Annotated in this window: 54 protein-coding genes and 1 other annotated feature (1 of these 55 running past the window's edge); of the genes, 9 read left to right on the top strand and 45 right to left on the bottom strand. The window is 45.2% G+C overall.

The features are described 5' to 3' along the window. From AC58U0_RS17360 to gpr, 16 genes are all read right to left on the bottom strand, one after another. Positions 1-482 carry the 5' portion of a multicopper oxidase domain-containing protein gene (locus AC58U0_RS17360; RefSeq protein ID WP_497380241.1) on the bottom strand. It extends 934 nt beyond the left edge of the window, so the window shows 482 of its 1,416 coding nt (coding positions 1-482); the start codon lies at positions 480-482; its stop codon lies beyond the left edge, outside the window. A gap of 80 nt (positions 483-562) precedes the next feature. Further along, positions 563-2,713 carry an alkaline phosphatase PhoX gene (locus AC58U0_RS17355; protein WP_497380240.1) on the bottom strand — a complete coding sequence of 717 codons (2,151 nt, stop codon included), beginning with the start codon at positions 2,711-2,713 and terminating at the stop codon, positions 563-565. Positions 2,714-2,950: 237 nt separating this feature from the next. Beyond that, positions 2,951-4,066: a molecular chaperone DnaJ gene (dnaJ, locus tag AC58U0_RS17350; RefSeq protein WP_261305688.1), complete on the bottom strand. Its 1,116-nt coding sequence runs from the start codon at positions 4,064-4,066 to the stop codon at positions 2,951-2,953. 150 nt (positions 4,067-4,216) lie between these two features. Continuing rightward, on the bottom strand, positions 4,217-6,055 hold the full coding sequence (gene dnaK, locus AC58U0_RS17345) for a molecular chaperone DnaK (protein WP_261305687.1): 1,839 nt from the start codon (positions 6,053-6,055) through the stop codon (positions 4,217-4,219). Between the two features lie 68 nt (positions 6,056-6,123). Next, positions 6,124-6,708, bottom strand: coding sequence for a nucleotide exchange factor GrpE (gene grpE / locus AC58U0_RS17340; RefSeq protein WP_497380239.1), 585 nt, complete (start codon positions 6,706-6,708; stop codon positions 6,124-6,126). Between the two features lie 60 nt (positions 6,709-6,768). Further along, complete coding sequence (locus tag AC58U0_RS17335; protein ID WP_057303134.1) at positions 6,769-8,310, bottom strand: TCP-1/cpn60 chaperonin family protein; 1,542 nt, start codon at positions 8,308-8,310, stop codon at positions 6,769-6,771. After that, entirely contained in the window at positions 8,307-9,335 is a 1,029-nt protein-coding gene (hrcA, locus tag AC58U0_RS17330) for a heat-inducible transcriptional repressor HrcA (protein ID WP_497380238.1), read from the bottom strand. Before hrcA ends, AC58U0_RS17335 begins: the two co-directional genes overlap by 4 nt. 111 nt (positions 9,336-9,446) lie before the next feature. Continuing rightward, positions 9,447-9,920 carry an N-acetyltransferase gene (locus tag AC58U0_RS17325; RefSeq protein ID WP_235551025.1) on the bottom strand — a complete coding sequence of 158 codons (474 nt, stop codon included), beginning with the start codon at positions 9,918-9,920 and terminating at the stop codon, positions 9,447-9,449. A 158-nt stretch (positions 9,921-10,078) separates the two neighbouring features. Then, positions 10,079-11,230, bottom strand: a complete 1,152-nt coding sequence (gene hemW / locus AC58U0_RS17320; RefSeq protein ID WP_497380237.1) for a radical SAM family heme chaperone HemW — start codon at positions 11,228-11,230, stop codon at positions 10,079-10,081. A 169-nt stretch (positions 11,231-11,399) separates the two neighbouring features. Beyond that, on the bottom strand, positions 11,400-13,214 hold the full coding sequence (lepA, locus tag AC58U0_RS17315; protein WP_057303137.1) for a translation elongation factor 4: 1,815 nt from the start codon (positions 13,212-13,214) through the stop codon (positions 11,400-11,402). A gap of 74 nt (positions 13,215-13,288) precedes the next feature. Then, a complete protein-coding gene (locus tag AC58U0_RS17310; RefSeq protein ID WP_497380236.1) occupies positions 13,289-13,684 on the bottom strand; it encodes a DUF3679 domain-containing protein in 396 nt (131 codons plus the stop codon). Between the two features lie 82 nt (positions 13,685-13,766). Then, complete coding sequence (gene spoIIP, locus AC58U0_RS17305; RefSeq protein WP_497380235.1) at positions 13,767-14,996, bottom strand: stage II sporulation protein P; 1,230 nt, start codon at positions 14,994-14,996, stop codon at positions 13,767-13,769. A gap of 451 nt (positions 14,997-15,447) precedes the next feature. Next, complete coding sequence (locus AC58U0_RS17300) at positions 15,448-15,615, bottom strand: hypothetical protein (protein ID WP_156389954.1); 168 nt, start codon at positions 15,613-15,615, stop codon at positions 15,448-15,450. Then, positions 15,587-16,564 (bottom strand): TIR domain-containing protein, encoded by a 978-nt coding sequence (locus tag AC58U0_RS17295; protein WP_497380234.1) that lies wholly within the window; start codon positions 16,562-16,564, stop codon positions 15,587-15,589. The genes AC58U0_RS17300 and AC58U0_RS17295 overlap by 29 nt, the downstream gene beginning before the upstream one ends. Next, the gene (locus AC58U0_RS17290; protein WP_052228179.1) at positions 16,561-17,034 is read right to left on the bottom strand and encodes a nucleotide-binding protein; all 474 of its coding nucleotides are present in this window, start codon (positions 17,032-17,034) and stop codon (positions 16,561-16,563) included. The genes AC58U0_RS17295 and AC58U0_RS17290 overlap by 4 nt, the downstream gene beginning before the upstream one ends. Positions 17,035-17,169: 135 nt before the next feature. Next, positions 17,170-18,168: a GPR endopeptidase gene (gpr, locus tag AC58U0_RS17285; protein ID WP_497380233.1), complete on the bottom strand. Its 999-nt coding sequence runs from the start codon at positions 18,166-18,168 to the stop codon at positions 17,170-17,172. A 289-nt stretch (positions 18,169-18,457) separates the two neighbouring features. Here gpr and rpsT point away from each other — a divergent pair, with 289 nt between their 5' ends. Next, positions 18,458-18,709: a 30S ribosomal protein S20 gene (rpsT, locus tag AC58U0_RS17280; RefSeq protein ID WP_028557986.1), complete on the top strand. Its 252-nt coding sequence runs from the start codon at positions 18,458-18,460 to the stop codon at positions 18,707-18,709. A 74-nt stretch (positions 18,710-18,783) separates the two neighbouring features. Here the strand turns inward: rpsT and holA are convergent, their stop codons facing one another. The 3 genes from holA to AC58U0_RS17265 form a co-directional block, all read right to left on the bottom strand. After that, the gene (gene holA, locus AC58U0_RS17275) at positions 18,784-19,803 is read right to left on the bottom strand and encodes a DNA polymerase III subunit delta (RefSeq protein ID WP_497380232.1); all 1,020 of its coding nucleotides are present in this window, start codon (positions 19,801-19,803) and stop codon (positions 18,784-18,786) included. 211 nt (positions 19,804-20,014) lie between these two features. Beyond that, positions 20,015-21,226, bottom strand: a complete 1,212-nt coding sequence (locus tag AC58U0_RS17270; protein WP_497380231.1) for an anti-sigma factor — start codon at positions 21,224-21,226, stop codon at positions 20,015-20,017. After that, a complete protein-coding gene (locus AC58U0_RS17265) occupies positions 21,223-21,771 on the bottom strand; it encodes an RNA polymerase sigma factor (RefSeq protein WP_029193553.1) in 549 nt (182 codons plus the stop codon). Before AC58U0_RS17265 ends, AC58U0_RS17270 begins: the two co-directional genes overlap by 4 nt. 346 nt (positions 21,772-22,117) lie before the next feature. Between AC58U0_RS17265 and AC58U0_RS17260 the strand changes: the two genes are divergently transcribed. From AC58U0_RS17260 to AC58U0_RS17250, 3 genes are read left to right on the top strand one after another with little or no spacing between them, the layout of a single operon-like run. After that, the gene (locus tag AC58U0_RS17260) at positions 22,118-23,686 is read left to right on the top strand and encodes a spore germination protein (RefSeq protein WP_497380230.1); all 1,569 of its coding nucleotides are present in this window, start codon (positions 22,118-22,120) and stop codon (positions 23,684-23,686) included. After that, positions 23,683-24,792, top strand: a complete 1,110-nt coding sequence (locus AC58U0_RS17255) for a GerAB/ArcD/ProY family transporter (RefSeq protein ID WP_497380229.1) — start codon at positions 23,683-23,685, stop codon at positions 24,790-24,792. The genes AC58U0_RS17260 and AC58U0_RS17255 overlap by 4 nt, the downstream gene beginning before the upstream one ends. Continuing rightward, positions 24,782-25,960, top strand: a complete 1,179-nt coding sequence (locus AC58U0_RS17250) for a Ger(x)C family spore germination protein (RefSeq protein WP_497380228.1) — start codon at positions 24,782-24,784, stop codon at positions 25,958-25,960. The genes AC58U0_RS17255 and AC58U0_RS17250 overlap by 11 nt, the downstream gene beginning before the upstream one ends. Before the next feature lie 211 nt (positions 25,961-26,171). Here AC58U0_RS17250 and AC58U0_RS17245 read toward each other — a convergent pair whose 3' ends face one another. The 4 genes from AC58U0_RS17245 to AC58U0_RS17230 form a co-directional block, all read right to left on the bottom strand. Continuing rightward, a complete protein-coding gene (locus AC58U0_RS17245) occupies positions 26,172-28,730 on the bottom strand; it encodes a DNA internalization-related competence protein ComEC/Rec2 (protein WP_497380227.1) in 2,559 nt (852 codons plus the stop codon). Positions 28,731-28,865: 135 nt separating this feature from the next. Next, positions 28,866-29,030, bottom strand: a complete 165-nt coding sequence (locus AC58U0_RS17240) for a hypothetical protein (RefSeq protein WP_497380226.1) — start codon at positions 29,028-29,030, stop codon at positions 28,866-28,868. A 351-nt stretch (positions 29,031-29,381) separates the two neighbouring features. After that, positions 29,382-29,894, bottom strand: coding sequence for a deoxycytidylate deaminase (locus AC58U0_RS17235; protein WP_057303150.1), 513 nt, complete (start codon positions 29,892-29,894; stop codon positions 29,382-29,384). Between the two features lie 109 nt (positions 29,895-30,003). Then, entirely contained in the window at positions 30,004-30,672 is a 669-nt protein-coding gene (locus tag AC58U0_RS17230) for a helix-hairpin-helix domain-containing protein (RefSeq protein WP_497380225.1), read from the bottom strand. A gap of 257 nt (positions 30,673-30,929) precedes the next feature. On the opposite strand from AC58U0_RS17230, the gene comER reads away from it, so the two are divergent. Further along, entirely contained in the window at positions 30,930-31,748 is an 819-nt protein-coding gene (gene comER, locus AC58U0_RS17225; protein WP_057303152.1) for a late competence protein ComER, read from the top strand. 36 nt (positions 31,749-31,784) lie between these two features. Here the strand turns inward: comER and leuS are convergent, their stop codons facing one another. The 18 genes from leuS to AC58U0_RS17135 form a co-directional block, all read right to left on the bottom strand. After that, positions 31,785-34,253: a leucine--tRNA ligase gene (gene leuS, locus AC58U0_RS17220; protein ID WP_497380224.1), complete on the bottom strand. Its 2,469-nt coding sequence runs from the start codon at positions 34,251-34,253 to the stop codon at positions 31,785-31,787. An 87-nt stretch (positions 34,254-34,340) separates the two neighbouring features. Next, positions 34,341-34,688, bottom strand: a binding site (T-box leader). Between the two features lie 68 nt (positions 34,689-34,756). After that, entirely contained in the window at positions 34,757-35,515 is a 759-nt protein-coding gene (locus tag AC58U0_RS17215) for a class I SAM-dependent DNA methyltransferase (RefSeq protein WP_497380223.1), read from the bottom strand. Position 35,516: 1 nt separating this feature from the next. Beyond that, positions 35,517-36,410 carry a CvfB family protein gene (locus tag AC58U0_RS17210; RefSeq protein ID WP_497380222.1) on the bottom strand — a complete coding sequence of 298 codons (894 nt, stop codon included), beginning with the start codon at positions 36,408-36,410 and terminating at the stop codon, positions 35,517-35,519. Further along, on the bottom strand, positions 36,407-36,754 hold the full coding sequence (gene rsfS / locus AC58U0_RS17205; RefSeq protein ID WP_060645306.1) for a ribosome silencing factor: 348 nt from the start codon (positions 36,752-36,754) through the stop codon (positions 36,407-36,409). Before rsfS ends, AC58U0_RS17210 begins: the two co-directional genes overlap by 4 nt. An 18-nt stretch (positions 36,755-36,772) precedes the next feature. Further along, positions 36,773-37,339: a bis(5'-nucleosyl)-tetraphosphatase (symmetrical) YqeK gene (yqeK, locus tag AC58U0_RS17200; protein WP_497380221.1), complete on the bottom strand. Its 567-nt coding sequence runs from the start codon at positions 37,337-37,339 to the stop codon at positions 36,773-36,775. Next, the gene (locus tag AC58U0_RS17195) at positions 37,329-37,916 is read right to left on the bottom strand and encodes a nicotinate-nucleotide adenylyltransferase (RefSeq protein WP_057303158.1); all 588 of its coding nucleotides are present in this window, start codon (positions 37,914-37,916) and stop codon (positions 37,329-37,331) included. The genes yqeK and AC58U0_RS17195 overlap by 11 nt, the downstream gene beginning before the upstream one ends. 12 nt (positions 37,917-37,928) lie before the next feature. Next, positions 37,929-38,222 carry a ribosome assembly RNA-binding protein YhbY gene (gene yhbY, locus AC58U0_RS17190; protein WP_029193567.1) on the bottom strand — a complete coding sequence of 98 codons (294 nt, stop codon included), beginning with the start codon at positions 38,220-38,222 and terminating at the stop codon, positions 37,929-37,931. Positions 38,223-38,242: 20 nt separating this feature from the next. After that, entirely contained in the window at positions 38,243-39,106 is an 864-nt protein-coding gene (gene aroE / locus AC58U0_RS17185) for a shikimate dehydrogenase (RefSeq protein ID WP_497380220.1), read from the bottom strand. A gap of 17 nt (positions 39,107-39,123) precedes the next feature. After that, positions 39,124-40,239 carry a ribosome biogenesis GTPase YqeH gene (yqeH, locus tag AC58U0_RS17180; protein ID WP_497380219.1) on the bottom strand — a complete coding sequence of 372 codons (1,116 nt, stop codon included), beginning with the start codon at positions 40,237-40,239 and terminating at the stop codon, positions 39,124-39,126. Positions 40,240-40,247: 8 nt separating this feature from the next. Beyond that, positions 40,248-40,742, bottom strand: a complete 495-nt coding sequence (locus tag AC58U0_RS17175; RefSeq protein WP_497380217.1) for a YqeG family HAD IIIA-type phosphatase — start codon at positions 40,740-40,742, stop codon at positions 40,248-40,250. 203 nt (positions 40,743-40,945) lie between these two features. Beyond that, on the bottom strand, positions 40,946-41,722 hold the full coding sequence (locus AC58U0_RS17170; RefSeq protein ID WP_497380215.1) for an alpha/beta hydrolase: 777 nt from the start codon (positions 41,720-41,722) through the stop codon (positions 40,946-40,948). 60 nt (positions 41,723-41,782) lie between these two features. Beyond that, positions 41,783-44,017, bottom strand: a complete 2,235-nt coding sequence (locus AC58U0_RS17165) for a transglutaminase TgpA family protein (protein WP_497380214.1) — start codon at positions 44,015-44,017, stop codon at positions 41,783-41,785. Beyond that, positions 44,010-45,296, bottom strand: a complete 1,287-nt coding sequence (locus tag AC58U0_RS17160; RefSeq protein WP_497380212.1) for a DUF58 domain-containing protein — start codon at positions 45,294-45,296, stop codon at positions 44,010-44,012. The genes AC58U0_RS17165 and AC58U0_RS17160 overlap by 8 nt, the downstream gene beginning before the upstream one ends. A gap of 4 nt (positions 45,297-45,300) precedes the next feature. Next, positions 45,301-46,260 (bottom strand): AAA family ATPase, encoded by a 960-nt coding sequence (locus AC58U0_RS17155; RefSeq protein ID WP_171643682.1) that lies wholly within the window; start codon positions 46,258-46,260, stop codon positions 45,301-45,303. 534 nt (positions 46,261-46,794) lie between these two features. Next, complete coding sequence (gene spoVAE / locus AC58U0_RS17150; protein ID WP_497380211.1) at positions 46,795-47,145, bottom strand: stage V sporulation protein AE; 351 nt, start codon at positions 47,143-47,145, stop codon at positions 46,795-46,797. Beyond that, complete coding sequence (gene spoVAD, locus AC58U0_RS17145) at positions 47,142-48,161, bottom strand: stage V sporulation protein AD (RefSeq protein ID WP_497380210.1); 1,020 nt, start codon at positions 48,159-48,161, stop codon at positions 47,142-47,144. Before spoVAD ends, spoVAE begins: the two co-directional genes overlap by 4 nt. Before the next feature lie 4 nt (positions 48,162-48,165). Further along, positions 48,166-48,639, bottom strand: a complete 474-nt coding sequence (spoVAC, locus tag AC58U0_RS17140; RefSeq protein ID WP_497380209.1) for a stage V sporulation protein AC — start codon at positions 48,637-48,639, stop codon at positions 48,166-48,168. A gap of 27 nt (positions 48,640-48,666) precedes the next feature. After that, the gene (locus AC58U0_RS17135) at positions 48,667-49,566 is read right to left on the bottom strand and encodes a DUF421 domain-containing protein (protein WP_497380208.1); all 900 of its coding nucleotides are present in this window, start codon (positions 49,564-49,566) and stop codon (positions 48,667-48,669) included. 200 nt (positions 49,567-49,766) lie between these two features. Here AC58U0_RS17135 and AC58U0_RS17130 point away from each other — a divergent pair, with 200 nt between their 5' ends. The 3 genes from AC58U0_RS17130 (at position 49,767) to AC58U0_RS17120 (ending at position 52,021) form a co-directional block, all read left to right on the top strand. Further along, entirely contained in the window at positions 49,767-50,600 is an 834-nt protein-coding gene (locus AC58U0_RS17130; RefSeq protein ID WP_497380207.1) for a phytanoyl-CoA dioxygenase family protein, read from the top strand. Between the two features lie 51 nt (positions 50,601-50,651). Next, complete coding sequence (locus tag AC58U0_RS17125; protein ID WP_497380206.1) at positions 50,652-51,653, top strand: LacI family DNA-binding transcriptional regulator; 1,002 nt, start codon at positions 50,652-50,654, stop codon at positions 51,651-51,653. 161 nt (positions 51,654-51,814) lie between these two features. Beyond that, the gene (locus tag AC58U0_RS17120) at positions 51,815-52,021 is read left to right on the top strand and encodes a DUF1657 domain-containing protein (protein ID WP_057303170.1); all 207 of its coding nucleotides are present in this window, start codon (positions 51,815-51,817) and stop codon (positions 52,019-52,021) included. 163 nt (positions 52,022-52,184) lie between these two features. Here AC58U0_RS17120 and AC58U0_RS17115 read toward each other — a convergent pair whose 3' ends face one another. The 4 genes from AC58U0_RS17115 to galU form a co-directional block, all read right to left on the bottom strand. Beyond that, a complete protein-coding gene (locus AC58U0_RS17115; RefSeq protein WP_047672235.1) occupies positions 52,185-52,325 on the bottom strand; it encodes a hypothetical protein in 141 nt (46 codons plus the stop codon). A gap of 26 nt (positions 52,326-52,351) precedes the next feature. Then, a complete protein-coding gene (locus AC58U0_RS17110) occupies positions 52,352-53,110 on the bottom strand; it encodes a C1 family peptidase (protein ID WP_497380204.1) in 759 nt (252 codons plus the stop codon). A 112-nt stretch (positions 53,111-53,222) separates the two neighbouring features. Continuing rightward, positions 53,223-54,191: a glycosyltransferase family 4 protein gene (locus AC58U0_RS17105; RefSeq protein ID WP_497380202.1), complete on the bottom strand. Its 969-nt coding sequence runs from the start codon at positions 54,189-54,191 to the stop codon at positions 53,223-53,225. A 7-nt stretch (positions 54,192-54,198) separates the two neighbouring features. Beyond that, on the bottom strand, positions 54,199-55,071 hold the full coding sequence (gene galU, locus AC58U0_RS17100) for a UTP--glucose-1-phosphate uridylyltransferase GalU (RefSeq protein ID WP_497380201.1): 873 nt from the start codon (positions 55,069-55,071) through the stop codon (positions 54,199-54,201). Positions 55,072-55,260: 189 nt separating this feature from the next. On the opposite strand from galU, the gene AC58U0_RS17095 reads away from it, so the two are divergent. Beyond that, complete coding sequence (locus AC58U0_RS17095) at positions 55,261-57,522, top strand: carbohydrate-binding protein (RefSeq protein ID WP_497380200.1); 2,262 nt, start codon at positions 55,261-55,263, stop codon at positions 57,520-57,522. The last annotated feature ends 149 nt before the right edge of the window (positions 57,523-57,671 follow it).

Here is a 57,671-nt window from a genome sequence, read left to right as displayed (position 1 = left end):
TTAACTTGAACATGGAAGGCTTTCTCAATGGTATCGACTGAAACAAGCAGCGAGCCATTCATTCGGATTGGATCGATGTCAGCCTGATATAGTATTCCATCCAATACGATTGGCGTTGGCTGCATCATCATATTGCCCATTTCACCCATAGATTGATGTTCTTGATGAGACGAGTGGTCCATGTGATTCGAACTATTTTCAGGATAAAATGCGCTATTGATTAGTACGGCTTGATGCTCGGCATCCCATCGAACTTCAGACCCCAGAATTTCTCCAATGCTGCGCAGCGGAAGCATCAATTCGGACATATCACTGCTGACCATTGCGCTTCCTTCCACCATCCTGCCATCAACCATTACTTGTAGAGAACCTTCTCCCTCTTCCTCGCCCATAGCTCCGCCATGCGCAGAAGAAAGTATCGGGGAGACCTGCACCATCAATGCAAGTAGAGCAGCTATTAGACCAGTTTTTTTCATTGACATGATTGAATTTTCCTCCTAATAAAATGAAGAGACCATGGGTGCGAAGTACACCGCAATGATCTCTTCCAAATTTGTTAAAATTAACGACTCAGGAAACTGTTGAGAACAGATGTAGACATCATCGTTTTTTCGTTCTCAATACGAGATGCGTAAGGCAATTCAACGGATTGACCATCTACTATAGCTGAAGTATCATTAATTTTCACAATCAGAGAATGACTGCCTTTGGTAACTGTTACGCTTCGATCCGTCTCATTCCATTTTACCGTAGCGCCCTTAGCCTCAGCCATATCACGGAGAGCAGATAGAGATTTATCCGTAGACATCCACTCCAGCATTTGACCTGAAGTCGGGATTCCACTAATGTAGCCTACGCTGCCAGCACGCTTATTGTCATAAGTTTTATTAATAACTGCATCAACTTGACCTTTCAGCGGTTCCGGCAAAATCATTTCATCTCCGGGATGCTGCATATTGCTCATAACGTAGCTGAAGCCATTCAAGTTATCTACTACTTGCAGCCCTGTAGCTTCTCCACCAGCTGGGATGGAAAGAATACGAGATAGCTTTTTCGTATCTACGTTATAAGCCCAAGTGAAGTTATTCGAGTGCATGCCGCTGTCTTCGCCAATAAACAAAGTTCTTAGCTCTTCGGAGTAGGACAGGTTGTCTGGGTTTGCAACAAGATCCTCAGCTGCCGTATTGCCTTTGCTATCGGCTTTGGCCAAGTCTTGACCAACAATTAGACCCTTCATCATAGAAGGAACGTATTCACTGTTTATTGGCTGCTTGCTGCGATCGATTTGTCCACCTTTCATATCAAGCTCATAAGTTACGCCTGCTTTGATCTTTTTGACTTGGATATCGTCTGTAGGATCAGCAGCTTTCGTATCTTTTTCCATGGATTTCTCTACATAGGACATCGCTACATAAACCTTATTATCCTTGGCGTTTACTGCAACGCCTTCCATTTTGTTGAATTCAGCTGTTGCTCCAACAACTGCTCCATAACGGCGAGACTCAAGGAAAGCAGCTGCCTTCTCCATACCTGGCTTCACTTTCAGCCACTCCACTTTACCGCTTGGATACGATTTGATTTTTGTAAATCCTGCTGTATCTTTGTCAGCCGTTTCGAAAATATCGCTAAATTTCAAACCTTTATCTACATAACTTTTAACTTCAGCATCTGTTGCATGACCGAGCGGAATCCATTGAAGATTAGCAGATCCACCATTCTCATCACTCGTTTGGATCCATTTAGCCGCATACAGTGTTCCAGCTGAAAGATCTTTAGCTTTATCTGCAACATAAAGGAACAACATTGTATTTCCACCATCATCCCCGAAGAAGACAGTTTTCATGTCAGGTGCAACACGGCCGAGCTCGTGCGAGAAACGCCCCATACTATAATGCTTTACTACCGTAGTTGTATTATCAGCCAGAACAGTTACTTCAGGAATATAACCATTCGCATAGGGATTTCCTACTTTTTTATCATCTTGAGAGAACGCTCTAGCAAATGAATTTACGTAAGTTTGTGTAGGATCCGCTTCAAAAGCACGTGCATCAGCTTCATATTCTTCACTACTTAAGTGTGTATTCCACGGTGTTAAGGAACCGTTACAAGGAATCCATAATCCGTCTACGCCACTAAAATCCACTTTTTTCAAATCTGTAGCCGCGAGTTCACCCGTTATTTTATTTTGATCTAGCGTAGTTAGTGACATCGAAGCAGGAACCATACCATAAGCTGATTTTCCCGCATTATTTAAGGTTATATATTCATAGTGAGTAATTAAAGAGAGTGGATTGCCGCCTTTCGCCGTCGCCTTAGCGCCATCTACTTTAAATAAAGAGTTGGAATCCGGTGCATCGGAGACAAACGGAGTTGGGCTGTTAGGCACACTCGTGTCCATAATCGGTTTACCATTCTTATCTTGAGATACGCCAGCAATTGTGCCATTAATGGATTCATCTGTTTTAAACAGTGTTTTATACGTTAAAGGGAAGGATTTTACCGAACCATCGGTATATGTAACGTGAACAGAAGCACCAGAATACATTTTCGCCATATCTTGCGGAGTAGTAGGTGCAGCCATTCCAACGAAATCAACTGATTTCACTTTGACATCATTAGCTGCGTAAGCCATATTCGGAAGTACACTAGGAGCCAAAAGAGCAAGTCCTAAAACTGGCATTAACATTTTGCGGGTTTTTAATTGATTTTTCAATGTAATCTACCTCTCCCTATTAAAATCTATCAAAATAACTCTATTCATTAAAAGTTTACAAGTCTTTTGTAAAGGGACTATTGGATAAATTAACGTTTTGTGTAAAACTAATATGAATTTTTTGTAAAGATTCTTCTAGCGAAACAAAAAAACACTCCGTTTCATAGAGCTAGACTAAAAATCAAACTTTAGTCTATATCTAAAAACGAAGTGTTATTATTCCATTTATAACTCTCTTTAATCGCCTAAGAAGGCTCTTTTCATACGCTCGAAAATGGACTGATTCTGTTCGTGCGTATTCTCGCCGCTTTGTTTACCGAATTGACGGAGCAAATCTTTTTGTTCTTCGCTCAGGTTTGTTGGCGTCATCACGATCACTTTCACATGCTGATCCCCTTGACCGAATCCGCGAAGGTGAGGAACTCCTTTACCTTTTAAGCGGAAATACGTATCGGTCTGCGTACCTGCAGGAATTTTGAGCTTAACCTTCTCAGTAAGCGTCGGAATCTCGATCTCATCACCTAACGCTGCCTGCATGAAGGTTAATGGAACTTCACAGTAAACGTCATTGCCTTCACGTTCAAAGAATTCGTGTGTTTTCACACGAATAACGACGTAAAGGTCGCCCGCAGGGCCTCCGCGAGTTCCGCCTTCACCTTCGCCGGATACACGCAATTGTGCGCCATCATCAACACCAGCAGGAATCTTGATGTGGATGGTACGCTGTTTTTTCACCTTGCCAGCGCCATGACACGTTCCGCATTTTTCTTTGATGATTTTCCCTTGACCATTACAAACCGTACATACACGACGGTTAACAATACGGCCAAACGCTGTATTCTGTACGACTTCCTGCTGCCCGCTGCCTTGACAACCGCCGCAAGTTTCCGGCTTCGTACCTGGCTTAGCTCCGGATCCGTTACACGTATCACAATTTTCAGTTCGAGGAATATGGATATCGGTTTCTTTCCCGAAAATCGCTTCTTTGAACTCAATCGTCATTGTGTATTGCAAATCGTTCCCGCGCTGCGGAGCATTCGGGTTACGACGATTTCCACCGCCGCCACCGCCAAAGAACATATCAAAAATATCCCCAAAGCCGCCGCTGAAGTCTTGGCCGCCCATACCTTGGTTAGGATCTACATGACCAAAGCGATCATATTGGGCTTTTTTCTGATCATCGCTCAAAACATCATAAGCGTCTTTCGCTTCTTTGAATTTATCTTCCGCATCTGCGGCTTTGTTCACGTCAGGGTGATACTGACGAGCCATTTTACGGTAAGCCTTCTTAATTTCATCTTGCGATGCATCTTTGCCTAGCCCAAGCACCTCATAATAATCACGTTTACTCATTGTTCCACTCCCATGTTCAAGACTACAAACGGAAAGTCAAAGCCACGGAGTACCTCCGGGTGGCTTTGACTCATACGTTTTCATTCAAATAAGTGTTTAAAAAATGGCTTTCAAAGTCAACTTTTTAAACTTCATCTCAATAGGATATGATTATTTTTTAGGTTCGTCAACAACCTCGTAGTCAGCGTCGACAACATTTTCTCTGCCTTTAGGGGCTTCGCCAGCGCCAGCTGCGCCTTCAGCACCTTGTGCAGCAGAAGCTTGCTCATACAATTTCACGGAAAGTTGTTGAATAACTTCAGTCAACTCTTCTGTTGCTTTTTTGATCGCTTCGAGTTCGTTGCCAGCCAGAGCAGCTGTTACTTTCTCTTTCGCTGCATTCGCTTTATCGATCTCGCCTTGGTCTACTTTGTCACCAAGATCTTTGATCGTTTTGTCAACGGAATATACGAGTTGATCCGCTTCGTTGCGAGCTTCTACAAGCTCTTTACGGATACGGTCTTCCTCAGCATGAGCTTCCGCATCCTTCACCATTTGTTCAACTTCTGCATCGCTTAAGCCGCTGGAAGAAGTGATCGTGATTTTTTGGCTTTTGCCAGTCCCTTTGTCAAGTGCAGACACGTTAACGATACCGTTGGCATCGATATCAAAGCTAACTTCGATTTGTGGAACGCCGCGCGGAGCTGGAGGAATATCACCAAGCATGAAACGTCCTAGTGTTTTGTTCCCGCTAGCCATCGAACGCTCACCTTGAAGAACGTGAATCTCAACGCTAGTTTGGTTATCTGCATAAGTGGAGTACACTTGTGATTTCGTTGTAGGAATCGTTGTATTGCGGTCGATCATTTTCGTGAATACGCCACCCGCTGTTTCGATACCCAAGGAAAGAGGAGTTACGTCAAGAAGAACAACGTCTTTCACTTCACCAGTCAATACGCCCGCTTGAACAGCTGCGCCAAGTGCAACAACTTCATCTGGGTTAACACCTTTATGAGGCTCTTTACCAGTTAATTTTTTGATCGCATCAACAACCGCTGGAATACGCGTGGATCCACCGACAAGAACAACTTTGTCGATTTGGCTAGTGGACAAACCGGAATCCTGTAATGCTTGACGAGTTGGTCCAAGTGTTCTTTCAACAAGATGTGCGGAAAGCTCTTCGAACTTCGCACGAGTTAGGTTCAACTCCAAATGCTGAGGAACGCCGTCAGCTACTGTAATGAACGGCAGGGAAACCGTTGTTGTCAGAACGCCGGAAAGCTCTTTTTTCGCTTTTTCAGCTGCATCTTTCAAACGTTGTACCGCTGCTTTATCTTTGGAAAGGTCAATGCCTTGTTCTTTTTTGAATTCAGCTACGAGATAATCGATGATAACTTGGTCGAAGTCATCGCCGCCAAGCTTGTTGTCTCCGCTTGTTGCTTTAACTTCGAAGAAACCATCGCCTAATTCAAGGATGGATACGTCAAACGTACCGCCACCAAGGTCATAAACGAGAATCGTTTGATCTTCTGTTTTTTCCAATCCGTAAGCTAGTGCTGCTGCAGTTGGTTCATTGACGATACGAAGAACTTCAAGACCAGCAATTTTACCAGCATCTTTCGTAGCTTGACGTTGGCTGTCATTGAAATAAGCAGGAACCGTAATAACAGCTTGAGTTACCGTTTGACCAAGGTAAGCTTCAGCATCAGCTTTCAGCTTTTGCAGAATAATGGCTGAGATTTCTTGTGGCGTGTAGTCTTTGCCATCGATGTGTTCTTTATGGTTAGTACCAATGTGACGCTTGATGGAGCTAATTGTTTTGTCTGGGTTTGTGATTGCTTGACGTTTTGCTGTTTCACCAACAACGCGCTCGCCATCTTTCTTAAAACCAACAACGGAAGGGGTTGTACGGTTACCCTCCGGGTTAGGAATTACGACGGCTTCTCCGCCTTCCATTACGGCAACGCAAGAATTTGTTGTACCTAAGTCAATACCAATTACTTTACTCATATAAAGCTGCCTCCTTTTGCTCCTATGGAACATTTCGTTTATTTGAATGTTGAGAAAAATAAGATCTCTTACACGCTAACTTTGACCATGGCAGGTCGGATGACTTTATCTTTTAGAATATAGCCTTTTTGCAGTTCTTCTACTACGATACCTTCTTCGTGTTCTTCGGATTCAACCTGCATAACCGCTTGGTGGAATTCCGGATTGAACGGTTGACCTACGGAATCGATCGGTTTAAGCCCTTCTGCTGTTAGCAGTTGATCGATGCCGCGGTACGTCATATCCAAGCCTTTCACCAAAGCATCGAAATCCTTCGTCTCTTTGCTTGAAGACAGCGCGCGATCGAAGTTATCTACAATCGGTAAAAGCTGCTCAATCAATTTTAGCGAAGCGTATTTCGCGAAATCTTCCTTCTCCGCTCTAGCGCGGCGGCGGAAGTTGTCGAAGTCCGCTTGAACGCGTAATAAACGCTGATAGTTTTCTTCTGCTTGCACACGCGCCGTTTCCAACTCGCTAACTTCTTTGGTTTCCTCAGAAACCTCCGCTTGCGAATCTTGGCTTACCGCTTCTTGTTGTTCAGCGGCTTGCTCGCCTTCGGCTGCGTATGTAGTGTTCACGTCTTGCTCGGCTGTTTTGTTATCTCCAGTACTCAATTGTCCTTCACCTCCTAAACATAATACATCATAATCTCTCTGACGTCAGTTTGCCCATCTTTAGGCCTCTTCAAAAGGCTGCTTCATCTTAATAACCGTATGAATACGCAGCACAGCGGCAGCAACTTCTCCAGCCGCTTGCAGAGCGTGAATTTTCACATCCGCTGGATCCACAATGCCGGCTTCTAAGAAGTCAGTTACTTGTCCGGTATCGCAATCTATACCGAGACTGTCGGTTTCCAACGCTATCTGCGCGGCCTTCAGCTCTTCAACCTTCTCGAGCGGATTATATCCCGCATTGACGACAATCTGGGCCACCGGCTTGCGAAGTGCCCCTGCGACAGCGGCAACACCGAAGCCTTCCATGCCCTTCATCGTCTCGCGGACACGCTCTAGATCATGGGCGACCGCCATCTCCGCCGCGCCGCCTCCGGGTAAGTACCCGCCGCGCACGGCGGCTTGAACGGCTGACGCAGCATCCTTCGCGATGCGCGAGCGCTCATGCGCCGCTTCGCGTGTCGCGGCGCCGACGATCACGGTCACGTGCTGCTCGCCGTGACCGCGCGCTACGCGCACGCGCTCCAGCCGCTCGTCGTACGCGGCATAGCCCGCGTGCCCGAGGGCGGCGCCGAGCTCGGGCGCGCTCTTGCGCAGCGCTGTGCGCCGCACCGGCCTAGCGCCAGTGTGCTCGCTCAGCAGCTGCATGTCCCTGCGGGACAGCCGCTGCAGCACGATAATGCCATGGTCGGAGCAGAACTGCTCCGCCTCGGGGTCAACCCCGCGGTCTGATGCGATCAGACCGACGCCAAGCTCCAGCAGCGAGCCTAGGCTGCTGCGGAACTGCTCCCGCAGCTGCATGTAGCGCTGGAAGCCTGCCTCGGTGACCAGCGCTTCCTCGCTGACCGCCTCAGGCTCCAGAGCATCATGCAGCACGAGAATTCGAGCATCGCGCAGCTCATGCTCGAGATGCAGGTTCATCGGCTTCTGATTCAGCAGAATGCCGGTCCATACCTCGCTGCTCGCCTCTTCATGCGCGAGCACACTGTCTGCGAAGCGGTAGCCGTCTTCGCGAAGCTTCGCCTCACCGACCGCTTCGGCGGCTTGAACGATGAGCTTTGCGATGTCCGCCTGCTCCCTACCGGCCGTGATAGCAATGCGTTTCAGCGCGCTATCACCAAGACCGACAATTGCGCGGCTTCGGCTTTGTAAGCTTTTTACCGCCAGCTCGATGCCTTGCAGCATGCCGCTGACGACCTTAGCGACCGGTACGCCGCGCGTTACCTGAGCGACACCTTCTTGCACCAACGCTCCGGCAAGTACCGTTGCCGTCGTTGTACCGTCGCCGATTTGGCGCTGCTGGCTGCGTGCGACCTGAATCATCAACCTAGCCGCAGGATGGGTGACGTCCATTTTTTCCAAAATAGTTACACCATCATTGGTAATAATGACTTCACCCTGCCCGCCAACTAGCATGGTATCGAGACCTTTGGGTCCAAGTGTCCCCTCGACCGCAGAACAAATCGCTCTTACGGCAGCAGCATTGTTGACCAGCGTAGAGTAACGTTCCTCACCCTCGCTATGAACTGTTTTCATTCCGCTCATTTGCCGTACCAACGCCCAAGAACGACTTCTAGATGCTTCGACAAATGCTCCATTAAGCTAATGACCCTGCCATATTCCATTCGGGTAGGACCTAATATCCCTATTGTTCCAAGAGGTTTATCACCGATCGAATACGAGGCTGTTATTAAGCTGCAATTATTGATAGCTTCAATACTATTTTCAGCACCAATTTTAATCTCAATGCCTTCATTTGACGATGTAAACAATTTGATGAGGGTTGGTGCTTCTTCCAATAGATCAAAGATGCTCTTGACCTTGTCAACATCCTTGAACTCGGGTTGGGTCAGCATATTCGTCATACCGCTTAGGAAGACGCGATCTTTCTCGTTACTTTGAAGCACGCTTTCCACAACCGAAAGAAGCTCTTGATACCCGTTCACATATTTGCTTAACTCGCTCGAAATTTCATTGTAAAGCCTGGATTTAAACTCTATCAACGGTACATTTTTAAGCTTTGCATTCAGAATATTAACGACTTTCTCGATCTCAGACATCCGTATGCCTTCAGGAATGGAAACTGTTTTATTCTCCACATGGCCCGTATTCATAACAATAATGGCAACGGCTGTCGTCTCTGTTAGCGGGACAATCTGTAGGTGTTTCAGCGTAGTACTGAATACCTCAGGGCCAAGCACGATCGATGTATAATTCGTAAGACTGGAGAGCATTCCCGCAACATGCTGGATCACACCTTCCATCTCTTGAATGCGTTCGGCAAAAGCACCCTTCATGGAGTCCAAATCGTTATTATGCAAGGTACCATGTTGAAGCAAATGATCGACATAATAGCGATAACCTTTGTGCGAGGGTATACGACCTGCGGACGTATGGGGCTGCTCCAAATAACCCATTTCTTCGAGATCAGACATCTCGTTACGGATCGTCGCCGGACTGAATCCGACATTGCCCCGCTTCGAAATACTTCGCGAACCAATTGGCTCTGCTGAACGAACATAATCATCAATGATAGCACTTAAAATCATGCGCTGACGCTCCGTCAACATAAGGTACCCCTCCTCTTCACAAATCACTATTTGCCACTTTCGTTAGCACTCGTATTTAGTGAGTGCTAAATCCTAATACAAAAATAACAGACCCTAAGGTCTGTTGTCAAGTCAATCCAAACGTTTAAGTACGGCGATTTCGTCGCAGCAATACTGTTTTTTGCAATGCATACAATCTTTCCAAACCTTCTCCGGGAAAATCTCTTTTGGCACGAGGGTAAAGCCATTTTTCTGAAAAAAAGCGACTTCATACGTGAGCGCCATCACTTTAATAATGCCTTGGCTCCTTGCTTCTTCAACTAAGAAGTTCACAAGTTTTCCGCCGATCCCTTGCCCCTTGTAGCCTTGTGTCATCCCAAGTGAGCGAATCTCAACAAGATCAGGCCCAAGTCGTGTAAGGGAGCCGCAGCCAATCAGCAAGCCATCCGATTCGGCGACAACGAAAGTGTCGATCTGCTCCTCCAGCATCTCTTTGCTCCGCGGCAGCATAATCCCCTGCTTGGCATAGCCTTGTATAATATCATGCAGCTTCTCAATATCACTTATCGAAGCTTTTCTAACGGACACTGTAGTTGATAGATTCACTGTCATCCCACCAATCGCAACAAAATGCATAAAACCCACGCTAGCGCCACTACGGCTTTGCCGCTGATTCGCTTGTGGATTCATGTATAAATATACAATAAACCGTATATTTGCACAAGAGTTTTTTGCATTAAAACAGGTCTCTCTATGTTTCTCGCCTAGGCAAGGAACGAAGCAAAGACTTCGTTGCCAAGCAGGATGCCATGTTTGGACAATCGATACCCATCCGGTGTTTGTTCAAGCAGTTGTTTTCGCAGCCATCCATTCAAGGTTTCCCCGAATTGTGATTCGATGGTAGTTTCGAATTGTTCGATAAAATCCGCGTTCCGTACACCTTCGAGCAATCGCAAACCAACCATCATGAAGTCTTCCATAGCTTCCTGCCGCGTTACCTCAAATTGTTCCATGATCGGTAAGCCTACCTTTGCAGCATCGATATAAGGTTGAATTCCCTTCACGTTCACATGACGCTGGCCATTCATATATCCATGTGCCCCTGCTCCGAGTCCATAGTAAGAACGATTGCGCCAATACATCGAGTTATGTCTGCTCTCTCGACCCGGTTTAGCGAAGTTGCTGATTTCATATTGCTTATAACCCGCTGTCTCTAACCTCTTCATGATGAGTTCGTACATATCGACTTCTTCATCTTCACTTGGGAGAGGCAGTTGATTCTTATTGAACAATGTGTGAAACAACGTGTTCTCTTCTACTTTTAGGCTATAGATGGAGTAATGCTGCAGATCTAGAGATAAAGCCTCATCCAAGGTAGCCTGCACGATGTCCACGGTTTGTTTGGGAAGCCCGAACATTAAGTCAATGGAAAGGTTATTGAAACCAAGCTTTTTGGCATTCGCGATGCTTCGATGCACGTCATCTGTATTATGAATGCGCCCAATTGCGGCAAGTAAATCATTATTGAAGGATTGCACACCGAAACTAATCCGATTGACGCCGCCTTCTTTCATAACGGCCAGTTTATCTTCGTCCGTCGTTCCTGGGTTTGCTTCCATCGAAAACTCAACTTGTGTGCTATCTGCTGGGAAATACATACGAACCATGCGCAGAAACCGCTCCATTTGATCAGGAAGCAGTACAGTTGGTGTTCCCCCACCCACGAAAATCGTTTCCACCTTGATCGGTGGATTATTCTTAACCGTAAGTTCCATCTCGCGCTCAAGCGCGTCTAGGTACTCCATAACGGGCTGGCCTTTGAGGACATAAGAGTTGAAATCGCAATAATGGCATTTGTTTGTGCAAAATGGGATATGAATATACACAGCGGTTGGGGCCGTATAGGTTACTAACATAGGGGTATTTCCTTTCTATCTATCTAGGGTAAACAATTCCGCCGTCATCAGGGACGGGCGGTTTGTCAAGGTTGATGCAAAGCAAAGTGTAAAACTATACTTTGTATCAACTAAGAAAAAGCCAAGGAGCAGAGTTACTCTGCCACCCCAGCTTCTCATTCATTTCAAACTATTCGTCAATTTTAAGAACAGCCATGAACGCTTCTTGCGGCACTTCTACGCTGCCGACTTGCTTCATGCGTTTCTTACCTTCTTTTTGCTTATCAAGGAGCTTACGTTTCCTTGAAATGTCACCGCCGTAACATTTGGCGAGTACGTTTTTACGCATCGCTTTAACCGTCTCACGCGCAACGATCTTCTGTCCAATCGCCGCTTGAATCGGCACTTCGAACATTTGCCGCGGAATCAGTTCCTTTAGTTTATCACATATGATTTTGCCGCGATGATACGCGGTATCACGGTGAACAATGAAGGAGAGAGCATCCACTTGCTCGGCATTCAAAAGAATGTCCATTTTCACGAGATTCGATTTCTTGTAGCCGGATATTTCATAGTCAAATGAAGCGTAGCCCTTTGTTCTTGACTTCAACATATCGAAGAAATCATAAACGATCTCTGATAATGGAATTTCGTACGTTAATGTCACACGGTTGGTATCCAGGTATTCCATGTTCAAATATTCACCGCGTTTGCCTTGGCAAAGCTCCATAATTGTTCCTACGTAATCATTCGGAACAATAACCGATGCTTTGACATAAGGCTCTTCAACGAAGTCAATTCGCTGTGGATCTGGATAGTTCGATGGGTTATCGATTTCCATCACATCGCCATTCGTTAATGTGATGCGATATATAACGCTTGGCGCCGTCGTAATTAACGGAATATTGAACTCACGCTCAATACGCTCCTGAATAATTTCCATATGCAGCAGACCCAAGAAACCGCAGCGGAAGCCAAAACCTAACGCTGTAGATGTTTCCGGTTCAAAACGCAGAGAAGCATCATTCAGCTCCAGCTTCTGCAAAGCTTCACGCAGATCGTTGTAATCCGTTGTTTCGATCGGATACAGTCCGCAGAACACCATCGGGTTGATCCGGCGATAGCCTGGCAGCGCTTCAGGCGCTGGGCGATCCGCTTCGGTAACCGTGTCCCCGACTCGTGTATCCCCTACATTTTTGATGCCGGCAACAACGAATCCAACATCTCCGACCTCAAGGGATGGAACGGATGACATTCTCGGTTTGAAAGCCCCGACTTCAATGACTTCAAACACCTTGTTCGTCGCCATCATTTTAATTTTGGAGCCCGCTTTGATCGAACCATCTACGACACGCACATAAACGATAACGCCTTTGTAGCTATCGTAGTGGGAATCGAAGATCAATGCTTTTAGCGGATTGTCCGGATTTCCTTGCGGAGCCGGCACTTTCTCACAAATTTGCTCGATGATCTCTTTAATCCCAATACCGGCTTTCGCGGAAGCATGAACAGCCTCGCTAGCATCGAGTCCGATAACGTCCTCGATTTCCTGCTTCACTTTGTCAGGATCAGCACTAGGTAGATCGATTTTATTGATAACAGGTAAAATTTCTAAATTATTCTCCAATGCCAGGTAAACGTTGGCAAGCGTTTGCGCTTCGATTCCTTGTGCAGCGTCTACAACAAGCAGAGCGCCTTCACAAGCTGCAAGGCTTCGGGATACTTCGTATGTAAAGTCTACATGTCCCGGTGTATCAATTAAATTAAGAATATAATCGATGCCATTGTCAGCACGATAAGCTAATCTAACCGCCTGAAGTTTAATCGTAATTCCGCGTTCCCGCTCCAAATCCATCTGGTCCAGCACTTGCTCCTGCATCTCACGCGATGATAACGCGCCCGTATATTCCAATATGCGGTCGGCAAGTGTTGACTTGCCATGATCGATATGAGCGATAATTGAAAAGTTGCGAATTCTTTGTTGTCTTTCTCGAATGTCCGTCATGCTAAAGACTAACCCCCACTACATGCAAATAATTTTCATTATAGCAGTTGTGGGAAGTTGCAGCAATGTACCCCTTAACCTTTCCCTAAGATGGCATCAAATAAAGACACGAATAATTTAATTCCATGATGCGAAGCAATCTGCAGAAAGTCCCCTAATTTATTCCCAACGTGGTTCAATGAATTATCGTGATCAGCAACCGGTTCAGACTTCTTTTCAGCCTCTGGCTTCACGGCAGCCTTAGTTTTCGCAGCTGCATCTTCTTTGGCCGCCCCAGTTGGTGACGCCTTAACTGTGGACGCTTTCCCAGGTGGCGTTTTGACAGCTGGCTCCTGTGCAGCTTTGGAGGATGGCTGAGGTCCTTGTATGCGTTCCATCCCGCTCGACGCCAAGCTGACTCCGAATAAAATACAGAACAACAGCAAGAGTCCAAACAAGCCTACTTTCATATAAAAATGCCTCAGCCTCATTTTGAGATCCTCCTTAAAGTTTTGCCTTAGCAAAACTTGCTTCGAAAGCATATGCTTAAAGTTTTCGTTGGCAAACTAGCTTCTATGACTGCTTGGGGGTAACAACCGGCGCATCCACTTTCTTCGCGTTCAAAATCACCTCTGAAATAGCTTCTGCCAACCAATCTGTGGTTCTATAGCACTCTTCGAGTGAATTGTACGGACCGCCGACCTCAATTAATATATTATTTGGCGAAAAGTTCTGATTATATAATCCGTTGCCTTCACTGGCTTCTTTGGCATGAATTCCTTTGGAAATACCGGGATGTTTGGCTTCTAATGCTTGATGAATTTTGCTTGCGAATTCCTCATTCTTTTTCCAATTCGGATTTTTACCGCCGATGATGAAATACACCTGGGCATAATCTTTACCGTCGAAGGTTGCGGTCGTTTTATTGCGAGCAGCGGAATCCCGATGAATATCGAAGTAATATTGCAAATCCGGATGTGAAACAGCAGCTTCTTGCAACGTTTTCAAGGAATATTTGTAGGAATACGGATATTCGAAATTTTTGACTGTACTTGGATAGACCGTTTTGGAATGTACGGCACCGATGCCGTCCTTTTCCAAATTTTGAGCTAATCTTTGACCTACGGAAATGATATTCACCTTATCGCTATAAGCCTTATCAGGATCCGTAACACCTCTTAACTCCGGCAAAAATGACTCATTGCTATGCGTTTGATAAATGAAAGCTATATTATCCCCCGCGGTTCTTGGCGGTTGTCCCGTTGGGTTTGTGATCGGAGCGGTACCACCCACAGGTGAGGGTTCTGGTGATGGAGAAAGCTGAGGATTCCTCGCCTCTGCCTCTAGATCTTGGGAGTTTGGACTGTAATCAATAGGATCACTGGGATTCGTTTCTGTCCCTTTTACCAAGACCGTCGTTTTATTCGCATCCATACCAGGAACTTCACTAGCCACGAGGCTTTTGGGATCGCTTGGATTAATGTCCGTCATGAACTGAAAAGCGAAATGAAACACATTATGCTGGGAAAATGTAAATTTCTTCTGATCTTTATGTAGATGAGGCACTTCCATGCCCAGCATATCGATAAAAAATTGATTCGTGACGGATGCAGCTAAACTCTTCATAGATGATACTGGCGAAGTAGTCATAACTCTATTCTGTAAGAAGCCGCCTAGGCCAATAAGAACAAAAAGAGCTAATGTGCCGAAGCTGAGTATAAAAAAAGTTTTCCCGACGGAACTTGCGCTCTGAAACGTTTTCCGAACATGGCTGAGATTCAATGTAGCTGATGTCCATTTCATAGTTTGATTCCTCCTAATCTATCTTACTTCAATCTATGAAACGAGCTCCGTCGATAGAACCCGAAACACTAGAATTTTTCTGATAGAGAGAAAAAGAAGCGCAAATAAACCTGAGACGCTGCTCAGGTTCTTCTGTTGATACATGCACGGGAACTACGGTTACAGCTTGTTTTCTTCAAAATCAACTATCGTCTCATGAAAGGGAACGTAGATACCTTATTTGGGGCAAAATTGGTCTTTTTCATGTCTAGGCGGAACGACAATCTCTTATTTCTCCTTCGACCGCAGTTAATCAGCCAAAATGGCAAAATAACGCTTCTAGGTTCCTCTACTTACCTAAAAGTGCAGTTATTTGATAAATAGCGTACCGTAGTTCCCCTTGGATCAACCTCTTGCGCCTGAACGCAAAAAAAGAACCCCATACGGGGTTCTTAAGTTTATCCTATTACTGCTACGCGAGGGATTCGAAATCAAATGACCCTTTGGCCACAATCGTTACCCCGCTCGTTTTGTTCAGAACAGTAGGTCCGTTATATAATTTGAGCAGCGACTTGTCGCTCGGTTTATGTTTGTGGTCTGTGGTTGGTCGGTTACGAACTTTCTTCATGTGCTTCAGCATAAATAATCCTTCCTTTCACAATGGATTTGAGTGAAGACACGAGCTTCGCATTTCTTTCCGATAACTCCATCATGACTTGATGATGATTGCGCGCGGGAATATCCGTCCTTGTTTTGAAATGTATGGATGAAACAATGGTTGGATGCAGCTTAATGCAATAAATGTATTCAAACTCGCCATCTTCTTTATCCTTGGCTTGCCCCAGGTAGATGTTCGTATCTTTGCCCCGGTAACATTCGGCTAAATAGCTAGTTGGGTCATTGACGTTGAAACTGTGGTTGTTGCTAACCTGACCGGCACGGCCAAACTGCTGCAAGGTGACACCATCTTCGAGAAGCTCAAAGAGCGTTGCCGCTGTCACTTCTTGAAGCTCAATTATACCACAATTGGTATCAAATGTCTTATGGAATTTATCCAAAACGCGGTCATAATCCACACTGGACACACTAAGCGAATCCAAGGCATCAAACAAAAAACTGCGTATAGCATCGTTCTTCTTCATATCGGATAGCTTGAACCGATTCTTATGAACACCGATACTATGTTTAATCGGGTAGAGATGAGGACCTGCTAGCTCCGCAATTCCCGAAACGGCCTGCTGATCATCGATTCGCAGAGGGTTATAACCCTCCAGATATTCAGGCAGTTCACAATTTTTGGACATCACAATGAACGTCCGGCTGTGCCCCAATTCTCCGATACAAAGCCCTATCAATACGAGTATATTCCCGTAAACCAAGGGATCATGACAATCCGCATGTGTGAGAATAAGAAGGGCAAAGTCCGTCTCTTCGATATGCTTTTTTAGCATTTTCAATTTATGATTGGACGCTGTAAGCACACCCTGATTAATAACCGTAACCTCGGATGAAGACGACAACTGCGCTTGATAGAATTCAGCCCACAGCGAACTTGAAGGGGAGCAGCCTATAAATATCTTCGGTTTCATTTCTCCCTCAGCCCTAACTCTTTGAGCATTTGCTTCACGACGAAAGTTGCCGGTCCTAGGCCAGCCATTAGCCCAGAGGAATGATTCGCATCGTAAGTAAGTGGTGTTAGGCCGATTAAATCGGAGGCTATATGTAATTTTTCTTTTTCCGGAATTAGAAAATATGTTCGCTCTAGACCTATTTGTCCAATAAATAACCCCAATTCCAAAATAACATTGTCACGTACCGTGCTAACCAATGAATCTCTCAAAAGTGTCAAATCATTCGGTTGGAAGACAAAGATAGCAAAATCACTAGACTTCGCCTGCTTAATAAGTGGAGCCAAGGTTGTATGTGAAGGTGGGAAAAGCAATTGACTCCAAACCGTTACATCAAATGAAAAATGGAGATTAGACTGCAAAGCCTCTGCGACTTCAACACTTTCAGCAGATGACCCTATGAATAGCTTCGCTTTATGTGCGCTGCTCAACAGAACCACGTCCTCATTTAAGTTGATCGTCCCTTATTTCGACGCTCCCCTCCTTATTCCTTCCAAATTACGTAAAAATGGACAAAAAGAAAGAACTGTATCCACCCATCTAGCGGACCCAGTTCTTAAAATCATTTAGTGCGTATAGGCCGCCACATTATCGACACTTACGGCATCGTGTAAGGCAGCATTTAAGCCGCTAGCAATAATATTGGCGATGTCTTCAATAAACTGGTCGATCTCCTTCGGCGTGACAAGCAGATCGTGTCCTACGGGGTTTAGCACCTCTTTCACAAGCATTAGACGCTCTTCCTCCTGCATACCGTCCAGCAAGCCTAGGATTTGCCCTGTATTTCGCGTCTGCTCGCTAAAATGTTTTTGCATCAGGTCGAAGGCATTATTGACGATGGTAGACGCATATACAACGGTCGGGACTCCAATGGCAACAACGGGAATGCCAAGGTTTTCTTTGGTCAACCCTTTGCGTTTATTTCCAATGCCTGAACCAGGATGAATGCCCGTATCCGCGATTTGAATGGTCGTATTGACCCGATCAAGGGATCTGGAAGCCAGCGCATCAATAGCAATAATGAAATCAGGTTTGGACTTATCGACAATCCCCTGAACGATGTCACTGCTTTCAATTCCCGTGGTTCCGAGCACCCCTGGCGCTACGGCGCTAACTGCCCGATACCCTGGACTAACGTCCTCGGGAACTAGTTCAAAGTAATGACGTGTGACCATCACGTTATCCACAACCAGGGGGCCAAGAGCATCGGGTGTCACATTCGAGTTGCCCAGACCGATAACAAGAGCCTTCGCATTCTTAGGGATGCCGATTTCACGCAAAAACTGTTCAAACTCTTGAGCCAATTTCGTGGCGACGCGGTCCTGTAATTGGCTGTCTTTCTCCCGCAGAGCTGGCACTTCTATCGTTATATAATGTCCGAGAAGCTTACCAAGCGCTTTGGAACCCTCTTCGTTCAGAACGTTGATCTTGGTAACTCGTATCCCGTTTTCTCGTGTCGACTCCTGTTCAATACCAGGTATCGGTTGCCCCTGATTGGCTGCATGAGCCATATCCCTTGCATCTAACGCAAGATCCGTATGTGTTGTAAAAGAGCCTAAGTCCATTGAAGTTCCCCTTTCTCAAAATATAAGAATTTATATGTTTCACATTATAAGCTTTGCATATTTCTGGGTAAACGCGCCTGTCCTTGGAGGACAGCTTAGCCGTTATCCTTGGGTGCATTGCATCCCTTATTGTGCTACGATTTACAACCACTTATACAAAAACTAAGACCACTGAAAACCTATTGACAGGTCTTGCATTTTCAATAGTTGCATGGTAGAATACTTAAAGTTGTCAGCAAACAAACAAATGTAACGTTGAACCGTGTTTTGTAAGTAGGAGGTGAATTTCATGCCAAACATTAAATCCGCTATTAAACGAGTAAAAGTTAGCGAAAAGCGCCGTCTTCGTAACGCTTCCCAAAAGTCCGCTCTGCGTACTGCTGTGAAAGCTTTCGAAACAGCTGTAAGCCCAGAAGCTCTAATTAACGCTTCTAAGAAATTAGATAAAGCAGCTTCTAAAGGCTTAATCCATAAAAATGCCGCTAACCGCAAGAAGTCCCGTCTGGCTAAAAAGCTGAACGCTCTTACGGCCCAAGCGTAATACACGGACATAAAGCAAAAGTCCAGTTCTCTTCACAGAGAGCTGGACTTTTTACTTTTCCAAAGGTTGTCCTCCTAGGCAGCAAGCCTAAGAAGAAACAACTCTAAACCTAACACTTTATCGATTTTCCCCGTTTTCATTTGGAAATCGAGATCCGCAAGCTGCGACATGATCCTGCTCAGCTTCTCAATATCGTATTTGCGCGCCTGCCCTTCAGCCACCTTCACGGCAAAGGGATGCAAACCGATCTGTGAAGCCATTTGCTGCTGGGAGTAGCCTTGTTTACTTAGCTCTTTCACCTGCAGCATGATGCGGAACTGTCTGGCAATGAGCGCCGCGATCTTGATCGGCTCCTCACGCTGCTTCAACAGCTCCTCAAGAATAACGAAGGCGCGTTCCAGCCTTACATTTACAATATCCTCTATAAGAATGAAGACGTTCTGTTCTGTACTGCGGGCCACCAATTGATCGATAACATCAACCGATGCTTCCGCACCGACTCCTACATATAAAGAAATCTTCTCAATTTCTGCAGATAAAGATTGCAAATTCCCGCCGGTGTATAAGATCAGTTGGTCAGCGGCTACCCCCGTGAACGTAAAACCCAGCTGCGCAGCTTGTTTGGCCACCCATTGCTGCAATTCTTCCGGGCTCAATGATAGGAAGGGAACCGCGGCTTCAAGGTCCTTGAGTGCTTTCACAATCTTCTTACGCTCGTCCAGTTTATCTGCATCTACCGTAAACACCACGACGGTATGTTCCGCTGGAGATTTCAAATAATCGGTCAAACGATCCAAGTGATGTTCAATCTTCGAACTTTCCTTCGCCCCAGTGAAAAACAACGCATTCTTCGCGATAACCAGCTTCTTCGGAACCATAAAGGGAAGGGTCTCCGCGTCCTCCAGCACCGCAGAGAGACTAATCTCACTTAAATCAAATTTACTCACTGCAAACTCTTTGTGCTCGGGCTCAATGAGCAAATCCGTTAATACCTGAATAAATTCCCTCATCTTATATTTCTCAGGACCGTAGCACAAATAAACCGGTGCAGGGCGCCCTGCTTGTATATCTTTCAATGCTCTCTTTGCGTCCATAGCTAATGTTCACTCCTTGCAACCATTTTACCAACAACAAAGGGATTACGTCAAAGCCCGAAGACCTTGAGGTAATCCCTTTGTTTGTCTATTTAAACACCGGTTAAAGGCTCTAGAAACCTTATACCGTGTGGACAAACCACCAAAGCATTGCCGCTTCCTTATACAACATACGCTAGAACCGTCAAATTGGTGCATTCGTATCACAAATTTACTTAGCTGCTTCCTCTTTCGCATTTACATCAATGAGAAAAGTGTGAAGCGAGCCTTCGCTTTGAACTTGATAAAATAATTTGTCGTCCTTCGACCATTCCACTAACGTGATAAGATCACCAGACTTCCAAACTTGCTTGGACGCAAAAATTACTTCTTTGGTAGAGCTGTTTCGGATCACGACATGCTGCTCTTCAACAACAGCCTCAAGAACGCCTGTTGTTGATTTCAACGAATTCGCACTAGGTGCTGTCAAAGAAAATACGCCTCCAACATCACTCGTTTCTCCACCCTTCTTAGCAGCAGGCGTAGGTGTTGGTTCCGTAGTTTTCATTACCTTCTGGTCTTCCGGCACTTTATTTGAAGTTTCACTGCCTGCTGGCGGATTCGTCGACACAGGGTCCGATCCCTTCTTCTCATTCGTTCCAGCGGAAGCTTGGTCTTTCAGCCGTTCAGGCTCAGAGGTAGAAGGTGCCTGGCGCACACCATTCGTACCTTTCGCGGCCCCAGATGAACTCAGCGTTTGCGGGTCCTCCAGCTTCGCATCTGTTGTAGCTTGCGGCCCCGCTAGCCCATTTCCAACTGTTGCTTCTGGCTTAGCTTTCTCTTGCCCAAATGACTCAGCGGCCGGGGCATTAGGTGCCGCCTGCTTTGCGTCTGCACTGTCTGCCGCCTTTTTCTTGACAGCATCTTGTGCGGCGCTTGGATCAGAGGCCGCCGCGCTTGGCATCTGTCCGGCATTCTGGTTCTCAGATACAGACTTTGGCTGCAGCAAACCATCTGCATTATCCAGCATAGGATGCTTTAGGTTGAATGCAAAGAAACCAAGGATGAGACCTGCGGCAACGACACCACCTGCGAATTTCCAGGAGAACTGTGATCCTAAACGGCGTGTCCAAGGGAGTTTGGGAGGCTGCACAGAAGCTGTCTGGCTAGCATGGGTACCGAAAGCAGCCACCTTGTCGGTAATGGACCCCGCGGCATGTCTATCAATATCAGCTAGCTGCGGCATGATAGCATCGACCAAACTGTATGGAGGAATGACCTTTGGTAACTGGGTCAGTTCATCGGACAATCTTTGTAAACGTTCAAACATCTGTGCACAGTCCAAGCAATACATCAGGTGAGCATGAAGCTCATCTTCCTCTCTTGCATCTAAATCCCCATCCAGCTGTCTTTGCATAAATTCCATCACCTCTTGACAATTCATCCCCGAACACCTCCTTTCTGATATTCTTGGAGCAGCGACTGTAATTGCTGTCTAGCTCGAAATAAGTAAGACTTCACCGTGTTTAACGGTAAGTTGAGAGATTCTGCAATTTCATGATACGAAAAGTCCTGCAAATAACGGAGAACAACAACAGATCGATGGTGTTCGGGAAGCTTTTCGATTGCTTCTCTAATATCTTTGGCTAAATAGCCAACTAACATTTCCTGTTCAACATTATGTTCTGCTGTAAAGGTCATATCATGCTCATCAATCGAAACCGTTGGTTTCGCCTTGCGAAATTTATCGATGCAGATGTTCGTTACAATCCGCTGTACCCACGTCTTGAAGAGCGCTTTTTCTTCATAGGAATTAATTTTTGTATAAATCCGAAGGAGTGCCTCCTGTGAAGCATCGAGGGCATCCTGTTCATTATTCAAAATATAATAAGCGGTTCGATAAACGTGAGACTCAATTTCTCGCAATAGGGTAATGAGAGCATCACGATCACCGGCTTGTGCAGATCTTACCAGTTCGGGTGCTACCACTGGGATCCCTCCCTCTTGCAATCTTACAGACGCAGCAACGTCTCATAAGGTTGCAACTCTTTTAGAATAAAAAAACGATGGCAATCTTGCAACTACCAGAATATCAAATTTCCTGAAATAAATACACTTGTTATTAGACGTATGCCAGACCGATTAGTTTCACCTTCGTCTCACAAACCGTTCTCCTCTCTCTCATCCATCAAATTACTCTCCATTGTAAGCTTTTTTAAAAGAAGGGATAGTACTATGTTTGGGTAGTACCGCCTAGGAAATTGCCATAGCCGATTAATTCTACCCGAAGTGGTAAATATTACAGATGAGCTATTCGAAAGTGGAGGGCTGCATCATGTTCAAACAATTATTTGGCAGAAAGCGTCTGCTTCGAACCCCTCAGGTTCCCAACAAGCCAAACATTTCAAGTCCAGATTCCAATAAACTGCTATCAGCATCATTGCAAGAAAATTTAACTACCATTCAGACAATCCTGCACCATCCAAGCGATCTGCTCATAAGACATTTTACAATCGGTACAAACCAATATCCGTGTGCATTAGTCAGCATTGATGGTCTGGTCGACATTGCTATGATTAATGAGCAATTATTAAGCCCAATGCTCCATTCCTTTGATCATCCTGTTACCTCAACTTCGGATTTAATAAACGTATTGAAGCAGCAAATTCTGACGGCTTATGAGTTGGAAACAGTTGAACTTCTAGACGAAGCTTTAATGGCCATTCTATCTGGCGATACGCTTCTTCTATTCAACAATCTCGCACAATGCATCATCATTTCCAGCTGCGGTTGGAAAACCCGTTCGATTGAAGAACCACAAACAGAATCGATAATTCGGGGACCCAGAGCAGGCTTTACAGAAGACATACGCACGAACACAGCTTTGCTTAGAAGAAGAATTAAAGAAACCAACCTTGTTTTTGACACGTATCAAATCGGTCAAAGAAGTAGACGTGAGGTAATTGTCACTTATATTGCAGATATTGTGCATCCCGACCTTGTGAAGGAAGTTACTCGCAGAATAAAGACCATCGACATAGATGATATCGAAGGGTCCGGCTACTTGGAGCAATGGATAGCAGATAGTTTCCTTAGTCCATTTCCTCTTATTATGAATACGGAACGGCCTGATCGAGTATCTGGAGCACTTCTCCAAGGTCGAGTTGCTATTCTTGTAGATGGAGACCCCTTCGTCCTCATATTGCCGATTACATTCGCTTCAAGTTTGCAATCACCCGAAGATTACTACCAACATTGGCTCATCTCTACGTTGACTCGGGTACTCCGATTAATATCAGCTTTCATCGCTACCTTTTTGCCAGCTATTTATATCGCTTTGCTCGAATTTCATCATGGGATGATCCCTTCAAAATTGGCATTCTCCATCGCTGGAGCTCGGGAAGGCGTGCCATTCCCTGCAGTCGTTGAAGCTTTCGCCATGGAATTCACGCTCGAACTTCTCAGGGAAGCAGGACTCCGACTGCCCAAACCAATTGGCCAAACCATTGGGATCGTAGGTGGTTTAGTTATTGGAGAATCAGCTGTGGCTGCCGGCATGGTAAGTCCCGTTATGGTTATCGTCGTTGCCGTTACTGCTATCTCTTCCTTCTCGCTGCCTTCTTATTCGTTTGCCATTTCACTGCGCGTCATGCGATTCAGCATTATGTTGGCCGCTGCTTTTTTAGGCTTATACGGAATCATCTTAGCCTACATCATGATCAATATTCACCTGGTAAATCTGAAGAGCTTTGGCGTTCCATATTCCACCCCTTTTGCGCCAATTTTATTACGGGACTGGAAAGATCTCATTTTAAGATCCCCCCTGTTATTCGTGAAAAAAAGGCCGAAAATGATGCAAACCAAAAATGATCAGAGAATGAGAGGAAGGAGAAACAGAGGATGAAATCTTTTGAATATGGTGATAGTGAGATCGGTTTCCTGGATATAGTCATCACGATTTCATCCATGATTATTGGCGTTGGTATACTATTTCTGCCGAGGACACTAGCGAAAACGGTACAATCATCTGATGGGTGGGTGTCCATGCTTCTCGCAGGACTTCTTGCGATTGGTTCAGCCTGGATGCTAGCCAAAATTGCGGTTCATTTTAGCAAACAAGGTTATTTTGCTTATGCCTCAGCAGCCGTTACGAAGCCTATTGCCCTCATTGCAGTCATTTCTCTCATCGGTTACTTTATCCTATATAGTGCTTATGAAGTTAGGGCTATTGCTAATATTTCCAAACAATACTTATTTGAGCGGACTCCTGTTGAAGCTATATCCTTAACCTTCTTACTGGTTGTCGTATATGCGGTTTCCGGCAGCCGTGTCGGTATTATTCGTCTTAATATTTTATTTTTACCCATTGTTATCGTCATCTCACTAGTCGTACTCACTTTTAGCATGAACATATTTCATTTAGACGACTTAAAGCCTTTCTTAATCTCAGATTGGAAAGGTTTAGCGAAGGGAGTGCAAACAAGCGCATTCTCGCTCTTTGGTTTCGAAGTCATCTTAATTTACATCACCCTAATGAATCACCCAGAGAAAGCCCCGAAAGCTGTTGTGATCGGAGTAGCTATTCCTATTGTTCTATATACGGCAATCTACATTACTTGTGTTGGTGTATTTTCACATTTCGCCCTTCAACAAATTTCGTATCCTGCCGTAGAGCTTGCCAAGGAAATGCAAATTCCAGGCGCATTCTTTGAGCGTTTTGAATCTATATTTTTTACAATTTGGATTATGGCTGTTTTCACAACGACGATTATGGCCTATGACTGTTCCATCTATCTGCTTATGTCCGTTTTCCCTAAAACAAAGAAAAAAACGTGGGTATTCCTACTAAGTCCGTTCATTTATATACTTTGCATGTTTCCACGAAACATAGCTGATTTCGATGAAATAAGCGGTATCATTAGTTATATTGGATTAATTGTCGCCATTCTCTTTCCTATCCTCATCCATGTTGGCGCTAAACTTCGAGGAGTGAATAGTGATGCTTCTTAAAAAAAGGAGCTGCTGGACCAGTCTAATCTGCATCCTCTTCCTTTTAACAGGCTGCTGGGATCGTATAGAAATAGACCAACGCGGGTTTGTAGTCGGCGTTGCTATCGATTACAGCAATGCTCAGAAACACAAATTCATAGGAACCTACCAGATTGTCGTACCCAGCGGGCTGAAACAAAGCAGTCAAGGACAAAGCGGATCAGCCAGTTCCAATAAAGCCTACTTTAATTTATCAACAACTGAGAACTCTATGCCTGCCCTTAGCTCGAAATTGGCAATTAGGACGAGTCGTTCCCCTTATTTCGAACATCTAAAAATCATTATCATTTCGAGCGAAGTAGCCAAAGACGATAAAATTTTCGCTGACTTGTTGGACTTTTTCTTACGAAATAGTGAAATGCGAAGAGGCGTTCAAATATTAATTGCTAATGGAAAAGCCTCAGATATATTAGATATCCCTACTTTCAATGAACCAACACCTATCGATTATATGACATCTATTGCTAGAAACGACCGAAAATCCAATTACATGTTACCCGAATCACGAATAGGTGATGTCCACGAATTTTTGGTCAAACATGAAAGTTTCGCTATTCAAACTGTAAAATTGGAAGAGAAAGGCGTTTCAATGACCGGATCCGCTATCTTCGATGGTCATACGAAGGAACTGGTCGGATTCTTGCAAGGCGATGAAACGCAAGGGTTGAACTTCGTCACTGATCAAATTAAAGGCGGGATCATCGAAGCTAAGATTAAGGATCACACTTTTGCCTTCCGAGCGGAAAGAGCGAAAAGTAAAATAACAATGCAGCAGCTCAATCCAACAAAGTTCAAGTTTAATATTAAACTTGCAACTGAGGGCGTTCTTGATAAATCGACTTCAGATTATGATCCCTCTACTTCAGAAGCAATTAAAGATTTAGAGAAAAGCTTGGAAGATATGGTCAAAGCCAATACCCTTAAAGCAATCAAAAAGCTCCAACAAACTTATAAAAAGGATGCATTGGGGCTGGGTGCTTTTTTATATCAAAATCATTATAGAATATGGAAACCAATCGCAAATGATTGGGATCAGGGATTAAATATATTCGCACAATCAGAGATTAACGTGCAGGCAGAGGTCATTATAAGGCGTATCGGAAATATCATCAAAACGACAGAGGAGTAATGCAAGTATGTGGTTTTCTCTCATTGGAAGGTTTCCTTCAGGGATGATACTGATTTGTACCATTCTCTCATTCGTCATTCCCTTCGGAGTTCATTGGATATACAAAGAGCTGCACGCGCATGGGGATCCACCATGGAAACAGGAGCCTACAGCAGAAGAACACAAAGATCCACAATCCAACAACTCTGGATAGTGGCCATTCAGATGTTAATTAATCTATTATTTTAACTCGGGAGTAAATCCCTTCTTTGCGGACTTCAAGTTGCACTTCCCCCATTTGATCTGTTCGCAACACCTGCACCTCATTTTCATCCAAACGCCTTAATACATCAAGTGATGGGTGACCATAACTATTCATAGCTCCTACGGATATGACGGCCCAGGAAGGCTTCCAAAAGTCGAGCCACCCTGGTGTCGTCGATGTTTTGCTGCCATGATGAGCAATTTTCAGTACATCGACTTTGTGGTTTATATGTTGTTCTTGATCAATTAACGAAGGATGTTCTTTTAAATAATCAACGACAACAGCTTCAGATTCTTTCTCCATATCCCCCGTAAATAACCAACGCGTCCCCTGCATCTCGAGCAAAAAAACAACGGACTGCGCATTCTGTTCTTTGACAATTTCGATGAGCCGATTATCTTTTTCCAAAGGATACAGGACTTGCAATCTGGTAAGCGGATCGATCTGAATCCAATTGCTTACGTTCGCAGGCAAAAGCGGCACTTTTCGCGATAGCAGGGTGACAAATAATTTCTCGATAATTGCCCCTGGCTTGAGCGTTCCATTAAAGAGAAACTGCTTGACGGGCATTTGCGCAATAACTGCCTGTAGACCGCCACTGTGATCCGCATCTTCATGTGTGAGAACGACGAGATCAAGTTGATGAACACCACGTTTCTTGAGCAGCGGAACGAGCAGCTTTTGGCCAACTTCATAAGGATCCTTGCGAATTTTCCAAGCTTCACCAGGTTTCCTAAATGTAAGAGTCCCTCCACCATCAATCAGAATATGTCGACCATAAGGTGTGCGAATCAGTATAGCATCACCTTGACCCACGTCGATAAATTGAACGAGACCGGAACGGTTGAAGCGCTCAGGCGAATACCCCATCCAAAGCAATAGCAGGAAACCTGCTGCCGCACATACTAACCATTTCGATAAGTTCACTTTCCTTTTACCTTTGACACTTACCAAAATGATTGGAAGCTCTCCTCCAGCTTGTTGAGACAAGCGCTGACATAATCCATATATCAAAATGAGAAAAGCATAATAAAAAGCAATCCAGGGTAAGCTTGGCGACGGCCAAAGCAGCTTAAACTGCTGTAAATGCTGAAGCTTGTCTGTCATCCAGAAAATCACTTCGTTTAACCAAGAAATAAACCAACCGATGCTCTTTCCAGCAGGAACGTAAACCAGTCCCAGAACTAGAGCAAGCAGGCCAGCCGGGAATACAATCATGCTAATAACAGGAACCAGGAAGGCATTAGCCAGCCAAGACAATAAAGAAAACTGATTAAAATAATAAATGGATACCGGAAAGGATACCATTTGGGAAACAAGCGTGATAGAGGTCGTATTTCTTATAATTGGGGAAGAAATCCACGGAACGAATAAATTATTGACTCTTTGTACGCCAACAATGAGACCAAGTGTAACCAGAAATGAAAGCTGAAAGCTGACATCCAGCAGGAAGTATGGATCCCACAAAAGCATGATCCATGCGACAATCGCCATAATATGCAAAACATCCTTAAAGAGCCCTCGCCGTGCTGCATAGAGGGCAATTATAGACATGAGTCCGGCCCGAACAATGGAGGGGGAAGCACCTGTTAGTAGGATATAGAATGGCAATAACCATATACAGATAAGCAAATAGGTCTCCTTTGCCAGCTTTAATCGGCGCATGATCCAAATACAAACACCAAGAAATACGGCTATATTCAAGCCGGAAATGGCCAAAATATGCGTCAATCCCAGCTCCGAAAATTGCTGGAAGCGCTCGGGATCGAGATCGTCCGTCTGACCGATCAGCATGCTCTTCATGAACCCCGCCTGCGGCGCGGGGAAGATAAGGTCCATGCGCCTGCTGAGGGCGCCGCGCAGCTCGTCGTTCCAGCGCAGCAGCTGGACGACGCTTAAGCGCGCAGCCGCAGGCTCGACCTGCGCCTGATCCACCCCTTTGGCGGAGAGCAGCCAATGGGTGTGGTGAAGGCGCAGGTATCGGCGGTAGTCGAAGCCGCCGAAGTTGCGGGCTGGGGACGGGCTGCGCAGCGTCCCGTGCAGCGTCAAGGCGTCGCCTCGGCGCCAGCCCGACGCCACCGCCTGCTGCTCCTGCTGGAGCAGGCGCAGCGAGACCTGCATGCTTTCCCCGCCGAGCGGGAAAGCCTCCGCACTTGGGAAGCGAATGGACTCCGCTTCCATCGTGAAGCTGGCCCTGTCGCCGTCGACGGTGACAGGGCTGGAGAATCGGCCGAGCAGCGTGACCTCGCTGCCGTCCAGGTTCTGCTGCTGCGCTAGCGGCAGCAGCGCAGAGACGTTGCGCTGGTCGGTCCATTGGAAGTAGCCATAGGCTACTCCGACCAGCAGCAAGGCGCACAGCGGCTGTCTGCCAGGCAGCCGCAGCGCATAGATGACGATAAGCGCGGCTAACAGCAGCGCGCTCGTCATCAAAGATAACCACCGCAGCTCGGTATAGAGCGCGAGCGCGTAGCCAGTTATCCACAGACAACACCCTATAACAACTGGTCGTTTCATTAGCATTTGCATATGTATTCGCTCCCCCTCCTCTTGAATGTTATAAAATCGAATTGTAATTATTTACATGAGTTACGAAAATAGACGAAGCGATCTATACATTGAAAATTCATCATTTATCATTTATCATTTATCATTCATCATTCATCATTCATCTTTCTTCTTTCTTCTTTCTTCTTTCTTCTTTCTTCTTTCTTCTTTCTTCTTTCTTCTTTCTTCTTTCTTCTTTCTTCTTTCTTCTTTCTTCTTTCTTCTTTCGTCTGTCATCTTTCGCCTTCTTCCTTTATCTGGATCTTCAACATTCACCTTCATCATTTATCTCATCATTCATCTTCGTCATTGGATTTTTTACAATACTTTTCACTCTCAGACCTCGAAAAACAGCTTCTATTGGAGCAATTCCAATAGAAGTCTCTTAAAAAGACAATTTTCAAGGAAAATCATTAATTCCATTGGATTTTCTCCAACAGAAGTACGATAACCCCAGTCAGAATAGCGATTACACTGTATTTACTCCAATGAAAATGTAGATTCCGCGCCATTACCGCACCTTTGATATCCATACTTATCCCCATCTAAAAAACAAACAAAAAACCTCTCCCCAGATCAGCCCCATAGGCTGCGTCTAGAAAAAGGTTCTTCCTCTCGCTTCAGTAAACATATTTAATTCACGACATCAGATACAGTACCAGGCGGAGGTTCATATCCTTCCATTCTACGGAAAACGATGCCTCTGTTCTCCATCAAATGGCTTACTTTCTCATGATCCTTAGGATACCCGCGATGGAAAACGATCTCCATCACACCGCTGTTGGCCAGCATATTCGCACATGTCCAGCAAGGCTGATCTGTTACATAGACAGTCGATCCTTCGCGATCTTCCCGATCCGTGAACAGCAACAGATTTTGCTCTGCATGAATCGTACGAATACATCGCTGTTTACGAATAACTTCCTCGGTATCATCTACCACTTTCAACTCGATTTCTTCCACAAGCATGCAGCCTGCTTCTGTACAATCAGGCACACCCATTGGCGCACCATTGTAAGCTGTTCCAAGTAACTTCTTACCCTGCACCAACACTGCCCCAACGTGCCGACGGTTACATCTTGATCTCGTTGAGGCCATGTAAGCAATATCAAGGAAATAAGTATCCCAATCTTTACGGTTGCTCATAACGGATTGCAATTCCTCCTTACGAAGATCCTTGTATGTTCTTGGACCCCTTTTTTCATTTCTAGTATTCTCTCATATTTCCTAGCAAAATAAAAGAAAGGAAAGAATATTAAGAAGTTACATAAAGAAATAATTTTAACTTCTCAAGCATTTTCTCTCCGATGCCCTTCACCTCCATCAGCTCTTCAATCTGGTTAAATCGTCCCTTTTTCAACCGATAGTCCAGTATGGCCTTTGCTTTGCTCTCTCCAATACCCGGTAATTCAACTAATTGCTTGAGCGTAGCTGTGTTTAGATCCAATTGATCGGTAGACCGTGCTGATGGCAAGCTAGCTTCCGGTTTTTCATTTGATACAACAGTAGGCGTAGGTATTGCTGTAAGTGCAGGTATTGTCGTATTTGGTTCAGTGTCACTCGTTGCTTTCGGTTCTGTGACTCTCGTTCCCTTCGGTTCTGTGTCGCTCGTTGTTTTCGATTCTGTGTCTCTCGTTTCCTTCGGTTTTCTATCTTTCGTTCCCTTCGATTCTGTATCTACTTTTGCATTCGATTCTGTGCCTATGTTTGATTTCAAGTCTGATTTTCTTACAGGCTTTGCATCAGCTGCCGGCTCATCTCCAGGATGAGAAATCATAGCCTGCATCTGAGAGTTCAAAGGCATAAAATCCGTTTGTATCATAGATCTGCCTCCACGAATGAATGGCCAAACGACGAAAGCAAATAAACAGATCGCTGCCATCATGAGCAGTATCCTTCCTCTTTTGGAACCAAAAAAATCCACGAATTCCCTCCTAAGAGTTTTGCTTTAGCAAAACTGGCATCGTAAGCATAACCTTTAAAGTTTTGCTTTAGCAAAACTAACTTCGTAAGCATAATCATTAGAGTTTTTCTTTAGCAAACTTGCAACTTAAGTCTTTCCAAACATAATTGCTGACATATGAACATATACATGAAAAAGCATCTGAATGGCATTTAAAACTGACCCCGTTCAATAAACTATGAAAGAAAGTGACTGATTTTTTCGGGAGGGATTACTGGATGAAAGCAGGATTCATCGGTACTGGGAGTATGGGAAGTATTCTGATTGAAGCGTTCATTCATTCTGGAGCTTTCAATCCGGAGCAAATTATTGCGGGAAATCGAACAATTCATAAAGTTGAGCTTCTAGCGGAGACATATCCTGGACTTCATGTTGCCGGGTCGAATAGAGAAGTCGTACTGGGGAGCGATCTCATCTTTCTATGTGTGAAGCCGTCTGAATTTAAGAAGGTTATTGATGAAATCAAAGAGGACGTGCTTCCCTCTCAACTCATCGTGTCCATTACAAGCCCTGTCCTGCTCAAACATTTGGAAGGTCTTCTGCCGGCGAAAATCAGTAAAATTATCCCGAGTATCACGAACTACGTGCTTAGCGGTGCGACACTATGTATTCATGGGAATCGAATGCAGCCTGAGGACAAAGAATGGCTAGAGAACCTATTTGCGCATATTTCCTCACCTATTCGTGTATCCGAAAATTATACGCGGATCTCTTCTGACATATCTAGCTGCGGTCCCGCTTTTTTAGCCAAATTCCTGCAATCTTTTATTGATGCAGCCGTTGAGGCAACTGGTATTTCTATTGAGGAAGCTACCTTACTTGCCAGTGAAATGACGCTAGGCACAGGAAAGCTGCTTACAACCGGAGGATTCAACCCTGCTACCCTTCAAAAACGCGTATCTGTTCCCGGTGGAATTACAGCGGAAGGCTTACGTATTTTGGACGATGAGCTTGCGGGGATATTCTCACGAGTCATTAGTGCTACACATGCCAAATATGAAGAAGACATTGAGAAGGCTGAACTGCTGTTTACTTAGAAGCAGCAGCCTTCCCAAATTGCCAACTTTGTATTGCTATCCTACGACAATATTTACTAATTTGCCTTTTACAACAATCAATTTGCGAACGGCCTTTCCGGCGGTCGCTTCTTTGACTTTATCGAGGTCAAATGCGATTTTCTCCATCGCTGCTTCATCCGTATCCTTGGAGATCAGAACACGATCAACAATTTTACCATTGACCTGTACAACAATTTCAATTTCATTGTCGACTGTCCACGCTTCATCATAGGTTGGCCACGGCTGATACGTAATTGATTCTGTGCCGCCGAGCTTCTCCCAAAGTTCTTCGGCCAAATGCGGCGCAACTGGAGATAACATCTGAACGAAATTTTTCATCGCTTCAAGCGGTAAACGCTCTGTTTTATAGGCTTCGTTAACGAAAATCATCATTTGACTGATCGCTGTATTAAACCTAAGGGCTTCGAAATCCTCGGTAATTTTTTTGATCGTTCGGTGCCAAGTACGTTTGAATGAATCACTGCCTAATGTTTCGTCGGCGCTGATTTTAGCATTTATCTGACCATTTTCGTCTACAAACAGCCTCCACACACGATTCAAGTAACGATAGATGCCATCCACACCTGTTGTATTCCATGGTTTTGTAGCTTCAAGTGGTCCCATAAACATTTCGTAAATACGTAGTGTGTCGGCCCCTTGATCGCTGACGATATCATCCGGATTTACAACGTTACCGCGAGACTTACTCATTTTCTCCATGTTCTCACCAAGAATCATCCCTTGGTTTACAAGCTTATGGAAAGGCTCCTTGGTATGAACAAAACCAAGATCATAAAGCACCTTATGCCAGAAACGCGCATACAGCAAGTGAAGAACAGCATGTTCCGCTCCGCCGATGTAAAGATCTACAGGCAGCCATTGCTGCTGAAGCTCATGCGAACAAAACTCTTTATCATTACGCGGATCGATAAAACGTAAGTAGTACCAGCAGCTGCCGGCCCATTGCGGCATGGTATTCGTTTCACGGCGAGCTTTCATGCCGGTTTCCGGATCAATTGTGTTTACCCATTCGGATACGTTCGCAAGTGGTGATTCTCCTGTACCTGATGGTTTAATTTCATCGACTTGTGGAAGCAAGAGTGGCAGTTGATCCACGGGAACAGGCTTCATTGTGCCATCTTCAAGATGAAGAATTGGAATCGGCTCTCCCCAATATCTTTGACGGCTGAAGAGCCAATCTCTCAAACGGTAGGTTACTTTGCCGCGGCCTTTGCCGTTTTGCTCCAGCCACGCGATCATATGGCTGATCCCTTGTTCGATGTTCATGCCATTAATCGGACCGGAATTGACGTGTTCGCCATCCCCTGCGTAAGCTTCCTTCTCAACATCTCCACCTTGCACGACTTCGACAATCGGTAAATCAAACTGTTTTGCAAACTCCCAGTCACGTTGATCGTGTCCTGGAACAGCCATGATTGCACCCGTACCGTAACCGCCAAGCACGTAGTCAGCAATCCAGATCGGCACTTTCACGTTATTAACCGGATTGACAGCATAAGCCCCTGTGAAAACACCTGTCTTGTCTTTTGCCAGATCCGTACGCTCGAGATCGCTTTTGCGGGAAGCCTTTTCTTGATACTCCTTAATGGCAGCAGCTTGATCTCCCGTAGTAATTTGCGCAACAAGCTCATGCTCAGGTGCCAGAACGCAGTACGTGGCGCCAAACAATGTATCTGGACGTGTAGTGAAAACCGTCAGACTCTTCTCATCGTATCCGTCAATCGCAAATTGGACTTCTGCGCCTGTTGATTTACCAATCCAATTGCGCTGCATATCTTTAATGCTTTCGGACCAATCCAGCTCCTCAAGATCTTCAAGCAGACGTTCAGCGTACTCAGTAATTTTCAGGATCCATTGACGCATCGGCTTACGAATAACGGGATGGTTACCGCGCTCGCTCAGACCGTCAATTACTTCTTCATTAGCAAGAACAGTTCCCAGCGCTGGACACCAGTTTACAGGCACTTCATCCACATAAGCGAGTCCTTTATTGTACAACTGGATGAAGATCCATTGTGTCCATTTGTAATACTCAGGATCTGTTGTACTGATTTCACGATCCCAATCGTACGAGAAGCCTAGTGATTTAATTTGACGACGGAAAGTATCGATGTTCTTCTTGGTGAATTCTCGCGGATCATTTCCCGTATCCAGTGCGTACTGTTCAGCAGGAAGTCCGAAAGCGTCCCATCCCATTGGATGAAGTACGTTAAAGCCTCTCATCCGTTTGAACCGTGAAACGATATCAGTTGCTGTGTAGCCTTCCGGATGTCCTACATGCAGACCAGCTCCAGATGGGTAAGGGAACATATCCAGCGCATAAAACTTCGGCTTATCGGAATTCTCAAGCACCTTAAATGTTTTCTTCGCATCCCAATAAGCCTGCCATTTCGGCTCAATTTCTTGTGGATTATAGCCTTGCTGCTCTTTTGTTTCTTTAGTTTCTTTCGTTTCCTGTGTCATGTTCAAAATCCTCCCTGTGTACAGCCATCCTCATCATGATTCAAAGCGCTGTAAGCGCCAAAAAACCCCTCATCGCTAGCGGATATCGCTAGGGACGAGAGGTTAGATTCCCGTGGTACCACCCTAGTTAACACAAGACATTCTTTGCCTGTGTTCACTCTGCCCCTTAACGCGGGTGAGACGATCCAGCTAGCACCATATATAGGGATCTTTGAGTGGAGCTCAAAGTCTCTCCGCTTTGGGATCTTTGAGTGGAGCTCAAAGTCTCTCCGCTTTGGGATCTTTGAGTGGAGCTCAAAGTCTCTTCGCTTTAAATGGTGATTCACCTTCTAGCTCCAAGGCGAGTTCACAAGACTGACATCTACCGGCTTCCACCCTACATCCGGCTCTCTGAAAGATGCTGTACAAGTTACTATTCCTCTTCTAAGCTTTAATCATCTAATTAGCTTTGATTATATGTAAAATAATGCCGCACTGTCAAGCCGCAAAGAACCTCACTGCCGTTATTTCTTTGCAATAAAGAAAGCTCGCTCTGTCATAGAGGTAGGCTGCTCCCAAGTGAAGTCAGCAGCCATATGCACCTCAGTGAAACCGACTGCAAGCAGCATTTCCTTAAGCCATTGTAAAGAATAAGCCCTTTGAAGATGAGTTTCATCGATGCGTCGGAAAGTATCCTTTCCGTTATCTTTTACAAATATGGTCAACTCGTGCTCAATCTGCACTCTTTCATCATCTAACTCGCTTGTCCAAATGTAGGCAACATCGTCTTCATTCAGGAAAAAGGGCTGAGAGTCTGCATAAGCGAACAACTGCTCAGGAGTATGCACATCGAAAAGGAAAAGCCCTCCAGGCTTGAGCCCCTTAAAGGTTTGACGGAAAGCATCAACGATATCTTCTTCCTCTAACAAATAGTTGAGACTATCACAGATGGAAAGCGCTGCATCCACTTGTTCACCGAGGTCCCATTCACGCAGATCCTGTTGTACCCAATGAATGGCGCCACCGCGCAGTTGACTCTTGTGCTCTCCCGTTTTTTGCTCAGCGACTGCCAGCATGTCTTCTGATAAATCAATACCCGTCAGCTGGTATCCCTCCAAGGCTAGAGGAATCGTCAAATTCCCAGTACCACAGGCCAAATCAACAATCGTAGATGGTTTCATACCAAATCGATCGAAGCTCTCTTTCACGAAACGAAGCCAATCTTCATATGGCATGCTATTCATCAAGCGATCATAGGTGTACGCGAATTTTTCGTAACTCATGTTAACCTTGAGTCTCCTCTTGCTTCAGATAGGTCCAATCATCTTCTTGATAAATGAGCCCGTCCTTCATAAGCTTGCCTAATGCGCGTTTGAAAGCCGCTTTACTTAGTCCAAACCGATCCTTGATAATATCAGCCGACGTTTTGTCCGAAAATGGCATCGCATTACCTGGACGTTCTTGGAGGACACTCAAAATTCGCTCAGCATCTTCATCGCGGCCTTTTTCCTTCGGGAGCCGCATCGACAGATTGACCCGCCCATCCTCTTCACGAACGAATGCGACACGCACTTCAACCATCTCACCTACACGAAGCAAGCGTGTCCGTTCCGGAGCAGCTATAAGTCCAATAACACCATAACCAAGGACTCCGGCTTCGCAAATGACGAAGGTGCCAATTTGCAAAGGTCTGTACACACGTGCTTTGACCCACTGATTACTCCAACTCGAGGGTGCACGAACGCAAAGAGGAGCCAGGTCCTCTTCCAGAGCCAGCTTAGCGATTAAACGTCCTTGCCGATCGTGAGCTAATGTGGCAAATACCTTATCTCCTACTTGTGGACGCAGTTCCTCGAGCTCCGGCACATGTCTGTAGGGAAGCAACAGGTTGCGGCCCAGTCCCATTTCCAGAAAATATCCAAATCTAGGGTGAATATCTACAACTTCCAGAAGTCCTACTTCGCCCATGAGAAGAAGAGGACGCTTCATCGTAGCCATCAATCGATCCTGCGTATCATGGAACATGAAGGCTTCAACATGCTCTCCGGGTTGTATCTTACCTACGATTTCTGCATAAGGCAGAAGAACATCCTGCTGGCCGTCAGTAAGGAAATAACCGTTAGGAGGAACCTCCCTCGCTACCTCTAGGGTAACAAGGGATCCTGCTTCCATTCTCATACGCGCTCCACAACTTTGGCATCGGACCAAAGTCTTTCGATATTATAATATTCACGATCATCGCGGTGGAAAACATGAAGAACAACATCCCCTAGATCAAGCAAAACCCATCTTGCTGTATCAATACCCTCGTAGCCTCTGATATTAACGCCGTGCTCATGCGCTTTCTTTCTAGCTTCGCCGGCAATTGCTTGCACTTGTGTTTCTGAATTCCCGTGACAAATAACGAAATAGTCGGCGATTAGGGATACGCCTTTCAAGTTCAGGGTTACAACATCTGCCGCTTTTTTATCTTCAGCAGCCTCAACAACAAAAGCCAAAACTTCTTCTGGGTTTTTACTCATTCAATCATCCTCCAAGGTTTATGTGTTTATTTGTGTAATCAAATCGTTCCGAGTCAAAATAGTAAGCGGATAAATCCGTTTGCCTTTGGCAATTAAAAAGCTAATTGTAGAATCAAAACCGGCGACCAACGCCTTCTCTAGGCTTTGCTCAGCGATTTCGCGAATGATATCTACACCTGGAAAATCACGTCCGGGCTCCATATAATCCGCTAAGCATACGATTTTGTCCATTAATGTCATCTGAACACGACCGGAGGTGTGATACCGAATTGCATCTAGTATCTCCTCATCATGGATGCCAAATTGCTCCTTAGCGATATAAGCTCCAGCATGGGAGTGCCACAGCTCTTTATCATAATCCAGCAAGTCTTGGGGCAATCCGTTCTCGCGGATAATCTTAGCTTGCTCCTGAACGGGCCAATACTTGCAATAATCGTGCAAAATGGCCGCCAGATCGGCTTTGACCGGGTCTCCACCAAAGCGTTTCGCTAAGATAACGCTAGTTTCCATAACACCGAGTGTATGCAGCCAGCGTCGCTCAGGCATTTGTTCCTTAACCGCCGCAATCAGTTCCTCACGATTCATACAAACGGTTCACCTCCATATAACCATTCACCGCATCTGGGACAAGGTAACGGACTGAACCATTCCTTTGCCTTTCATTACGAATAGCTGTTGACGAAATTTCAACAAGCGGCATGGGAACAATCGTGACTCGATTACGAATGTTAATAGGCATATGCGATAAGTCAAGCTCATAACCAGGTCTAGCTAATCCAATAAAGCGAATATGCCGCACGATGTCATCAATGCGATGCCACTGCGGCAAATATTGAACCATATCGGCACCTATAATATAAGCAAATTCCGTACCTGGATATTCCTTGCTTAGCAGCTCAATCGTATCGATACTATAAGATACGCCGCCTTTGTTGATTTCGATATCAACTGGACGAAAAAAAGGATTGCCTTCCGCTGCAAGGCAAACCATCTCCCAGCGTTGCTTCGTCGTCGCTTTCGGCGCATTTGGCTTATGCGGCGGCACATTTGCCGGCATCAACCACACCTCGGCGAGATCTGCTTCCACCCTCGCTCTCTCCGCCGCGATCAGATGACCGGTGTGGATAGGATCGAAGGTGCCACCCATTATTCCGACAAGCATACTTCCACCTCTTTAGCGCGGCAGTTCAATCTTCTTCTTGTCACGCGATTCTTTGTAAAGCACGACGATTTTCCCAATAACCTGCACGAGCTCTGCGCCAGACTTTTCGGATAATTCAGTGCCGACCTCGTCGCGGTCTTCTCCACTGTTGTTGAGTACAGTAATTTTAATCAATTCACGAACTTCCAAAGCTTCTTGAATGTGACGGATTAAATGATCGTTCACGCCGCCTTTACCTACTTGAAAGATTGGATCTAAATGGTGCGCCATTGAGCGCAAATAACGTTTCTGTTTGCCTGTTAACATAGATGTCCCTCTATTCATTCTTATTCAGCTAACGACTGTTCTACCACCTGTCTCATCGCCGCAACGGGCGCAGGGGTACGAGTCCAATATTCAAAGGCAAAAGCACCTTGATAAATAAACATACCGAGTCCGCCATGTATGCGGGCTCCTCTTGCTTCCGCTTCACGAAGGAATCTTGTAATTCGCGGATTATAAATGAGATCGCTGACCAGATGATGCGAACGCAGGAGTTCAAGCGGTAACGGAACTTCCTCAACATGAGGATGCATTCCGGCCGAAGTTGTATTCAGAACGAATTGGACCTCATCTACAACAGGTCCTAGCTCGTCCATGCCAAGTCCAATCGCTTCGGTGTACGTACTGATCGTGTCGGCAAGTTCCAAGGCGCGTTCTTTGGTTCGATTCGCGATGTAGATACGGCGAATCCCTTCTTTGGCAAGCGCATAGGCAACGCCTCTGGCCGCTCCACCAGCCCCAAGAAGAAGAACACTTTTCCCTTTCAGATCAATACCCGTCTCTTCCTTGAGCGATCGCACATAGCCAATACCGTCCGTATTGTAACCGGTGAGCTTACCTGATTCATTAACGATGGTATTCACCGCCCCAACGATCCTAGCCCCTTCATCGATTTCATCCAAGTACTGCATAACTTCCACTTTATGCGGAATCGTTACGTTGATACCTCGATATCCTAATGCCCGTATCCCGCGAACAGCATCCCCAAGTTCTTCTGGACGAACGTGGAAAGCAGCGTAAACTGCGTTAATACCTGCTTCCTCAAAAGCTCGATTCAACATAATCGGGGAACGGGAATGCCGTATCGGATCTCCGAAAACCCCATATAGAATGGTATGACTGTCAATCGTCGTCACCAGTTTCTCCATGTTCTCCTCTTGTCCCCCTAAATCAACGACTCACGCGTGATAACCTTAATCCCCTTCGGCGCATGAACGGCAAGCTGAGCTCCAGCTAAGCTGTTCACTTTAATCCAGCCTAAACCAGAGATCAGCACATCCATCTGTTTCCCCTTCGGAATGTGCAGCGGATGCTTCACAAGCTTAGGCAGCTCGTCCAAGTCTGCTAGGTTAGGAGGCGCAAGCATGACACCTTTATGTTCTTCATACAAATCATCAGCCTTTTCCAGCTTTGTACGATGAATTTGAATGGCATTAGACGTGTAGCAAGTAAATGATTGATGCTCACCGCTAATAAAATCAAATCGAGCTAAGGCGCCAAAAAATAGCGTTTGCGCTTCATTTAACTGAAACACCATCGGCTTAAGTGGTTTGTCTGGCATGATTCTAGCTAAATCACGCTTTTTCACGACTTCGGTTAAACGATGTGTATGCACAATACCAGGTGTATCAACAATAAACCGACCATCATCCAGTGGGATTTTGACCAGATCCAGCGTTGTTCCAGGATATTGTGACGTTGTAAGCTCTGACTCCAGATCACTATAATCACTGATTAAGCGGTTAATGAGTGTCGATTTACCGACATTCGTTGCACCGACCACATAGACATCCATGTTGCCGCGATATTCCTGCACAGCTGTAATAACACGATCGAAACCAATGTTTTTCTTTGCACTGCAAAGGATGATATCAACAACCTTGAGGTTCTCTTCTTTGGCTCTGCGCTGTACCCAATTAATGATCTTATTTGCGTTCGTCACTTTTGGCAGCAAATCGATCTTGTTTACGACTAACAGAACAGGATTCGTACCCACAAAGCGTGCAAGACCGCTAATCATACTGCCTTCAAAGTCAAAAATATCTACGATTTTCACAACCAGAGCTTTCGTTTGGCCGACATGTCCTAATAATTTAAGGAAGTCGTCCTGCTGCAATGTGATGCTCGAAGATTCATTATAATGCTTGATGCGATAACAGCGTTGACAAATAACTGGTTCCTTCTGCAACGCTTCAGCCGGGATAAAGCCCAGCTTCCCCTTTTCTTCCGTTTGCAGCAATACGCCGCACCCCGCACAATGACTAATCGTTTCTGTACTCATGAATCCTCCTATTTCTTCATCCTAGCTAAAGCCCATTTCTCAATACGGCGATTGATTTTCGTGAAAAAACCCTCATCCTTAATTGAAATGGGTTGAACTAGGATCGTGTATAGCCCCATCCGATTGCCTCCAAGAACGTCAGTTAACATTTGATCACCAATGACAGCTGTTTGTCTGGCATTCGTACCAAGCAGCTTCATGGCTCTGTGGAATGAAACGTTCGTTGGTTTCTTAGCTCGATGAATGAACGGAATGCCAAGCGGCTTCGCAAAGGCTGAAACCCGTCCATGATTGTTATTGGACACGATGACGACCTTGAAGCCCATTTTTTGCAAACGGTTCAACCACTCTATTAACTCCGGAGTCGCATGCGGATCTCGTGCGCCTACGAGTGTATTATCGAGATCTGTTATAATACCACGGACACCAAATCCCCATAGGTGATTGGCATCAATATCATAGATCGTATGTACAGACTGTCTGGGCACTAGCTTATTCAGCAAACAAATTACCTCCAACTGCTTCCTCATGAATCGGAGAGACTTTGAACTACTTTCAAAGATCCCTAAGCGGAGAGACTTTGAGCACGTCCAAAGATCCCAAAGCGGAGAGACTTTGAGCTACGCTCAAAGATCCCTATATTATATACGTGACACTATACCATAGTGACCCACTTGTTGCAAAAAGAAAAGAACATATTTTCCCACTAGGTACGGGGCGGAAGCGGTAACCAGTTCAGTACGTTTTGAATTTTACGGTCCCAATAGCCCCACTCATGTTGGCCTGGCTCCTCCTCATAGGTCAGATCCATACCTAATTCGCGGCAATAATCTCGAAATCGAATATTATCTTCATAAAGGAAGTCTTCCGTACCGCAGCATTGATAGAGCTTAGGGGATTGTCTAGTCGCGCCAGACACCTGTTCAGCCAAATAAAACAAATCATTCTCGCTGCCTTTAATCTTGGACACATCTCCATAAATCAGTTTGAAATCGTCCGGAAAATTCAATGCTCTGTCTGATATATCTAATGCCCCTGATAAGCTTGCCGCTGCGGCAAACCTTTCCGGATGTGAAAGTGCCAGTTTCATCGCGCCATAGCCACCCATGGACAACCCAGCCACATAGTTCAATTCTCTTTCCTGAGCTAATGGGAAAAATGATCGCGCTAATGCTGGCAATTCTTCACTAATAAAGGTCCAGTATTTCGGCCCCGAAGCCATATCGGTGTAAAAGCTGCGGTTGACGGCTGGCATGACTACCGCTATTCCCAATTGCGAAGCATACCGTTCAATCGAGGTTCTCCGCATCCAGATCGTATGATCATCAGATAAGCCGTGCAGCAGATATAGCGTAGGATGCTTTACCCCATAAACTGCAGAAGCCAATCCGATTTGATTTTGAGCGGCTTGCGGCAAAATGACGTACATGGAAGCTGAAACCCCAAGGGAATCTGAATAAAAATGACAGTCGATAAAAGCCATAAATAAAAATCTCCTCTCATAGGAAAACCACCACCTCGAAAGGTGAGTGGCTTCTTTGTTCTATTTCATTTGTTCTTTTAAGCGAATAATAGATTGACTAACGGTCTGGTAGTCGACTTCAGTGGAATTCTCCTGACTGTACTTCGCGCGTTCAAACAATTCGAGCACCGTTTCCAGCTCTTTTTTCATCCACTTACTTTGGTTAGACCACCTTGTCGTCGCTTCTCGCATGGTTTCGTACTCATGTCTCGTGTAGCCCCTGCGACGGCTTAGCCGCAGCAGTTTTTCGAATTCAACAATAATTTTCTGATTGAAATTAACGACTTGCCTTTTCTTCCTGCGGGTTCGCCATGCTCTCCAATTGTTGCTTTTCAAGATAAAGAAAAGAACTAATGCAACAACTACGGCAGCTCCTAAACCACTTAATGTCAACCACAACCATGTAAGGCTCGGAGCCTCTTTTGTTGCGTCAGGCAAAGTAACTGGGTCACTTTCCGTTGATAGGTCAACGGGTGGCGGTGTTTGCTCTGGAAATACGTTCGGCAGTTTGAAGCCTGAGGTCGGTTCAAAGGGTATCCAGCCAAAGCCTTCAAAATACACTTCAACCCACGAGTGAGCGTCTGAATTTCTAACGGTATAGGTACCTGCTCCATCCGCATCGATTTCAGCACCCAGTTGACTCAAAATACCTAAATCCCTAATTTCTGCAGGAATCGGTGAAGTGCCCGATGAATAACCTTTCACCCAACGAGTTGGAAGTCCAATAGAACGGGCGAGTACAGCCATAGCTGATGAGTAATAATCACAATACCCTTGCTTCACTTCAAATAAGAAGCGGTCTACGAAATCCTTACTCTTGCCTTTACTTTCATCTGGCGTATTCGTATAAGGATAATGATCTGATAAATACTTCTCGATTGACTTCGCTTTGTCATAAGGATTCGTCGCTGCCTTGGTAATCTCAACAGCCAGCTGCTTCACCCGTTCAGGAAGGTCGGCAGGCACTTGCAGATACTCCGCCCATTCCAGTTGATTGGCATAGTCTGATTTGACTTCTCGCAATAACGCTTCTTCCAGTATAGGCTCCTGTGTAACAATTGTATAATCTTTAGGATAATTATTTCTTCCTATATAGCGAAGCTCAGATTGACGAGGAGACCATATCAGACGTTGAAACGGGTTCTCACCTTTATTCACTTCCACAATTTTCTGAATGGCGAATCCCCCGAATAAAACAGGAAATACTTCCTCTCTATCCATGACAACCGTTTGAGTCACTTCTTTGGTTTTCAAAAGTGACAGATCAAATCGCGGATCAAGCGGCAGCGGATTACCATTCACACGATTGACTGGCAATTTACGCTCCACCGGGCTAAGCTCCCAGCCTTTTCCGTTATATAACGATCTCGTTTCGCCTCGGAAATAGGTTCTCTTGCTCGTTTCAACAGTCATAACCGGCGTGTAATCATAACGAAAACCGCCGCCAAGCCGACTGTCATCACGACTATAGCCGGAAGAAGCATCCGCGTTCGAAGATGACGTGATGCTGACTCCTTTTCCAAGTAAAGGAACAGCTTCACCACGGCTTACTTTCCAAGCTGTATAAGGATCCGTTAATATCGGATTCACAGTTGGCGCTAGCAGGCCAACCAGAAACGTGACACCGACTATCAATAAAACGGGAACAATGAGCGTTGACGGGTAATCCGTAATCGTTTCCCAAATGACCGGGGCCCGTCTCTTCAGTTGACTAAAATGCTGCACCATCAACAGTGAGAAACCGCAAAATATGACCATAGCTACTTGCGGCCACAAAAAGATCATGCTGAAGGAATCGCGAATTGCAAAAAATAAAATACTGACAAAAATAAGGACAAACACACGCATTCTCGATTGGACAGACCACATGGCAAACAAATAAGTAATCCAAGCAATTAAACTAAACCAAATGTATGGTTCCAACTGCCCTGCATTCAGAGCAATCCATTTCACCGCATCATTCCATGTTGCCACATTAACCGCCACAAAATGATAGCCCATACCAATTCCGTGCAGCCAAATAATCAATCCGAATTGAATCAAGGATCGCCAGCCGCGATGTAAGTGCGGGATAAGGTAAGTAGCCGCTACAATGGAGAGGGTTCCCGTCACAAAGGCGACCGTTTCAGGCAGCCACAGTCCATCTTCTTTCATGATCCAGATAACAAATTGATAAAGGAAAATACCAGTAAGAATTGCTGTTACTCGCTGTGACCAATCTGTCAGTAAAATCCTTTTCCATAATGTGTTAGGCATAACGTTTCGCCCCTCCCAACAGGTTAGGCAAGTCCGTCAACTGACTAACCTCATAACCCATATAACCTTGTGAGCGAATCGCCTTGATCCAATCCTCTTGATTGCCTTCCTTGTCCAATCCTTGCGGTTTGAATGCGTGGTTGGATTTAGCATGAACCCAAATATGGCATGGATTCATCTGGAGATGTTCCAGGTGATGAATCACCTGAATCATCGCTGAGCCCTTTTGCGGTGAAATGAGTACAAAGAAGCAGCCTGCTGGCCATTCGCGTGAACGTTCCTTGATGATTTGGTGAAGTGAGTGATAACCATCAGCCTCGACACCAACCAAATGCTGTATGATTTGTTTGTGATGATTCTGACTTTGCTTCGGTTCAAAATAAGAGGATTCCTTCCCGATCGAGAGTAATCCTAGCGCTAAGTCACGACTCGCTCCATAACGAAATAAAGAAGCTGCAACAGATACCGCCAGTTCAAATTCGGCAGAATCCCGATAGGCACGGGCATTCCGATCCAATAGAATAATCGTCTTAGGAAGGGATTCTCGCTCGAATTCTTTGGATTTCCATGTCCCTGTCTTCGCAGTGGCATTCCAATGTATACGTGATAATCGGTCTCCATAAATATATTCACGGACACCATTAATTTGCGTCGTTTCACGATGTGCTCGCGTCGTTGTGGAGTGATGCTGCATGCCTTTAAGCATTTGGTGAAATTGCGCCCATTCCCGAATAGCAACCGTTTGTGGATATACCGTGATCGGCTGCTGAAGCTCTAAACGGCCCTTATGCTGAAAAAAGCCGAAAATATCCTCGGTTAAGCACTCCGTTTCACCAAACCGATAATACCCTCTTCTTAATGGCGGAGTACTGTAAAGCAATTCACCTCTACGTTTCCAATCTGGAACAATGGAGCCTTCGAAAATAGTCTCTTCCCCATTCTGTCGAATAAGCTGATCTTTAATCATCATATAAGGAATAGGCCAGAACCCCGGAATCTGTACGCCAATACCAACCTGTAACGATTGCCCAGCCTCTATTTGAGTTTCTTGCCCTATGTTCGCAAGCTTGCGAGTACCTTGCGCACGTTTAATTCCACTCCAGTTACCAGAAAGTAAATAAGCAGACAACAACGTGATAATAATAAAAAGCATGGAGGCCAGTTTCCCACCTTGAAACAACAGGAACAATAAACTAGCAGTGAAACAAGCAATAAGAAGCCATAAAGCTGCCGGAAACCGGGGAAGTTCCCCGAATCGTTTGAATACCGGTCGATTCATAGGCTCACTTCTCCAATCGAACCGGCACGCGTACTTGCTCGAAAATCGCGCCGAGAACTGAGGAAACCGTAGCTCCGTCCATACGGGCTTCGGAATGAAGAATCATTCGATGACCAAGAACATAAGGAGCAAGGTATTTAATATCATCAGGAATCACATAGTCTCTTCCATGGAGAAACGCAAAAGATTTGGAGGCTAAAACCAATGAAAGCGTTGCCCTAGGACTGGCTCCAAGGAATACGGCCTGATGTTCTCGTGTTTTTCTTGTAATGGTCACTAAATAATCGGCTACCGCTTCATCCAAGTGGACATGACGAACCTGTTCCTGGATGGCCAGCACTTGAGACGTATCCATGATTGCCTGCAGTGCCTCCATGGGATGCACTTTGCTTTGGGATGTAATCATCTGCTTCTCGGCGGCTTCACTCGGATAGCCTAGACTAAGCTTCATCATGAATCGGTCAAGCTGCGCTTCAGGCAAAATATATGTACCTTCGAAGTCGATTGGGTTTTGGGTCGCAAGCATCATAAATGGTGAAGGAAGCTCGTGTATATCACCATCGACGGTGATGTGTTGTTCTTCCATTGCTTCCAGCAAAGCAGACTGTGTTTTGGTAGTTGCCCGATTAATTTCATCAACAAGCAAAATGTTCGTCATAATCGGTCCTGAACGGAACAGGAACTTCTCTTCTTTGGGATGATATATAGAAACACCTGTTATATCGGAAGGTAATAAGTCCGGATTACATTGAATGCGGCGAAATTGACCATCTATGGATCGAGCAAGCGCTTTAATCAGCACTGTCTTGCCTGTACCCGGCACATCTTCAAGCAAAACATGCCCACCGGCCAGCATCGCAGTTAGCAACAATTCAATCTCAGAGCTCTTGCCAAGAATGCATGATTCCAAATTCGCTTTCAACCTAGCTAGAGCTTCAACATGATGATGTGTGGCAGTTTCCATGTGTGATCCTCCTTAGAGTTTTGCCAGCAAAACTTTCTTCGAAAGCGTTACTGAGTTTTCGTAAGAAAACTTACGTCGTAAGCAGTTGCTGAGTATCAGAAAGTTTACGACTTAAGTAGTAGCTGAATTTTTCTTAGCAAATTGCGTTTATGCTGCCATTTAGGGTGAAAATACTATCATAAGTCCGTATTCCTTAAAAATGATAGGAAAATGAGCGTAAATCTAGTTTACAGTAAAGTTTTTCGTCCGTATACTTGTAAATCCTCTAAATTTATTTGTTAAATTTAACCATCCATGCTATTTGACAATTCATGTGCCAGTACGAGATTGTTCGTTCTATCTGTTTCGAGATATTGAGAAGATCATTCTCTTTCTATGTTCCAAAAAACAGGTATAGCAAGCGTTTGAAGTTGACCCCTAACAGAAGAAAGGGGCTGTCCCAAAAGTAGATAAATCTACTTGAGGACAACCCCTTAAGGCTTATTGAATTTTCCGAATATGTCTTTAAGACAGCCCATTTCTCCAGCATTCATCTTATCCTTTGGGTTTGACAAATACGGCAGCTATGAAGGAGAAGATGATCGCCGCGGATATCCCCGCGCTGGTCACTTTAAAAATACCTGTGATGATCCCTATATAGCCATCCTTATGGAGCTCCTCTAACGCTCCGTGAACCAGGGCATTGCCGAAGCTGGTAATCGGAACGGTTGCACCCGCACCGGCAAATTCAATGAACGGATCATACAAGTTACAGCCGTCTGCTATAGCCCCCAACACGACAAGCGTGCTCATAGTATGAGCGGGCGTAAGCTTACCCACATCCATCAAAAGTTGTCCAAAAACACAAATGGCTCCGCCTATCAGAAAAGCCCAAAAAAAGTTCATGCGTACAACCCTCCAGATTCAATTGAAACAGCATGTGCAATGCAAGGGATGCTTTCCCCTTGTTGGAAAGTAAGCGGCGAGAGCAATGCTCCGGTCGCTACGACTAGAATTCGCTTCAATTCGCCACTCTTTATACGCTTTAGAAGATGACCATAAGTGACAGTTGCAGAGCAGCCACAACCGCTCCCTCCCGCTTGGACCGTCTGCTTCTCGCGATCATAAATGATCAACCCACAGTCGTTATATGTCGTTTGATCAATTGGAAAATTGTGCTTATCGAATAGTTCGCGCGCAATGTTCACACCCACAGTTGCCAAATCACCGGTCACGATTAGATCGTAATAACTAGGCTCAATATTCAGTTCTCGGAAGTGAGTTTGAATGGTATCTACTGCTGCCGGCGCCATTGCAGCGCCCATATTAAACGGATCCGTGATGCCCATATCAACGATTCGCCCGATTGTGGCCGAGGTGATGACGGGACCGTCACCGGTCTTACCCAGCACGGCGACCCCTGCGCCGGTGACTGTGTATTGAGCTGTCGGCGGCTTCTGCGATCCGTATTCCGTCGGATAACGGAACTGCTTCTCCGCCGTACAGTTATGGCTGCAGGTGCCGGCCATTACGTAGTTAGCGGCCCCCGAGTCCACCAGCTGCGCGGCTAGCGCGAGCCCTTCCATCGATGTGGAGCAAGCGCCGAATATGCCGATATACGGCATATTCAACGTGCGCACGGCGAAGGTATTAGAGATGATCTGATTCATCAGATCCCCTCCAATATAGAACTGTATCTGGCCTCCAGTAAGTCCGGCTTTTGAAAGTGCTCGCTGCGCAGCTTCTTCTAGCAGCGCCTTTTCGGCTTTTTCCCACGTTTTTTGACCAAGGGTCAAATCACCATGGACGATATCGAAATCCTCACTAATTGGCCCTTGGCCTTCATCAGGTCCTACAACCGTCCCCGTTGATAGTATCACGGGTCGATTCTCAAAGACCCAGCTCTGATGTCCCTTCAGCATAAGGTCAACCCCCACCCGTAATGATAAGATGTACGATACCAACAACAAAGGCTGCGACGGTTCCGTATACGATGACGCTACCAGCTAACTTGAACATATTACCGCCTACCCCAAGCACAAGTCCTTCCGCCCGGTGCTCAATTGCTGCTGAGCATAACGAATTAGCGAAACCTGTTACAGGAACGGAGCTTCCCGCCCCGGCCCATTGGGCTATTTTATCGTACACACCGAAGCTCGTCAGTATGACGGATATGATAATTAAGACGGCAACTGTTGGATTCCCTGCCGTTTTTTCGGTAAAGCCAAACCAATTAACGAACATCTCCATGAAACATTCACCGATTAAACAGATTGTCCCTCCAACAAGGAAGGCTCGCAGGCAATTTATTAGAACGGGTCTTTTGGGCTCTTGCTTCTTCGCTAGCTTCTGATACTCCTGCTGCGTCATTGTCAAATTCTTCTTCTTGTTGTTGGCCATGTTTTCCCTCCTGCTTCCTCTAACGCCCTAAGTTCTTAGAATCATATGCAAATCCTGAATAACCTTCGTTAACTGCACCGAACATGCCTCGTACATCTTCTTTGCCTGCGGATGACTAGTCGTCAATGAAAATAGTTCAAGATCTGCCTCACATTTCTTCAAAGTGGCTAATAAGGCAGGCCTTTCTCTCGGTTGAGGCACTTTTAATTTATCATCATAAAGATCGACCGTTAATTCGCCATGCGTGTCTACTTGTGCGAGGAACACATTCTCCTTCGTTACTCCTAGCTTATCCAGTTCCGTATGTAGCCATCCTCTTCCTCTTCCTGTTGCAGCCAAGGGTTCATCTTGAATGACACCATCCATGATGACAGACTGTGTCGGTTTCTCAATATTCAGCTTCATCCCCAAATGGTTTGGTGTCAGAGGTTGGAGATCACTTTTAAGTAGAACACTTAAATCACCACTAGCCTCAAGCATAGCGAACTCAACATCTGCCATGCGAAAAACACTTTTGGTGCGCAGCTGCGCCAGCAGCTCATCGCCAGTGTAGCGTTCTTTTTTCAAATTGTCCTCCAGAATTTTACCATCTTTAATGACAACAGTTCCCCTACCCTCAAACCAAAACCTCAATGTCTTACTTTTGAGCGTCAAAGTCTCCAGTATCAAAGGTATAAGAACCCAGACAAGTATAGCGACGACCCCATGCCAGAATCTGAAATCCATATCCATGGAAATAGTCCCAGCCAAGTCCCCAATCGTAATTCCGAGAACATATTCAAAAAAAGTAAGTTGAGAAATTTGTTTTTTACCGAGAATTCGCGTTAGTACAAACAACAAAACTAGTGCAAAAAACGATCTGATTACGATACTCAACCAATCTGCCACAAGCTCTCCCTCCCTTCCTAAAGCTCGAAACAACCTCATTATGTGCTATTTTGAAAGCAAGTATGATCAATTTGAGTTGGATTTAAATGTTAACTGTACGGTTGAAATAATAAGCTTGCAAGTTTTAATTTACACGAGTAAAATATTTATTATTACAAATGGATAAAGAGTAAATTGCTCCTTATCCATTTTATTTTCGACTTATTTTACACGAGTAAAATACAAGGAGGACGATGAGAATGACGACAGTGACCCTGAATATTCCTGAGCTCTCACGACAATTTGAAAATGACGGTTATTTACTGCTTCGTAATGTACTTTCGGAAGAAAGCATTGCAGAATTGAATAATGCCGTAGACGGTATCCTTTCCGATGAACAAGAGTCATTATCCTATAACATTTACAATAGCGTAGAACGAGCCCCCTCAATTTTGTCCTTAATGGACAATCCGACAATTCTTCCACTTATCGTTAATTTGATGGGTTATAACATCCAACTTCATATCTCACATCTTACCGTGCGCAAACCAAATCCCGATGATCTCAAGACCGAGACCAACAGCTTTATTAACTGGCATCAGGATGGACCAACGCCCAAATTCCCAAGCATTAACGGACTAACATCCACCTACTACATTAAAGCTTGTTATATTTTGAGTGATATGTCTGAGCCAGACCGCGGGAATACGAAAATCATTCCGGGCAGCCATAAGTGGCCAGAATATCAACCCGTTCAAAACGACGTGAATGTACCTTTACCAGGAGAAATTGAGGTTTGCGGTAAACCTGGAGACGTATTCATTTTTGCACAAAATCTTTGGCATGCCGGTTCCCCGAATCGCTCCAACTTCACCCGCCGCCAATTATTTATCGGCTATAGCCCGATCTGGATGAGACCTATCGATTACCACACTGCTTCGCCGGCATTGCTCGAAGGGGCAGATCCGATTCGCCGCCAACTGCTGGGGGCAATTAGTGAAAACTATTTCAACTTCTACGTACCGGAAGAGTCCATGGTCCCGCTTAAAGAACTGTGGTTAGGCCATGCTGCAACGAAAAGTGAGTACATTTAGATTTGTCCAAATTTATGATACCCTTGAGGAAACAAGAAAAGGGAGTTCCTTATGATTACCAGGAAAGAAGTCGCAGACCGGGCGGGTGTTTCGGTAGCCGTCGTTTCATATGTGCTAAATAATCGGAGCATCGTCAAAGAGGAAACCAGACAAAAAGTACTTGCCGTTATCAATGAGCTAGGCTATCGTCCCAATCAAACTGCCCGCAGCCTCAAAACTAGGAAAACAGGGCAAATTGCCGTCCTCGTCCATTTCGTGGGAAACCCATTCGAAGGTGGACTCCTATTGTATATTGAGAAAAAAGCTAAACTTAGCAATTATTCAGTGTTTTTTCATTCCTTTGAACCTGCTCGTGAAGAAGAATTAAAAAATACACTGATGGGGCGTGTAGACGGCATTCTTCTTCTTGGCCAAACGCTAAGTGAGGAAAGTCAAGCATTTTACAGCTTGATGGAGCTCCCCGTCGTATCTCTTATGCAGCCTGGTGTTTCCATGCCGAGCATCCCCGTCGTTGATGTGGATTGGGTAACTGAAATGCGGCGGTTAATTGTACATCTGCAAGAACAGGGGCATAAGCAGATTGCCTTTATGACCGCTGGCGATCCGCAGGATCCGATTGCTCATCGGCTCGTAGCTTTCCGCGAAGCCATGCGTCACGAAGGATTGAAACTCCCGGAGCGATATATTCTCGAAGGCGCCGGCCGCTTCGAGCAGGCTTTCGAGGCGTTAACCGCAACACTAAAGCAAGGTTTTGATTTTACTGCTATCGTAGCAGCAAATGATTTGATGGCGGTTGGTTGCCTCGCAGCTTGCCGAGAATCCGGCATTCTTGTCCCACAACAATTAGCCATCGCCGGGTGCGAAGATATTCTAATGTCTTCGCAAGTCTCGCCAGCTTTGACAACTATCTGTTATCCGCGGATGGAGGTTGGCTTGGAGGCGACAGAACTGCTGCTATCACTCATTGACGGAGTTAACAAGAAGACAACTCGACTGGAGGGCAAGCTTTCAGTAAGAGCTTCAACAGTAGAGAACTCCTTGAATGTCACCTAGCAATGAAGATGTACGAATCAGATAACCGCTATGAATAATTCAGTTGGATTTAATTGTTATATATCTAGATGAAAAGTTAGGGCATATTAAAGATCGCAATCAATTGAAAACGATCAATTTGCTTGCTATCCTACACAAATCTTAATGAAGAGGTGTACAACATGACAGTAGCTTCTCAAGTAAAAACAACACTGGCTTCACTTAAAAGTGCGCAAGCAAGCTTAGAAACGTTTGCTCTAGGCACGCAAAATCAAGAGGCCAAGCAGTTGTATGAAGCCGCCGCCTTATCTGCACAAGACATCGTAAATCAAGTCGCCTCCCGTGTGCAGCAATTAGAAAATGAAGAACCTCAATACAAAGGCTTCTAGTTAACAAACCAAAACCAGCCGTCTGCGTGTGTTAGCAGCCGGCTGGTTTTGCATTAGAATAAGATAACGAATACTAGAGTAAGTAAAACGAACAGAATTAATATGAGCAGGATCAGTTTTTCTTTTGGCATTGAAGCCGCCTCGTTTCGGTTGAGATTCCTATTTATTCCAATGGCTGACCGGATGATTTCCTTAGCTCGTTGGCCAAACGATGAAATTCTTCTCTTGCCTCAGCATCCTCGGTTGCCAAATAAGCCGCAGATAAGAACGCAATGATTTTATTTGCATCTTCCACACTTAACATAGATTCAGCACCTCCCAGAAGCGGGTTTATTTTCCGGTCCAATAATCGAACGTCATCACATTGTTTTTGAAAAAGGAATAGGGCATGTAACAATAGCCTTGGTCTCCCCATGCTTTCCCCCACGAATTCCGCACAATGACTGTTCCCTGTCCCTTCTTCTTACCATCCTTATACCCGACGGCTAATAAGGCATGCCCGCCTAACACTTGTTCTTTTTTCCGATTCGGGTACGGGATCCTCCCTGTTCTTGCCGCCAGTGGACTTTCGAAGGATTGATACAGCCAAATTCCGAAGACAACAGGCTGGCCATCAGCTAATGCCGCTTTGATCCCTGCCAAGTCATGAATCCGATGATATCCCTCAATGCGGTAGCTTCCTGCTGCAGCTTCCGCCTCAGAATCAGGCTTTTCTTTAAATTTGGCTATGCGATAAGGCCATTCGGCTTCTGGGCATACCCCTATTTTATGCAGCACCTTCATGCCATCACGTACTGTGGCTCCCGAGTCCCAATTGATCGTACCCTCTAATTTACGCTCATGCCAATAATGAAAAAGACGAGATAGCCGTAAAGTTGAATTTCGTTCTTGACGAAGCCAATACTCACGCAGCCCGCTTACAATGGCATTCGATGTGCAAGAACCTAAATTCCCCTGATTCACGATAGGAGACAGTTCCTTGCGCAAATCTACTTTGCGGGGTAATTGCGATTCCCGGATATAATTGACGCTTCGGTAATAATAATCCCGAAAATCTCGCTGGTCCCGTTTAACCGTGTATTTACGCATCCCGTTGCCTCCTCACGGTGTGTTAACAGAATTGTACTTCAGTATATTCACCCATAGGCTGCAGCGTGCAAAAAGCACGCATCCCTATGGAATGCGTGCAGGCTGTTGCAGATTAATTTTTCATGGCTTTTTGATATATTTGTAAGTATTTTGTTGTCATTTGGGACGTTGTAAATCTACGAATGACATAACGACGAAGCTTTGCCGGATGCGGATAATTCCCTTCCTTTACCTTTGCAACCATCTCAGATACGGAACGACAGATTAATTGAGGAAACCCCGCCATAACTTCGGGTACCGCACCACGTCGCAATGCGATTACTGGTGTACCGCAGGCCATAGCCTCAATCATGACGAGTCCGAAAGGCTCTTCCCATAACGTTGGAAACAGCAAACAACTTGCATATTTGAGCAGCTTCTGTTTGTTCTTCCCTCCAACAGGTCCAACAAAATGGATGTTGGGATTTCTTCTAATTCGAGGTGCAATCTCATTACGATAAAATGTTTGATTTTTAATAGGTCCAGCAATAATAAGGTTTTTATTCGTTCTCTCCGCAATCTCAATGGCGTGCAGGACACCTTTCTCTCTCATAATACGTCCCATAAATAACAGGAAATTGCGCTTTTTATCACTGAATTCATATTCCCTGGGATTAAGTCCGTTATAGACATAATGTCCGCGATTTTTACCCATCACCATTCTAGCACGTTTGGAAACATATACAGGAAGCTTCACCCATTGCTTCACAGGGAGATGTAACGTGCACACCGTCGGAATATGAAGATTAAGCCTTCCAAGTGCAGAATTGAACGTATGATCATGAATAACGTCAACATCCCGCGGCATATTATTCAAGACATACCTTGCTATTCCTTGGTTGCGAAGACCCGTGGGGAACGGGACTAGCTTAGCACTAGTTCTACTGCCCCTTGCTGCAAATACCGTGACTTGATGTCCTCTTTGCACAAGGTTTTCAGTCAATTCATGCACAACTTTCTCCGTTCCTCCTTGGTTCGTAGGCGGCAGTTTCTGTGCATCTGGAAAGTTAGAAATCACCTGCACAATGTGAAGACGTTTCATTCCCCTATCACTCCGTTTCTCTTAACATTTTTTCTATGTGTTCGCGAAGCCATGGCCTCAGATTGGCTCTCTTGTTCGCTTCAGAAAGAATCGATGTTATAAATCCTCTATGGTTTCCAATGTCATGCCATTGTCCCTTTACCTCACAGGCAAAAATGGCTTCGATTTCGTTCAACGTAATCAATGCGTCCGTTAATTGAATTTCTTTTCCTACGCCGGCCTTTTGAGTAGCCAATACCTCGAAAATCTGAGGTGTCAAAATGTAACGACCCAGGATGGCCAAATTAGACGGCGACATGGGAATAACTGGTTTCTCAATTAGGTTTACTACACTATGAAAACCTTCATGCAGGGCTTTAGCTTCTATAATTCCATACTCCGAAACGAACTGATCCTCGACTTCCTGTACACCAATAATTGACCTTTGATATCGATTATAGTAATGAATTAATTGTGCTAGTGCAGGCGTTTCGGCATCAAAAAACGTATCACCCAATAACACGGCAAAGGGTTCATTTTGAACGAAAGAGCGGGCGCACCAAATAGCATGTCCTAGCCCGAGCGGCTCGGTTTGGCGAATGTAATGAAGGTTGGCTAGCTGGGTTGGCTCCTGCACACGCCCTAGGAGATCAAACTTTTCTCGCGCTCTTAGATAGCTCTCCAGTTCGAAAGCGGTATCGAAATGATCTTCGATCGCTTTCTTCCCTTTCCCAGTCACGATGATGATGTCTTCAATGCCTGAAGCTACCGCTTCTTCTACGATAAATTGTATGGTTGGTTTATCAATGATAGGCAGCATTTCCTTGGGCATAGCTTTGGTTGCCGGTAGGAATCGCGTGCCCAGACCTGCTGCAGGTATAACCGCTTTTCGAATCTTCAAACATATCACCATCTCTCAAGTAAAATAACAAAGCTTTATGTTCAAAATATGCAAACCAGTTTGGAATGCCACGGACATCTATCTTTTTCACTCAAAATATACTGGTTAAAACAGGTCATAGGCACACGATAAACTTTCAGTTATGATGAGGGTGTGAACATGATCAACTGATAGAAAGGAACAACCACCATGACGATGACATCATTCACGAAAGTGTTACTTGGTTGCGCCAGTCTCTTATTCACGCTGACCTTAGGGACTCAGACGACGGAAGCAAGGGAAAGTCAATTTACTAGAAATGGAACAGGGCCCCTCTATTGGAGCACTTATGAATATCAATACACACGAAATGCACCTATGAACGAGGCAGAATGGAAGAAAAACATTGATTGGATTGCAAGCGATTACAAAGCATCGGGCTATGACATGATAGCCTCCGACGGTTGGATTGAAGGTGCTCAGCTCACAAATGAGAACGGTTACATTTTATCCCACAATGATAACTGGCAGCACGACTGGGCGTATTGGTCTACCTACATTCAAAATAAAGGCATGAAGCTCGGCGTTTACTATAACCCCTTGTGGGTAACTCGGAGTGCCGCGGCAGATCCAACGAAAACAATCGTCGGAACGAACTACAATATTAGTGAAATTGCCAGCTCCGCAGATAAATTTAATGACGATTTGTATTGGGTAGATGTTACAAAACCCGGCGCCAAGGCGTATATTCAAGGCTATGTGAATTACTTCAAGCAGCTTGGTGTTCCCTACCTGCGAATTGATTTTCTTTCTTGGTATGAAACCGGAACAGATAAAGGCAAGACGATTGGGGTTAATCATGGCTCCGAGAACTATAAGACGGCTCTAAAGTGGATGCAGGAAGCAGCCGGCGATGATATGGAGTTAAGTCTCGTAATGCCTCATTTAAACAATCATGCTGCAGGCGAACTGCCGTATGGTGATATGGTCCGAATCAATGAAGACCTCGCCCATGGCGGTTGGGAAAACTTGAGCGGTCAACGTCAAAATTGGGTGAACAGCTGGTCGCAGTGGGCCAATCCGTTCCAAGGATTTACAGGATTTTCCGACATCGCTGGGCGCGGTTCCAATATGATTCTGGATGGGGATTTCATCCGCATGAATACGTTCAAAACGGATGAAGAACGCAAAAGCATCATTCAATTATTCACCATGGCAGGATCACCTATTGCGATAACCGATCAGTATTCCACGATTGGCAATTCCGGCAGCTTTTACAAAAACAAGAACATGCTTGAGCTCCATAATCAAGGATTCGTAGGCAAACCTTACTATAATAATGGGAATTCATTTAGCAGCGATCCGGCGGCAAGGAATTCAGAAAAATGGCTTGGACAACTACCAGATGGCAGCTGGGTGGTCGGGTTATTTAATCGATCAGATGGGACAGCCACTCGTTCGGTCAATTATCTGAAAGATTTGGGACTTACTGAATCAGCGAATACGACCGAGCTTTGGACAGATACTAGCCTTGGGAAACTTACTGCCTACAGCCCGAACCTTGTGAAACATGCATCAAAAGTTGTGAAAATTGAACCTGAAGGCACGAAGGTGAATTATGCTGCTGAGGTTGCCACTTGGATGGGCGGTACGCATTTTAACAATAATTATGCCGGTTATCAAGGGTTTGGTTTTGTGGATGGATTGGGATTGACGGGGGCGAAAATCGTCTATGCCGTCCAAGCAGCTGAGGAAGGTGACTATGCGCTCACCTATCGTTATGCGAATGCGTCAGGGAGGAACAGTACTCTTCATGTAAGCGCAACGGATGATAAGGGAGTTGTGGTTCAAACTTCGCGGGTCGTTTCATTTGGCTCAACTTCAGCTTGGCAGACATGGAAGAACCAAAATGATCGCATCCATTTGAAAAAAGGTGTGAATCTGATTACTTTAGAACGCATGGCCTCAGATACAGGTGAGGTTCACTTGGATGGTCTCGTGCTCGACAAGAATCGGATATCCGAGATTGACTCTTCGCTCGTTCAAAATGGGGATTTTGAAAGCGGTGACATTCGAGGTTGGTCGGAATGGCATCCAACAGGTCAGACAGCAAAGTACGGCGTTGATTCCTACGATACGTATAAAGGTAAATACAAGCTCTATTTCTGGGACACCAAAGCCTATAAGCAAAGCATTCATCAGAAATTAACTGGACTTCCGAGTGGATCATATACCGTCAGCGCATGGGTCAAAGAGACGTTATATGGAAATAAGCCGACGACAGTCCGGTTCGAGCTTGGTGAGTATGGTGCAAAGACAATATTCAAGAACATTAGCCCTAGCAAAGGGTATCAACGCATTCAAGCAACCGTTAACGTAACAAATGGGAGCTTGGATATCGGATTCTATGTGGATTCACCGGGTTTAACTTCTTTGCAAATCGATCAAGTATCGATTGAGAAGATGGACTGATTGAGCAGGAAAAAAAGGAGCTCGCCAGCTGTAGACTGGTGAACTGCACCCCAATTGTTAGACACAGTCTAACAATTGGAGGTGCAGTTTTTTTGGCTAAATACTCAACCGAGGAGAAACTAGAAGCAGTCCTGGCTTATCTAGAAGGT

It is taken from the genome of Paenibacillus sp. J31P190 (assembly GCF_059692075.1).
Note: the sequence above shows the minus strand (reverse complement) of the source record. Positions and strands in the feature narration are given on the sequence as shown.

Bases quoted from the DNA above. Each gene is read 5' to 3' on its own strand.
- AC58U0_RS17215 (WP_497380223.1), bottom strand. From the start codon at position 35,515: ATGAGTTACGAAAAATTCGCGTACACCTATGATCGCTTGATGAATAGC.
- spoVAD (WP_497380210.1), bottom strand. From the start codon at position 48,161: ATGCTGAAGGGACATCAGAGCTGGGTCTTTGAGAATCGACCCGTGATA.
- yqeH (WP_497380219.1), bottom strand. From the start codon at position 40,239: ATGAGTACAGAAACGATTAGTCATTGTGCGGGGTGCGGCGTATTGCTG.
- AC58U0_RS17250 (WP_497380228.1), top strand. From the start codon at position 24,782: ATGCTTCTTAAAAAAAGGAGCTGCTGGACCAGTCTAATCTGCATCCTC.
- lepA (WP_057303137.1), bottom strand. From the start codon at position 13,214: ATGACGGACATTCGAGAAAGACAACAAAGAATTCGCAACTTTTCAATT.
- spoVAC (WP_497380209.1), bottom strand. From the start codon at position 48,639: ATGGCCAACAACAAGAAGAAGAATTTGACAATGACGCAGCAGGAGTAT.
- AC58U0_RS17195 (WP_057303158.1), bottom strand. From the start codon at position 37,916: ATGCTTGTCGGAATAATGGGTGGCACCTTCGATCCTATCCACACCGGT.
- AC58U0_RS17300 (WP_156389954.1), bottom strand. From the start codon at position 15,615: ATGCTGAAGCACATGAAGAAAGTTCGTAACCGACCAACCACAGACCAC.
- rpsT (WP_028557986.1), top strand. From the start codon at position 18,458: ATGCCAAACATTAAATCCGCTATTAAACGAGTAAAAGTTAGCGAAAAG.
- holA (WP_497380232.1), bottom strand. From the start codon at position 19,803: ATGGACGCAAAGAGAGCATTGAAAGATATACAAGCAGGGCGCCCTGCA.
- comER (WP_057303152.1), top strand. From the start codon at position 30,930: ATGAAAGCAGGATTCATCGGTACTGGGAGTATGGGAAGTATTCTGATT.
- rsfS (WP_060645306.1), bottom strand. From the start codon at position 36,754: ATGAGTAAAAACCCAGAAGAAGTTTTGGCTTTTGTTGTTGAGGCTGCT.
- spoIIP (WP_497380235.1), bottom strand. From the start codon at position 14,996: ATGAAATGGACATCAGCTACATTGAATCTCAGCCATGTTCGGAAAACG.
- AC58U0_RS17235 (WP_057303150.1), bottom strand. From the start codon at position 29,894: ATGAGCAACCGTAAAGATTGGGATACTTATTTCCTTGATATTGCTTAC.
- AC58U0_RS17335 (WP_057303134.1), bottom strand. From the start codon at position 8,310: ATGAGCGGAATGAAAACAGTTCATAGCGAGGGTGAGGAACGTTACTCT.
- yhbY (WP_029193567.1), bottom strand. From the start codon at position 38,222: ATGTTAACAGGCAAACAGAAACGTTATTTGCGCTCAATGGCGCACCAT.
- hemW (WP_497380237.1), bottom strand. From the start codon at position 11,230: ATGTTAGTAACCTATACGGCCCCAACCGCTGTGTATATTCATATCCCA.
- AC58U0_RS17155 (WP_171643682.1), bottom strand. From the start codon at position 46,260: ATGGAAACTGCCACACATCATCATGTTGAAGCTCTAGCTAGGTTGAAA.
- AC58U0_RS17245 (WP_497380227.1), bottom strand. From the start codon at position 28,730: ATGCAAATGCTAATGAAACGACCAGTTGTTATAGGGTGTTGTCTGTGG.
- AC58U0_RS17105 (WP_497380202.1), bottom strand. From the start codon at position 54,191: ATGAAACGTCTTCACATTGTGCAGGTGATTTCTAACTTTCCAGATGCA.
- leuS (WP_497380224.1), bottom strand. From the start codon at position 34,253: ATGACACAGGAAACGAAAGAAACTAAAGAAACAAAAGAGCAGCAAGGC.
- AC58U0_RS17270 (WP_497380231.1), bottom strand. From the start codon at position 21,226: ATGAATTGTCAAGAGGTGATGGAATTTATGCAAAGACAGCTGGATGGG.
- AC58U0_RS17125 (WP_497380206.1), top strand. From the start codon at position 50,652: ATGATTACCAGGAAAGAAGTCGCAGACCGGGCGGGTGTTTCGGTAGCC.
- hrcA (WP_497380238.1), bottom strand. From the start codon at position 9,335: ATGTTGACGGAGCGTCAGCGCATGATTTTAAGTGCTATCATTGATGAT.
- yqeK (WP_497380221.1), bottom strand. From the start codon at position 37,339: ATGAATCGTGAGGAACTGATTGCGGCGGTTAAGGAACAAATGCCTGAG.
- AC58U0_RS17170 (WP_497380215.1), bottom strand. From the start codon at position 41,722: ATGGCTTTTATCGACTGTCATTTTTATTCAGATTCCCTTGGGGTTTCA.
- AC58U0_RS17160 (WP_497380212.1), bottom strand. From the start codon at position 45,296: ATGAATCGACCGGTATTCAAACGATTCGGGGAACTTCCCCGGTTTCCG.
- AC58U0_RS17240 (WP_497380226.1), bottom strand. From the start codon at position 29,030: ATGAAGGTGAATGTTGAAGATCCAGATAAAGGAAGAAGGCGAAAGATG.
- AC58U0_RS17260 (WP_497380230.1), top strand. From the start codon at position 22,118: ATGTTCAAACAATTATTTGGCAGAAAGCGTCTGCTTCGAACCCCTCAG.
- AC58U0_RS17120 (WP_057303170.1), top strand. From the start codon at position 51,815: ATGACAGTAGCTTCTCAAGTAAAAACAACACTGGCTTCACTTAAAAGT.
- AC58U0_RS17295 (WP_497380234.1), bottom strand. From the start codon at position 16,564: ATGAAACCGAAGATATTTATAGGCTGCTCCCCTTCAAGTTCGCTGTGG.
- AC58U0_RS17165 (WP_497380214.1), bottom strand. From the start codon at position 44,017: ATGCCTAACACATTATGGAAAAGGATTTTACTGACAGATTGGTCACAG.
- AC58U0_RS17210 (WP_497380222.1), bottom strand. From the start codon at position 36,410: ATGAGAATGGAAGCAGGATCCCTTGTTACCCTAGAGGTAGCGAGGGAG.
- gpr (WP_497380233.1), bottom strand. From the start codon at position 18,168: ATGGACTTAGGCTCTTTTACAACACATACGGATCTTGCGTTAGATGCA.
- aroE (WP_497380220.1), bottom strand. From the start codon at position 39,106: ATGGAGAAACTGGTGACGACGATTGACAGTCATACCATTCTATATGGG.
- AC58U0_RS17115 (WP_047672235.1), bottom strand. From the start codon at position 52,325: ATGTTAAGTGTGGAAGATGCAAATAAAATCATTGCGTTCTTATCTGCG.
- AC58U0_RS17130 (WP_497380207.1), top strand. From the start codon at position 49,767: ATGACGACAGTGACCCTGAATATTCCTGAGCTCTCACGACAATTTGAA.
- AC58U0_RS17135 (WP_497380208.1), bottom strand. From the start codon at position 49,566: ATGAGGTTGTTTCGAGCTTTAGGAAGGGAGGGAGAGCTTGTGGCAGAT.
- spoVAE (WP_497380211.1), bottom strand. From the start codon at position 47,145: ATGAACTTTTTTTGGGCTTTTCTGATAGGCGGAGCCATTTGTGTTTTT.
- AC58U0_RS17310 (WP_497380236.1), bottom strand. From the start codon at position 13,684: ATGAGGCTGAGGCATTTTTATATGAAAGTAGGCTTGTTTGGACTCTTG.
- AC58U0_RS17255 (WP_497380229.1), top strand. From the start codon at position 23,683: ATGAAATCTTTTGAATATGGTGATAGTGAGATCGGTTTCCTGGATATA.
- dnaK (WP_261305687.1), bottom strand. From the start codon at position 6,055: ATGAGTAAAGTAATTGGTATTGACTTAGGTACAACAAATTCTTGCGTT.
- dnaJ (WP_261305688.1), bottom strand. From the start codon at position 4,066: ATGAGTAAACGTGATTATTATGAGGTGCTTGGGCTAGGCAAAGATGCA.
- AC58U0_RS17095 (WP_497380200.1), top strand. From the start codon at position 55,261: ATGACGATGACATCATTCACGAAAGTGTTACTTGGTTGCGCCAGTCTC.
- AC58U0_RS17110 (WP_497380204.1), bottom strand. From the start codon at position 53,110: ATGCGTAAATACACGGTTAAACGGGACCAGCGAGATTTTCGGGATTAT.